The following is a 56,281-nucleotide window of genomic DNA, read 5'->3' on the forward strand; positions in this document are numbered from 1 at the left end:
ATCCGCTCGGCGTGGGCGACCGCTTGGTTGTGCAGCACGAGGAACTCCTGCTGCGCATCGTCTTGCCGTCGCGTGAGGGATTCTTCGAACTCGAGCACCCGCGCGGTCATCTCGCGGACGTCGCGCTCCGCCTTCGCGCGAAGATCCCCCGTCTCGCGAGACACCATCGAACGCAGGGCGGCCGCGCCCTTCTCGGCTTCGGTGCGCACCGCCACGGCCTCGCGTTCCGCCTGCGACACCCGTTCGGCGGCGTGCGCGCCTTCGCGCTCGAGACGCGCGGCGTGCGCCGTCGCCTCCGTCTCGATGCGGAGGCGGATCTGGTCGGCGTCGTGCTGGGCTTCGGCACGGAGGCGGGACTGCTCGGCGACGGCGTCCTCGCGGATGGAGGCGGCTTCGTCGTGAGCGCTCGTCAGCAGGCGCTCCGCCTGCCCGACGGCGTTCTGCACGAGCACGGTCGCCTGTTCTTCGGCGACGCGCAGGATCGCATCGAACTGCTGTCGCCCCTGTTCGGGATCGATGTCCTCTCCGAGCCGGGCGGCGAACTCGCCGGACAGCGCCGATGCCCGTGTCTCGGCCTCGGCGGCACGCGCCGCCGCTTCGCGCAGACGTTCCTGCAGCTCGCCGTTCTCTTCGCTGTGCCGCCGCGCAGCCTGCTCGAGCTCGTCATCATGCTCCGCGCGCTGCTGGGCGAACATCGCTTCGGCGCGCATCTTCGCGTCGTGCGCGTCGTCTGCCGCCCTTCGCAGACGTTCACCGAGTTCACGAACGGCTTCGTCGACGACGTCGCGATCGTAGCCGCGGAAGCCGACGGGGAAGATGGGCGCCCCTTCGTCGCCGTTCTCGGACGCCTGAAGAAGGGCATCCAGGCCGGTCTCGTGGTCGGCGCGGTCGTCGGTCACGGGGTCCTCCTCGGGTGGCGCGTCCGATCCGGGCGCCCTTTGATTCAACCCCATCGGCGTGCGGGCGTAAGGCGTTCGGAGGAGGCTCTAAGGGGATGCGCGGTCTCGCGGCCGGGTGCCGAGGCGGCGAGACCGCGCATCCGAGAGTGAGCGATCGCGGTGGAAGAGTTCGAATCTTGGGGGAGAACAACTCGACGATCGCTCGATCTCGACGATTGCATCGATCCGACCCGGCTGGTGCGTAGATCCCCCCTTTTTCACCCCGGCGCTCGCCCCACCCGGAGTGCGCCGGTGAATGGGCGCGCCAGCGCCCGTTACGACCGGGTCGTCGACGCGAGGTACCGCCGAAGGGGGAAAGGTGCGGGCAGAGCGAGACATTCAGCAATGCGGCCCCCCGGCTCGCAGGCGACGTGCTCGCTCTGCCCGCGGATCCAGCATCGGGTGCGCCGCGCGAGCAGGCGGACCAGGGCGTGGGGAATTCACCCCGCTGGATCGACAGATCACCTCGGCGTCGGACAGCCCGGGGTGAAGCGATAATGTGGCCGAGCCCCGTTGTCCCCCAGGAGGAGTCGATGATCGACACCGTCGACCAGTCCGCGCCCGCACGATCACGGGTGAGACCGCCTCGACCCGCCACGCTCGCGACCGTGGGGGGATCGGCCGCTTTCGTCAGTGCCGCGCTCATCTGGGTCTGCCGGGGTGTGGACCCGAGCGTGCAGTACGTCAGCCAGCTCGGTGCGACCGGCATGCCCACGGCGCCGCTGTTCAATCTCGCGCTGCTTCTGCTCGCCATCGCGGCGGTGCTCGTCGATCGCGCCCTCGTCGGTCGAGGCGGGGGATACGTCGTCGGATGGCCGGTCGCCACGACCCTGCTGGTGTGCGGGCTCTGCTTCGCCGTGGCCTCGGTCATCACGTGCTCCCCGGGCTGCCCGGTTCCGTTCACCCCGGGCGCACAGGTGCAAGACCTCTTTCACATCTCGTTCGCCGTGCTGGGGTTCGTCCTCGCCATCGTGGCGATGGGCCAGGTAGCGGCTCTGCGACGACGGCCGTGGATGCGCGCGGCGAGCGTCATGACCCTCGTGGCCGTCGGGGTGACGTCGTTCACCGGCGCCATGCTCTCGCTCTTCGGCGGGGACACGGTGCTCGGAGGCAACCTGGAATTCACTGCCGCGACGCTGGCGATCGCCTGGTTCGGCGTCTTCGGCCTGCAGGTGGCGGCCGATGAGCGGGCGGCTCCGGGGCGTCGGTCCACCCGACCGGTCTCCTGAGGTCGCGGGGCGAGCCCTGCGGGCGAGAGGTTAGCGTTGTCGCCGTGACTCGACGACGTGTATGGCAGATCGTGATGTTGCTGGCTCCGCTGGCGGCGCTGATCGTCGTCGTCGCGGTCCTGCGCGGTGCCGGGGTTCCCCTGTCGGTGCCCGGGGTGATCGTCGTCCTGGTGCTGCTGGTCGTGGCTCGCGTCGTCGTCGGTCGACTGCGTCGGCGCCGGCCCAAGTGATCAGGCCTCCGTCTCGATCTCGATGAGGCCCCACGCGTGGGCCGCGCGGATCGCGCTGGAGCGGTCGGACACCTCGAGCTTGCGGTACAGGCTCTGCAGCTGGGTCTTGACCGTGTTCGGCGACACGACGAGGACCCGTGCGATGTCGGCGATCGTCGAGGTGGGCGTCAGGTGGGCGAGCACGACCTGCTCGCGCTTGGTGAGGTGCGGCACGCTGACGGATGATGCGAAGAACGAGCGCCGTTCGCTCACCCGCTCTCGCGCAGCGGGCGTCAGCATCTGAAGGACCAGCGCGCGGTCCTCCGGTGCGACGGCGCTCCACGGACTCCACAGATCGTGCTGGATGCTCAACGACTCCGCGCGTTGCGCGGCGGTGCGATGTGCGCTCACCCCGTTGAGGCGGACGTCGGCCACCACGCTGACGACGAGACTCTCGAGAGCCGCGCGCGGAGCGGGCTCGTGGTGCAGACCCCATTTGACGCTCATGACGAACGCTTCGTGCGTCCGCCCCGCGTACAACTGCGACAGTGCGATCGCCGGCGCGGTGGCCGGAGAAAGAGAGAACGGCCCTTCGAAGAGGGCGAGCGCCTTGCGCGCCTGTCGCAGCGCGATCAGGACTTTCGCCCGCGCGGTGAGGAGCTGGGTCGACTGGTAGTGCGAGGGCGGGGTGCTGCGCGCGCGAACGGCCCAGACCCGGAGCAGACCCAGGGAGTCGGATGCCGCTCCCGAGAGCAGGAAGGCGAGGGCGTGGATCGACGCGGCGTACGGCCAGAGCTCACGCGCTCCCCGGGTCGACGGGATCTGGTCCAGCAGCGCCCGAGCCGACGCCGGATCCCCTCCCTCCAACTGCAGCCATGCCGTCGCGACGCGGAGCCCTTCTCCCCAGGGGGACGCCGTCCAGTTGTCGTCTCGGTTCTGGCCCACGATGCCCGACGCTCCCCGGACGTCGCCGTCGAGGAGCGCGATGACCGCGAGCGCCCCTCTCACGCGTGATCGGCCGGCGGGTGAGGCGAGGCGTTCCGATTGACGGAGGGACTGCGCCGCGTCGCGCAGTCGCCCCATCGCGAACGCGGTCATGCCCGCTTGGTACCACCCCTCGGCGGAAGCCTCCGGCTCCGCATCGCGGTGGCGGCGGAGGCCGTCGACGAGGAGCGACGCCGACTCCGTGGCGAGAGCGAAGCGCCCGGCCGCCCTCAGGAGACTGATGCGCAGAGTCAGAGCCTCGAGGTTGCTCGCCGCCGCGGCCGTCTTCGCATCGGGGAGGCGGCCCAGTGCGGAGACGGCGAGCCCGGGAGTCTCGGGTGACAGCGCCGTATCGGGGTCGAGCGCGAGGAGCACGTCGATCGAGAGGGGGTCGGTCGGCGCGCTGTCGCGCAAGCGCCCCACCAGGTCAGCGAAGCTGTCCGCGTCGCGAGCCCAGATCTCCGGAGCGGAATCTCGCAGCACCGATGCCAGCGTCTGCCACTGTTCGGCGTCCGCCGCGATCTGCGCGGCGAGCAAGGGTTCGCCCGCTTCGACGAGATGATTCAGCAGGCTCAGACGGGCGGTCGTCACCACCCCCGGCGTACGTGCCGAGATGTCGCGCAACCATTGCTCGCGGATGGGCTCGGCGAGGACGAGCCGTGTCGAGCTCGGCCAGACCAGACCCGCGTGTTGCAGGTGCACGAGGAGTTCCGCCGTCGAACCCGTCGTGGAGTCGATGCCCATCGCCTCCGCGAGTGCCGCGTTGATGAAGGGGGCGACCGCGAGCAGGCGAACCTCGTCGGTGATCGGGATATCGAGCCGTTGCTCCATGTCGGAGGTCAGAGCCGCGCCCGCGTAGTCGGCGACGGCGATCGCCTCTTCGCGCGTTCTCAGCGGCAGGCCCTCCAGACGGAGCCGGGCGCTTGCAAGCTGTCCGAGCGCGGGCCATCCGTGGGTGCGCTCGGCGAGTTCGTCGGTGGCGGCCTCGGTGGTCTCGACCCCGTTCAGCGCCAGGACGAGTGCGAGCTCGTCACGTGTCATCCGCAGGCGAGCGGCCGGCACGACATGGACGTCGAACTCGAGAGCCACGAGTGGGCTCTCCAGACCGGTGGCGTACCGGGTGCCCACGACGATTCGCAGCTCGGAATCGGCGTGAAGCATCTGCAGAAGGTGTTCGGAGGAGACGCCGACGCCCTCGACGTGATTGTCGACCAGCAGCACATGCCGCGACGGCCCGCTGGCGAAGCTCTCGGCGATGCGGTCGATGCTCTCGGGCGGCGTGAGGTTGCCGTCGATGAGCTGCACACCGATCTCGGTGTCGTCTTGCAGGGTGAGCGCGAACTGGCGCAGCAGGGAGGTCTTCCCGACCCCGGTGGGTCCGCGCAGCAGCACGATGTCGCTCGCGAGGGCCTCGCGCAGATGAGAGATCGGCCCCTCGCGCGGTGCCCAGAAACGGCTCGTCCGCCGGGTCACGCGCGCTCCGGCCGGAAGGGTGTCCACATCGATCAGCATCGTCATCTCCACTAGGGCGGGGCCTCCCCCCGAAGGGTGGGAGTTCTCGGCGCGGCACGTCTCGGCCGCTTGGTGCTGATCCTGAGGGTGAGGACCGGGCGAACTCGGCGGAGAACAGGTCTTTCATCCCCCTCGTCACCCCGGCATCACCCCATCCGCATCACCCTCTTCTCGACTGCCGACCGGCATCCCCTGCGGTTCGTGTCGTGAGTGTCTCGCCCGCCACCCCGGCCGTCCGTGCCGAGAGAAGCGTCCTCGCGCCTGTGCCTATGCTGCGGGCGACCCGACGGTCTCGCCGTCGCGTCATGCGAAAGGCGGACACAGAGTGGACATTCAGCGAGTGATGCGCATCTTGCGCGCCTACTGGAAGGCGATCGTCGTGATGACGGTCCTGGGAGGGCTGGCCGGACTCGGGTGGAGCGCCACGCAGGCGCGGGTGTACTCCGCCGACGCGAGCGGGTACGTGGCGGCCGTGGCGTCGGACGGTTCGACGGGTGCCGCCCTTGCCGGCGACCAGTTGGCGCTGTCCAAGGTCAAATCGTTCATCGACATGGGGTACTGGCGCAGCGTCGCCGATACGGCTCGACAGCAGCTCGGCCTCTCCGACAGTCCCGAGGCTCTCGTGGAGCGCATCCGCGTCTCCAACCCGGTCGACACCGTGAACGTCCGCGTCGACGCCACCGGGGCGACCCCGGAATCGGCCCGCGATCTCGCCGAGGCGTGGATCCGCGCGATGACGACGCAAGTGGACGAGCTCGAGTCGGGGGGCAGTGGTCAGGGCGCGGTGCGACTCGTCGCCGGCGACTCGGCGCGACTGCCGACCTCGCCGTCCTCACCGAACGTACGACTGGACGTGATGATCGGTGCGCTTCTCGGCCTCGTCGCCGGTGTCGTGTTCGCGCTGGTGCGACGCACCTTCGACCGACGGTTGCGGTCGGCCAGCGACATCACCGATGCCGTCGATGCGTCGGTGGTCGGTGTGCTCCCGGTGGACAAGGAGTTGGCGGCGGGGCGCGCCGTCTTCTCGTTCGACGACATCCGCGACGGGCGCGGGTCGTTCGCCCACAAGGAGGCCATGCGCGAACTGCGCACGAACCTCCAGTACGTCGACGTCGACCGCCCGGCGCGCATCATGGTGGTCACCAGCCCGCTCCCCGGCGACGGCAAGTCCACCACCGCCGCGAACCTGGCGGTGAGCATCGCGGCGACCGGGCAGTCGGTCATCCTCGTCGACGCCGATCTCCGTCGCCCTGTTCTGGGCGGCATGTTCGGGTTCTCGGACGACGTGGGCCTCTCCGACGTCCTCGCCGGCCGCGCGCAGATCGAACAGGTCGCCCATCAGGTCGACGAACACGGACGGCTCTTCGTCGTGGCCGCGGGGCGAACCCCGCCCAACCCGAGCGAGATGGTCGGGTCGAAGCGCATGCAGGCGCTGTCGCGGAAGCTCGCCGAGGATCTGGTCGTCATCGTCGATTCGCCTCCGACGCTCGCCGTCGCCGACGCCGCGGTGATCGCGAGCTGGGCCGACGGGACCGTCCTCGTGGTGACGGCCGGGCGCACCACCGACGACATGCTGACGCGGGCAACCGCGAACATCGCGAAGACGCGAGGGCACCTGCTCGGAGTCGTGCTGAACCGCGCGCCGCTCCGTGGGGCGGATTCGGGCTATTACGGGATGCAGTACGGCGGCTACTACGGCTACGGAATCGGTCGCACCGAGAAGAGCACGTGGTGGCGGCGGGTGCTGCGGAAGTCGTCGACCGAGCCCGGCGCGGCCGAGGAGCACGGCAAGCGGCGCACGTCGGCCGACCTTCCCGCCGAGAACGTCAGCGCCCTCCGCCCCCTGTCTCATCGGAGGACAAAGGATCGGGACGCGGGTGAAGCTACGAGTGAAGTTGAGGTGGTGCGCACGTCTGAGCCGCCGGTCGACGCGGGCGCCCCGCGCCGACGACGCACGACCCCCTGACGCTTCCTCGCAGAAACGACGAAGGCGCCGACCCGTCCGGGTGGGCGCCTTCGTCGTTTCCGTGTCAGTGCGCGGTGGACCCGGGCGCGACCACCGCCTTGAAGGTGCGGGCGAGGATCACGAGGTCTCCGATGAACGACCAGTTCTCGACGTAGAAGAGGTCGAGCCGGATGGCGTCGTCCCACGCGAGGGCCGAGCGTCCGCTGACCTGCCAGAGGCCGCTCATACCGGGCCGGACGATCAAGCGCCGGTGCGCATCGTCGTCGTAGAACTCGACTTCGGCGTCGCGCTGCGGGCGCGGTCCGACGAGACTCATCTGCCCGCCCAGGACGTTGAAAAGCTGCGGGAGCTCATCGAGGGAGTACTTCCGCAGCCAGCGACCGACAGGGGTGATCCGCGGGTCGTTGTCGATCTTGAACAAGGGCGTTCCGTCGCGCCCCTGTGCGGCCAGAAGGCCGTGCAGGCGGGCATCCGCCCCGTCGACCATCGAGCGGAACTTGAGCATGCCGAAGTGCGAGCCCCCCTGGCCGACGCGCTCCTGGCGATACAGAATCGGTCCCGGTCCCGACGCGCGGACGAGCCCGGCCAGCACGAGCAGTATCGGGGACAGGAGAAGGAGCAGGGTGCCGGCGCCGACGATGTCGAAGGCGCGCTTGAGCACCCGTTGTCTGGCGGAGTACTGGGGCGTCTCGATGTGCACGAGGGGGAGTCCGGCGACGGGGCGGGTGTGCAGGCGGGGCCCGGCGACGTCGGTCAGGTTCACGGCGACGATCAGGTGCTGGCGGCCGGGATCGAGGCTCCAACCGATCCGGCGGATGTCGTGAGAGTCGAGCAGAGCGCCGCCCGAGACGAGGACGCTGTCGGCATCGAGCACGCGAAGTTGCTCGCGCAGGAGATCGGCCTGCTGCTCCGTCCACGTCGGACCGGACGACACGCGCGCCAGGGGTCGTACCCCGACCACATGGAGTCCCGCGGCGGGCTGGCGGGCCAGCTCGGCGGCCACGCGCGCGTTCTCCTCGTCTGCGCCGACCAGCACGACCCGTGCCCCCATGGCTCCGGACCGTCGCTTGCCGGCGAGCCATCGGCGGCAGAGGACCCGCCCACCGAGCAGGGCCGCGGAGCCGACGGGGAGACTGAGGAGGAAGTACCCGCGCGAGAGGTCGGCGCTGGTCAAGTAGGCGGCGATGGCGACGATCCCGAAGACCTGGGTGGAGGCGGCGAGCACGAGCCGGTACTCCGTGACGCCGTAGCCCACCACGCGGGGGTGTCGGCTCCCCCAGAGGCCGAGGGCGAGCAGCCACGCCAGGCAGAGGCCGACCGACACCGTCGTGTAGTCGACGGCGACCGAAGCCACGTCGACGGGGTGCGGCCCCAGCCAGAGCAGCTGGGTGCCGACCACGGCGATGACGACGACGAGGGCGTCGACGACGACGACGAGTCGGGCGTATCGACGCTGCCAGGTACTGCGTCGGGGCGACTCGAGCGGGGTGAGCCGCGCCAGCCGCGCGGGTGACTCGGTGAGTGAGACGGCAGGATTCATGGGTGCTCCGCAGTCCGGGCCCGGGGGACATTCACTGGAGAGCCGCGCCGGGATGGAAGCGGCCGTGGGCGCGGGGACTCTCTCATCGCGTCGGAGTGCGGAGGGCAGAGCGCCGGCTGTGTGGGCGCGGGTGAAGAGAGCCCCTCGTGCCGGTGCGGCAGGCCGCCCGCTCGTCGCGTGGGCGGGCACCGGCGGCGAGTTCCCGTCTCGGATCGCCTGGCGCGTCACCCGACGGCTTCTGGGCGTCACCTCGACGCGGTGAGGCTGCGGCCAGGAGCTTCCTCGCGATCACGGCATGTTTGCATGTGTATGTGAGCGTGAGTCCCCGAGCAAGCTGGGAGCATGACCGACGCGCCCGATCCCTGGAACGACTTCGTCCGCGAGTTGGGAGTGCGGCTTCTCCGTGCCCGGGCAGACAAACGGATGTCGCAGGAGCAAGTGGCGCACGCCGCGGGGCTGGCGACCTTCACGTACCGCAAGCTCGAGAAGGGCGAGTCCAACCCGGGCACCGCGGCGAATCCGCGGCTTCGCACTCTGGTAGCCCTCGCCGAGGTGCTGGAGGTTCCGCTGCGGGACCTTCTGCCCACCCCTCCCGAAGGCCTCGCTCCCGGCCGCTGAGGGCGGTGTCGGAGGTGTGCGATTTACTTCTTTCGTGCCCGCCGATGTTCGGGTCGCCGGTGTCGCCGGCGGCTCCACGAGAGAGGTGTCAGGCATGGAACGGCGAGTAGCTGCCGAAGACGTCGAACGGCGAGCGCGGTGCGCGTTCGAGTGGTGCACGACGGATCACGGTGCGACGGTGCACCCCGACGATGAGGATCACCGCAGCGAGGGGTGGGGGTGGCCCGGCCGCGTTCGCGACGGCCGAGGGAGCGGGCCGGGAATCGTGACCGTGCTCGAGGTCGGCGTGCTCCGTCGCACCGATGACGCCGCGGCGTGGATCGTCATCGAGACCGGTATCGGCACCTCGCTCGCGTTGTCGCCCGAGGCTGCGCAGACCCTTGCGCGTCGACTTCTCGACGACGGCGACGTCAGGGCGGTATCCGCCGCTCCGGGCTCAGCCGGCTGAGAGGGCGCGGCGCGCGGCTCGACGGTCGTGCACCCACGCCCACGCCGCGGCGCCGATGTACAGCAGGCACAGCGGCAGGGCGATGAGGGCCATGCTCATCATGTCGGAGGGAGGGGTGACCGTCGCCGAGAAGATGATGATGACGACCAGAGCGACACGCCATCCGCGAATGATGGATCGCGCGCTCAGCACCCCGACCGCGTTCAGCGCGATGATTCCGAGGGGGGAGACGAAAGAGATCCCGACCCCGACGATCAGTTTGAGGAGGAAGTCGAAGTACTGGCTCGCGGTGAGCATCGTCGAGGAGCCGACGGGGGCGAAGCCGGCGAGCAGGGTCACGATCTGGGGGACGACGATCCACCCGAACCAGGCTCCAGCAAGAAAAAGCGGGACTGCGGTGCCGACGAAGACGATGCCGATCCGCCGTTCGCGCGAGGTCAGGCCGGGAACGAGGAACGCCCAGACCTGGTAGAGCCAGACGGGCGCGGACAGAACGATGCCGAGGGTCATCGCGATCTTGAAGCGCAGGTCGAACGCCTCGCCCAGACGTGTGAAGTTCAAACCGGTCAGCGACGGCCCCTGAATGTGCGTGAGCGGGGCAGCAGCGGCTTCGATGACGACGTCGGAGAGGGCGAAGCCGGCGATTCCGGCGACCACGACGGCTGCGGCCGAGATGGCGATCCGCCGACGGAGTTCCGCGAAGTGGGAGAGGAGGGGCATGGCCCCTTTCTTGCCACTCGTGCGTCGCGAGCGCGGTGACTTCACGCGGGCGATGACGGGCCCGACTCGGAACGGTGGGGGAGTTCGTCCTGTGCCGCGCCGGTGGCGACCGGTTCGTCTTCGGCCTTGGCCTTCTTGTCACCGCCGGATTCGCTGCGCAGGATGCGGACCGACTCTCCGACGCTCTTGGCGAGCCCCGGGAGTTTGGCTGCGCCGAACAGAAGGAGGATGACGGCGAGGATCAGGATGAGGTGCCACCCCGAGAATGCGTTCCCAAAAATACCCATGGGGGACCTTTCGATAGCCGGACGGTTCTTCCATGCTCGACGGGGGTCGTGACTCAGCCCGCGGCGCGGGGGCAACATCGCCCGATCTGCTGCCGCACTTCACCAGCCCGGCGCTCGCGGGGTGTGCATCCGCTCCGGTTCACCCCCGTCTGGCGCTCCTGTTGACTGACGCCGCGTGGCAGGTGTCGCGCAGAGGGAGACGTGCGATGCGCCGATGCGACCGATGATCACCAACCGCGTGCTGGTGGTCTGCACGGCCAACATGATCCGATCCCCCTTCGTCGCCGCGCTCCTGCGCACGCGTCTGGCCTCCGGCCCGGCCTCGGTGCTGGATATCTCGAGCGCCGGGACAGCGGCGCGCCCGGGGGACGCGGCGGCCGACGGTGCGATCGAGATGGGGCGTACCTACGGCCTCTCGCTGGACGAGCATCGCACTCGACGACTCGACGAGGGGGTGCTGCAGACCGGCGACACCGTGCTGTGCGCGGAACGCGCCCACCGCCGTGCGGTGCTGGACCTTCGCCCCGATCTCATCTCGTCGGTGTTCACGGTGCGAGAGTTCGCCCGCTCGGTCGAGACCGTGACGAGCGCGGGCGGGGCCGGGAACTGGCCCGCGCTCGTGCAGGCGGCCGCTCGGGCTCGTTCCGTCGAGCGACGCGGGCTCGACGACGACATCGTCGACCCGGTCGGCCGACCGGCTGATGTGTGGCTGGCGTTCGAACGGGAGGCCACCCGGGCGGTGTCGACCATCCTCGCGTCGATCGCCTCGCTTCCCCGCATCGATGCGGAGGCCGCCGCGCAGGGCTTCATCCCCGCCACGCGGCGGGAATACAGGGGAATGCAGCTGGCGGAGCCCCCGGCCGCGCCGCCCGCGGGCTGGAGGAGCTGAGATGTTCGACATGGGGATGGACAAGCTGATCTTCGTGGGCGTCATCGTCGGGTTGATCATCGGCCCGGAGCGGTTGCGTGAATGGCGGCACTCCCTGCCGCGCGCGGTGGGTCGCATGCACGCGCTCTATCTGCAGGGGAAGTCCCAGGTCGTGGACGACCTGAATGAGCTGGCCCCCGACTGGCGCGAGTACGACCCCCGCCTGTTGCACCCTAAGCGGATCATTCGAGACCTCACCGACGCGGCGGCCCAGCAGGCGCTCGAAGCGGACCGCGACCGGGCGAAGTCAGGGCATACGGCGGGTGTCTCGCCGGGTGACGTATCGGCGTCGGATCCCCACCCCGATCGCTCCCATCACTCCGCCGAGAGTGTTCGCGGCGACGTCGATCGCACTGCTCGTCCGGCCGGGGAGGAAGACGCCCTGAGCGATCTCGACCAGCAGCGGAACCGTCCACGCGATGCCCAGGAGCAGCCAGGGGCGGCCGGGAAAGAGACGCGCGAGCAGGACGCCGAGAGGGATGAGGAAGACGACGTTCGCGATGACGTCGAGGTTGAGCGAGGCGGCAGCGGGCACGACGGCGTACAGGCAGTCGTAGAGGAAGTCGACGCGGCGCTCGAGGTGCACCGGCCAGAACACGATCACCCCGAGGGCCGCCAGGTACAGGGCCGCCGCGACGGCTCCACGGCGACGAGCGAGTGACGCGATACGTACGGAGAGCACGCCTCACCGTACGAAACGCGCCCACCGCGGTGGGGCTCCGCGGGAGCGGGTGAGGTCAGAGGCGCGCGGGGACGAGGAGCGGGTCCGACGAGCGGCTCAGCACCGTTCTGGATTCTTCGGCGTCGGCGCGCGCCATGACGCGGCCGAGCCCGATTCCCGCGGCGAGCGAGATCGTCGCCCAGACGGCTGCGGCGATGAGGATGACGGCAAGAGCGACCATGGGACTTCTCCTTCGGAGTCCGAGCGGCCACCGAACGGTGGTTGTGCTCAAAGTAGCGGTCGATCGGGCCCGGGGTCGCAACGGTGCGGGCGTGTCGTCAGCCCTTGCGACCGAAGGTCCTGCGCACGATGCGGAGCAAGCCGAGGAATCCGAAGAGACCGACGACGGCTCCGAGCACGGCGAAGAGAGTGACGTCGCCGCCGAGGACCGGACCACCGCCGGCGAGGATCAGGACCACCGCGATCACGACGGCGGCGATCGAGACGAGGGTGGAGGCCACCTCGGCGGTGACCCGCCCGAGGATGCCGCTGACGTCGTCGCCGTCGTCACTGCGCAGCGTGATGCCGATCGACCCCTTCTCCACACCGGTCAGCAGGGCGTCGAGGCGGCGCGGGATGTTCTCCAACCGCGCCATCGTGATGACGCTCTGCGCCTGGAGGTCGGTCGCCATGCGCTTGAGAGACACCGTGCGGCGCAGCAGCGTCGGCATGAGCGGGAGCGCGCGCCCGACCATGTCGAAGTCGTCGACGATCACGCGCAGGCAGCCCTCGAGGGTGGCGAAGCTGCGGAACGCCGAGGCCAGCTCGCCCGGCAGAGCGATGCGGTGCTGACGGATGACGTCGACCATGCGCGTGAAGATCGATCCCTGGCCGCCGGTGCGCAGATGCTCCGTGGTCAACACGATCCCGACGTCATGACGGAAAGCTTCGAGGTCGACGTCGGCCGGGGCGTTCACGATGAGCAGAAGCGCGTCGGTCGCGGCGACGTCGTTCTCGCTGAGGGCGGCGAGGAGCAGAGCGGTCATGTGCTGTCTACGGCTGCGTTCGATGATCCCGACCGCGCCGAAGTCGATGAGACCGAGGGTGCCGTCTTCTTTCAGGAGGACGTTGCCGGGGTGCAGGTCGGCGTGGAAGACACCGTAGACGAGGATCTGCTCGATCACAGTGGACATCAGCACCTGGGCGAGCCGGTCGCGTTGTGCGGCGTCGAGGGCGGCGAGGTGATCGGCGGAATCGCTGAGCGCGATGCCGTCGACGAGCTCCATCGTCAGGACGCGCTGCCCGGACGCGGCGGCGAACACCTCGGGCACGGTGACCACACCGCGCCGCTCGGGCTCGGCGCGATCGATGAGATCGAGTGTCGAGTGGATCATGCGCGTGTTGCGCGCTTCGATGCGGTAGTCGAGCTCTTCGACGAGGGTGGCGGTGAATCCGCGGGCGACGGACTCGATGCGCAGATCCCGACCCACCCGCGTGCGGGCCTCGGCGCGATGAGCGAGCCGGCCGATGATGTCGGCATCGGCCTCCACCTGTGCGCGTGCCGCGGGTCGCTGGACCTTCACCACGACGGGGGTGCCGTCGAGGAGGTGGGCGCGGTGAACCTGCGCGACGGAGGCCGCGGCGAGGGGAACGGGGTCGACGTCGGCGTAGACCTCGTCGATGGAGGCGCCCAGATCGTCTTCGATGACCGCGCGGACGGTGTCCCAGGGAAGAGTGGTGGCGCTCGTCTGCAGAGATGCGAGCGCGCTGAGATACGGCTCGGGGATGAGGTCGCGGCGGGTGGAGAGCACCTGGCCCAGCTTGACGAAGCTGACTCCGGCATCGTTGATGGTGGCGACGATGGCCTTCGCGCGTTCCTCCGAGGTGCTGAGCTCGGCCTCGACGCGGGAGCCGCCGCCGTGGAAGAGCCAGCCGACGCCGTGGCGGGAGGCGATCGTGAGGATCTCGAGGTAGCGCCGAGTGCGTTTGCGTTGGCGCAGGGCTGCCCGCACGAGGTCGACGGGATTGGGCAGTGGTCGGGTCGGGAAGATCGCCTCGATGGCGACGAGGGTGGCCACCCCGAGGGCGAACACCCACGCCAGGGACAGGGCGATCAGGCCGATCCACAGCCAGACGTCCTGCGCGGGGATCACGGTCGTCCCCTCGGGAAGACCGGTCTGGCGCAACGTCCATTCGGCGGAGGGGACGCCGAGGAAGAAGACGAGGAGCCCGACCACGATGCTGCGGGGCCAGCCGACGGCGGTCCCGAGAATGCGGCGCGCCACGAACCCGACCAGGACCGCCGAAACGATGGCGGAGATCGAGATGAGGATGCTGGCGATCACGGGGTCAGCGTATCCGGCCGTCAGCCGATCTGCGGCAGAGCGCACTCGGGGCAGCGCCACCAGACGCCGCGCAGCCCGCTGTCGGGCGTGGTCGTGGCGAGACAGCGCCGGCAGGTCGGTGCGAACCCGCCGAGGAGGTCGAGGTCGTCGCCGGCGTCGTGCGAGGCGGCGTGTGCGGCGAGGCGTGGCGCAGAAGTCACGGGGTCTCCTTCGGGTTGTGCAGCATCTTTGCATGCGCATGCGCATGCGCGAAGAGGGTGGCGTCATCCACAGGGGAGCATCCGCCCTCGGGGCGACGCGGGCACGACGTCCGCAGAAGACGTTCCCGGGCCGCACCGAGGAGGTGCGGCCCGGGGTCATGCTCACTTACGCAGCTGGCGCATCGTCTTCTTCGCGCGCTTCTCGGCGGCGGCGGCGGCCTTCTTTGCCGCCTTGTGGCGACGCTTGCGTGCACGAGGGTCGTTCCACAGGCGCACCACCTGGTGACCGACCGACTCCCGGTTCTTGACCTGTACACGCGATGCCCGCGCGCCGATGACGTAGGCGATGAACACGATCGCGCCGACCGCGATGACCTTGTTGCGCATGGCATCCTCTTCCTCTTCGATGTGCTCCGTGGCGAGAGGCCACGAAGACCCGCTCACGATGGAGACGTATCGGGACGCCGATTCGTCACGCCCGCGGCCGAACCCGGGTCGCGGATCCCATCGTCGCGGTGCGCTCGCCGGAATGCGGAAGACGCCCCGACCGAGCGGCCGGGGCGTCTTCCGTCGGGCAGGGATCAGGGGCGACCCATGCCGAAGTAGGTCCAGCCGGCGGCTCGCCATGCGGCCGGGTCGAGGCAGTTGCGGCCGTCGACGACGACGCGTCCCCGCGCGAGCGAGGCGGCGTGCTCGGGGGAGAGCTCGCGACGGTACTCGTCCCACTCGGTGACGACGATGACGGCGTCGGCGTCGCGCAGGGTCTCGTCGAGGTCGCGCTCGTACGTCAGCTGCGGGTGGATGCGGCGGGCGTTATCGATCGCGGCCGGGTCGGTGAGAGTGACCTTCGCGCCCAGACCGTGCAGACGCACGGCGACGTCGAGCGCGGGGGAGTCGCGGATGTCGTCGCTGTGGGGCTTGAAGGCCGCGCCGAGCACGGCGATCTTCTTCTCGAAGACGCTGCCGCCCAGGGCCTCGGTGGTGAGCTCGACGGCCCGGTCGCGTCGGCGGAGGTTGATCGCGTCGATCTCCCGCAGGAAGGCGACGGACTCGCCCCGCCCGAGCTCCTCGGCACGAGCCGAGAAGGCGCGGATGTCCTTCGGGAGGCACCCGCCGCCGAAGCCGATGCCCGCACCCAGGAAGCGCCGACCGATACGGGCGTCGTGGCCGATGGCATCCGCCAACGTCGTGACGTCGGCACCCGTGACCTCGGCGATCTCGGCGATCGCGTTGATGAAGCTGATCTTGGTCGCCAGGAACGCGTTGGCCGACACCTTCACGAGTTCCGCGGTGGCGTAGTCGGTGACGATGAAGGGCGTGCCCTTGGCGATGGAGGGGTGGTAGACCTCGCGGAGCACCTGAGCAGTGCGCTCTCCTTCGGCCGAGGGGGCGCCGTTCTCGGTGGGCACACCGGCGACGAGGCGATCGGGGTCGATCGTGTCCTGGACGGCCCAGCCCTCGCGGAGGAACTCGGGGTTCCACACCAGGGTCGCGCCGCGCTCGGCCACGCTCGGCGCGAGCCGCGCGGCGGTGCCGACCGGGACGGTCGACTTGCCGGCGACGATGTCACCCTCGCTGAGGAACGGCAGAAGGCCCTCGATCGCGGCGTTCACGTAGGTGAGGTCGGCGGCGTGGCTTCCCGCCTGCTGCGGCGTTCCGACGCCGACGAAGTGCACCTTGGCGCCCTGGGCGGCCGACATGTCGGTGGTGAAGGTCAGGCGGCCCGACTCGATGCCCTCGGTCAGGATCTCCTGCAGGCCGGGCTCGAAGAAGGGGGCCTCCCCCTTGGACAGGGTGGCGATCTTCCGTTCGTCGACATCGATACCGACGACGTCGTGACCGATGGAGGCCATCGCGGCCGCGTGAACGGCTCCCAGGTACCCGCAACCCACTACAGACAAGCGCACGATTCAGAGCCTTCCAGATTCCTGACGACGCGACCCGGTGACACCGGGTCGCGGACCCGCGAGGGAGCGCGGGGATTTCACGCGGCCGTCTCGCCCGGCGCCAGGGCGGCGCGGGCGGTTTTGCCGAGAATGACGAAGTCGCCGAGAAGGGTCCAGTTCTCGACGTAGGAGAGGTCGAGGCGTACCGACTCCTCCCAGGACAGTGACGAGCGGCCGCTGACCTGCCAGAGACCCGTGATGCCGGGCTTGGCGAGGAAGCGACGGTGCACGTGGTCGGCGTACAACGCGACCTCGGACGGCAGAGGCGGACGCGGGCCGACGAGCGACATCGAGCCGCCGATGACGTTGAACAGCTGGGGGAGCTCGTCGAGGCTGAACTTGCGCATGATGCGGCCGATGCGTGTCACGCGCGGATCGTTCTTCATCTTGAACAGCACCTCGTTGCCCGCATCGCGCTGCTGCGCGGCGAGCTCCTGCAGGAGCTCTTCGGCGTTGACGACCATGCTGCGGAACTTGATCATCGTGAACTCGCGGCCGCGGAATCCGACGCGCGTCTGCCGGAAGAAGACGGGCCCGTCGCTGGTGAGGCGCACGGTGATCATGAGGAAGAGCAGGAGGGGGCTGAGCAGGACGACGCCGATGGAGGCGGACACGAGGTCGACGCTGCGCTTGAGGAAGCTCTGGCCGCGCGAGAACTTGGGCGTCTCCACGTGGATGAGCGGCAGCCCCGCCACCGGCCGCGTGTGCAGACGGGGACCGGCGATGTCGATGATGCTGGGGGCGAGCACGAGGTGCTGCTTGCCCGCTTCGAGACTCCAGGAGATCTGCTTGACCTTGTCGGCCGGCAGATCGTCGGCGCTCGTGATCGCGACGGTGTCGGCGCCGGTGGCATCGAGGGCGCTCGTCACATCTCCGACGTGTCCCATCACGGGGATGTCGGTACCGGGGATGACGTCGGCGATCTTGCCGTTCGGCACGCAGGCGCCGACCACGCGGTAGCCGGCGCTCGGCGTGCGGGCGAATTCGCGAGCGAGCTGCGTCACCGACGCGAGCGAGCCGACGAGGAGCACGTTGGCCGAGTACTTGCCGGTCGAGCGCTGGACGATGAGCCACCGGCGCCACATCCAGCGGGTGAAGACGAGCACCAGGATGCCGAGGGGGAGGCTGATCAGGAGGTACCCGCGGGCGACGTCGATCTGGGTGAGGAAGGCGATGATCGCGACGGTGCCGAAGAGTCGGAAGCTGGCGTCGGCGATGCGCACGTACTCTTGCGAGCCGGTTCCGATGACCCGGTCGCTGCGGGAGTCGACGAAGGCCAGGGCCCACATCCACGTGAGGATGAGGAGGGCCGAGAACACCCAGTACGACAGGTCGGAGATGCGGGAGTCGCGCCCCGCGGCGACCTGAGCGTTGCCGAGACCGAACCACAGCAGCTGGGTTCCGTACACGACCCACGTCAGGGAGAACAGGTCGGTGAGGGCGAGATTGCGTCGATAGCGACGGCGCCACGGAACGTGTCGGCTGGAGGCGGGCTGGGAGATCCGCTCAGCACGAGGGGTGACGGGGAACTCCGCGTCGAACGACGGTGTCGCGCTTTCCCTGAGGTCGAACGTCACGTGTGTAGCTCCTCCCCCCGGGTCGAGCTCGTCGGTTTCACCTCGTGAACAATAACAGGGAAGATTCACCCGACAAGTCACCTAGCGTTTCCTGTCATCTCGCCGTCAAATGCCGGAAACCGGGGCGGCATCACCCAGAGGGTGAATCTTGGGCCCGACGGGGAGCGTCCCCTACACTCGGGCAGCGGGTCGGCCCTCTCGCCGGACCTGCACACGCACCCGCCGAGCGAGGTGTCGCACCGCCCGCCCGAAGGAACACAGATGTCCCGCGTCTCGACGCCCTCGCGACGTTCTCGCCGTCGGCGCCGATCCGCCGGACTGATCGCGGCCATCGTCGTCGCCGCCGTCGTGCTCGTCGCGGTCGCGGCGACCGTCGCCTTCTCGCTCGGCCGCGCGGCCGACGTCGTGGCATCCGCGACACCGTCGGCCACGGGCACGCCGACTCCCTCCGCCACGCCGTCTCCCTCGGTGACCCCCACGCCGACGCCGACCCCGCCCCCCGCACCGGCGCCCCTGTCGCCGGCGGCGCAGTCCTGCGACGGTCGTCCGACCCTCATGAGCGTGTGGGCGCATCCCGACGACGACATCATCTTCGGCAACCCGGCCATCTCCGACGCCATCTCGGCCGGCGACTGTGCGCGGACCGTCTTCCTCACCGCCGGCGACGCGGGCAAGGGGCGGGGATACACGTCGTCGCGGGAGCTCGGCATCCTGCGCGCGTACAACTCCATGCGCGGGGTGAGCGGATTGTGGGACACCGACGAGATCGTGCTCGACACGGGGATGCACGTGACCCGTCTCACTCCGCAGAACGATCCACGTCTGTCGGTCGTGTTCGTGCGCCTCCCCGACGGCAACATCACCGACGGGGGATTCGCCTCGACCGGCCACGCGACGCTCAGCAAGCTGCTCGACGGGACGATCTCCACGTTGTCGCCGACCGATGACTGCCCCGATGTGACGCTCGCTCAGCTGTCGGACAGCCTCATCGAGCTCGCCGAGGCGTGGCAGCCGAGTACCGTTCTCACCCACATCCCGCGTGGCAGCGCCTTCGCGGCGGGAGACCACCCCGATCACTCGGTCACCGGCACCCTCGTGCGTGACGCCCTCGGGTCCCTCCCCGCGGTGGCACCCGGCATCCGGTACCTCGTGGGGTACCCGTCGGAGAAGCTGCCGAGCAACCTCGACGGCGAACAACTGGACGCCAAGATCGAGACGTACCGCGTCTACACGCAGCAGGACGAGGTCATCCGGTGCGCCGATCGGTCGGCCTGCCTCGGTACCCGGCGGTTCGGCGAGTGGCTGCAGCGGTCGTACCCGAAGAGCGAGGCCGAGCTGCAGATGGGCTGAGCCCCGAGGGTTCAGTCGGCCTGCAGCTCCTGCTCGACGCGGGCGCGGGCTTCGCGCTCGGCGATGATGTCGACGAAGTCCTTCACCGGTGCGTCGGCGAACTTCTCGACCGCGACCACCGCTTCGTGGTGGACCACGTCGGGCTCGGCCTCGGGGAAACGGTCGTGGAGACGTTCCTCGACGCCGGAGACGGTCGCGTCCTTGTCGAAGCCCTCGCTGCGCTGCGTCATCGGTCGTCCTCAGTGCTGGTAGGTGCCGTGGACGATCGCGCGTCCGAGGGTCGAGAAGGCCAGACCGAACGAGACGGCGGCGGGAGTGGCATCCGGATCCGCCCCGAGGGAGTCGGCGCCCACCGCGTGGACGACGAAGAAGTAACGGTGGGGCTGATCGCCCTTGGGGGGAGCGGCGCCCATGAAGCCGGCTTGACCTCCGTCGTTGCGGACGTGGAACGCACCGGCGGGGAGCTCGCCGCCCGCGAATCCGGCCGGGATCTCGGTCAGGTCGGCGGGGAGATCGACGAGGACCCAGTGCCAGAAGCCGCTCGGCGTCGGGGCATCGGGGTCGAAACAGGTGATCGTGAACGACTTCGTCCCCTCGGGGACGTTCGACCAACGTAGGTGCGGGGAGGTGTTGCCTTTATCGGCGACCTGGGCGTCGGAGAGCGGCTGCCCCTCGCGCACATCATCACTGACCACGTCGAACGCCGCCACGGAGGGGAGGAGCGGATACGGGTCGGGCGACTGCGCACGCGTGAGGTCGGTCATGACGGAACTCTAAACACGGCGGTCGTGGCCCCCCGAGGGGTTGCCGAGGCGGGAACGGAGAGGTAACGGATGCCGGAACTCACCGCGCCAGCGCGAGCAGCGATCGTGCGGCTTCGCGGCATCCGTCGGGGGCGGGCAGACCGTAATCGACCTCGACGACCGTTCTGAGGTCGTCGGCCAACTGCTCGACGGACGGGCGGGAGGAGAGCGCCGCCAGGATCGGGAGGATCAGGTCGTCGTATTCGTCATCGGGCCAGCCGTGGCCGATGTGATGCACGCCGATCGGGTCCCACTGGTTGAGGACGGCGCGTACGCGCAGGGCGGCGGGCGACAATGACCGCGGCTTCGAAGACGTCTGCATGGGGCGAGTGTCCCCAGTGGTCTTAGGTGCCGGCTGGGTGTCTTCGATGTGTGGGGTGCGTGCGCCGCGCCCCGGAGAGAGCGATCTCCGCCGGATGGCCACACCGTCCCCGCCGCGCGGCGGGGGTGTGCGGGTCGAGCCAGCGAAGGGGTGGGCGTGCGCGATACCGTCGAGACGGTGATGCCGCCGCGACGACCCGAGTGCAGAGCGGCACGGCACGAAGAAGAACGGAGCCACCGTGAGCGACGCACAGCCGCCGTCCCCCGACGAATCCCGGGACGGCGAGCCCTCGCGCGACGCTGACGCGGCGTTCGCCCGGGCGCGCCGTGTCGTGGTGACTCGACGGGTGGCCATCGCCGGAGGTCTCACGCTTCTCGGGCTGGGCGGAGGGGCGCTGCTCTATCGTCAGGCGCGGCGCTCGGACGGCCCCGACGGGGCGTGGGTGCCGCTGGCTCCCATCGTGCCCGGACCGCTGCCGTCTGCGGTACCGACCTCGCCTGCCGCCGAGCCCCCCGGCCTCGACACCACGCTCGCGGTGTGGGCCCACGCCGATGACGACATCATCTTCGCCAACCCCGCGCTCGCCGGGGCCATCCGCAGCGGCGGGACCGTGCGCGCCGTCTACGTCACAGCCGGCGACGCCGGGCGGGGCCTCGTCTACGCCGAGAAGCGCGAGGCCGGCATCCGCGCCGCGTACGACTGCATGCGCGGAAGCACCGCGCCCTGGGCGACCACGCAGATCGAGCTGCACAGCGGTGCGCGGGTGACCCGCTTCGTCCCTTCGGACGATCCTCGGCTCTCGATCACCGTGCTGCGTCTGGCCGATGGAAACCTGGATGCCAAGGGGTTCCCCTCGACGGGGAGTGCCGGCCTGACGCAGCTCATCAACGGGACGACGTCGACCCTGCATCCGATCGACGGTGCACCCGAGTACACGCTCGCCATGCTGACGGCGACCCTCGCCGAGCTCGCCGATGCGGCCCGGCCCCAGCGCGTATCGACGAACGTGCCACACGGCAGCGCCTACGCGCACGGCGACCACCCCGACCACTCCGCCGTGGGGTCGCTGATGCGTGCGATCGTGCCGACCGTCGGCATTCCGGCCGCAGCGGTGTCGTACTTCGTCGGGTACCCCTCGAAGCGCGAGCCGGCGAACGTCACGGGGGCCCTCCTCGACGACAAGGTCGACATCTACGAGACCTACGCCGCTCACGACCCGGTGGTCACGTGCGAGAACGCCTCGGCCTGTCTCGCCCAACCGGGCTTCGGGCAATGGCTGCGGCGGTCGTACGCCAAGAGCGACGACGAGCTCCGGCTCACCTGACGCCCGCTCAGCTCTCGGTCTCGCGCCGGGGCACCGACACGGCCAAGCGGAAGCCGCCGTCGACACCCTCGGCCGCGTGCAGGCGGCCGCCGAGGAGTTCGGCCCGTTCGCGCAGCCCCCGCAGCCCCGTGCCGCTGGAGGGGAGGCGCAGGCGGGCCGCCCGGGCGGCGTCGTTCTGCACGACCACGTCGATGCTCGAGGTGGAGGCCGTCGCGGTCACGCGAACGAGGGCTCCCGGTGCGTGCTTGCGCGCATTGGTCAGCCCCTCCTGCACCGTGCGGTACACCGCGCGCTGCACCGCGGGGGTGAGGTCGGAGGGGAGGTCGGCCTCGAGCCGGGCATCGAGTCCGCTGTCGGCGATCAGCCGGGGGAGGTCGGCGAGGGTGGGCTGCGGGGCGGGGGAGTCGGTGGTCGCTCCGTCGGCGCGCAGCACGCTCACCATCTGCCGCAGCTCGTCGAGGGTGCGCACCGAGAGGGTGCGGATGATGCCGGCCACGCGCCGCGCTTCGGGATCGGGCGAGGCGACCTGGAGCGCGCCGGCCTGCACGGCCGTCAGGCTCACCTGGTGCGACACGACGTCGTGCATCTCGCGCGAGATGCGGGCCCGTTCCCGCCGCAGGACGTCCTGCTCATCGCGGCGGCGCTCGCTCTCACGCGCGGCCGACAGCTCGGCGACCCGGGCGGACAGCTCGAGGCGCGTGCGCACGAGGGCGCCGAGCGCGATCGGGGTCGCGGCGTACATGAGGGCGTACAGGAGCGAGGGCGCCAGATAGTCGAGCGGGGGCAGCTGCCAGTCGGGGAGCAGGAAGCAGGCGAACGTGACTGCGCCCGCGCCCACCAGCAGCGGGATCCGCCGCACGCGCACCGCCACGGAGTACAGGGCGATGGGAGCGGCGACCGTCATGGCATCCACCACCAGCCCCGGGAGGACGAGGGCGAAAGCCACCCAGGGCAGGCGCCGGCGCACCAGGAGCCCCGCCACGGCGAGCAGCGCCCACGCCGACTCGATCGGCGACCACCCCGGCAGCGACACGGCCACATCTAGCAGGGCCGCGGCGGCCAGGGCGACATCGATCGTCGCGTCGAAGACCCGGCTCCCGGCGAACGCCGCCCATCGCGCCCGGACCGCCGAGATCATCCGCGCCCGCCGCGACGCCCCGCGCGTTCGGCGATGAGCGCCGCCTCCAACCGCGACGAGACCGACATTTTGCCGAGGATGGCGCTCACGTGGTCTTTCACGGTGGCCCCGCTGAGGTGCAGCCGCTTGCCGATCTCGGCGTTCGACTCGCCCGTCGGCAGGCAGGCCAGCACGTCGCGTTCTCGATCGGTCAGCAGTGCGACCCGTCGAGACGCCTCGCGGTCGGTCGCCCCCGCGTACCCCTCGACGAGGGTGCGCGAGACCTGGGGCGAGAGCACGACCCCGCCGGCCGCGAGCGTGCGCACCATCGCGGCCAGGTGCTCGGGAGCCGTGTCTTTGACGAGGAACCCCGCGGCGCCCTCGTGCAGGGCGCGCGCGATGTACTCGTCGGTGTCGAACGTCGTGAGGATGCCGATGACGGGGCGGTCCGCGTCGGCGGCGAGTTCCGTCAGGATCTCGAGCCCACTGCGGCCGGGCATGCGGATGTCGAGCAGCGCCACGTCGGGCTTCTCGCGGCGGATGACCTCGACCGCGACGTCGCCGTCGACCGCCGCGACCACGTCGATGTCGGGGGAGGCGCCGAGGATCATCTCGAAGCCGGAGCGCACGAGCGCCTCATCGTCGACGACAACCACGCGGATCACGACAGTCACTGTACGCGCGGGGCTCCACGCGCGGGGCTCCGTCCGGGTGCAGGCGGGCGACAGAACGACGCCGCCCGCGGGGAGCGGGCGGCGTCGGGGTTCTTCGCGGGGCGAAGTCCGGAACGGGGTGCGATACGTGGGGCTCAGCACCCCGCCCCGGGGTCGGGGAGAGGTCAGTCCTCGGAGACGGTGACGGTGACCTCGATGTTGCCGCGGGTGGCGTTGGAGTACGGGCACACCTGGTGGGCGTCGTCGGCGAGCTGCTGGGCGAGGTCGTGCTCGATACCGGGCAGGACCACCTCGAGCAGGACGGCGAGCTGGTAGCCGCCCTGGCCGTTCGGGCCGAGGTGGACGCGGCCGCCGACCGAGGAGTCGTCGATCTTCACCTTGTGCGCGCGGGCGACGGCGTGCAGTGCGCTGTGGAAGCACGCGGCGTACCCGGCGGCGAAGAGCTGCTCGGGGTTGGTGCCCTTGCCCGAGCCGCCCAGCTCGGTGGGAGGGGCGACCTCGAGGTCGATGTAGGGGCCGGCGGTGACGTGGCCGGTGCGGCCCTGACCGGTGGAGACGGCTTCGGCGGTGTAGAGAACGTCCATGGGTGTTCCTTTCGAGGGGCGGGTGGGGAGGAGGAGTCGAGTGGGGCTCACGCGGGCGGGCGCGGCACTCCGGCGGCGGCGAGCACGGTGTCGGGGCGGTCGCGCAGGTCGCGCATCGCGTCGGTGAGCTGGTGCAGGGCGTCGATCAGCTCACGCGCGCTGTCTTCGTCGGTCAAGCCGGAGCCTGCGGCGATGCATCGGGGGACGTGCGCGAGTTCCTGTCGCATCTCGTGCCCGCGATCGGTCAGCGCCACGGTGACGACGCGCTCGTCGTCGGATCGGCGCGATCGGGTGAGGTAGCCGGCGGTCTCCATGCGCGCGAGCATCGGCGACAGAGTTCCGGAGTCGAGCTGGAGGGCGTCGCCCAGGCTGCTCACGGTCTGGTCCCCGTCGACCCACAGCGTCACCAGGGCGATGTACTGCGGATACGTGAGGTTCCACGGCTCGAGCAGCACCCGGTAGGCCTGGGTGGTCGTGCGGTTCGCGGCGTAGAGCGCGAAGCAGACGAGGTCGTCGACGGCGGGCATGACAGAAGCATTGCACACAACTCGGTTGTGCACAACTTTGTTGGATGCGCCTCAGCGCACCCGGGGTCACACGGGGCTGGACGCCTCGGTGTCGGGAGTCTCATCGTCGAGGGGATGCCGCGTCACCAGCAGTTCCGCCACGCGTCGTCGATCCACGGCCGCGACCTGGAGCGTGGCGCCGTCGACCTCGACCGTGTCGCCGACACGGGCCAGCCGGCCCAGGCGTTCGACCACGAAACCGGCGACCGTGTCGGAGGCGCCGCGGGGGAGGCTGACCCCCGTCGCCTCCTCGAAGTCCTGCAGGTTCAGCCGACCCTCGACGGTGCCGTGCTCACCCTCGGCGAGGGGTTGCTCGGCGTCGGTGTCGTACTCGTCGAAGATCTCGCCGACGACCTCTTCGACCAGGTCTTCGAGCGTCACGATGCCGTCGGTTCCGCCGTACTCGTCGACGACGACGGCGATGTGGCTGCCTTCGGCGCGCATCGCGGTGAGCGTGGGCAGCACCCGAGCCGTCGACGGGAAGTACCGGATGGCGCGCATCACGGCGGCCAGGGGCCGCTCCGGGTCTTCGTAGAGGTCGCGCACGTGGACGAAGCCCACGACGTCGTCGATGGTCTGCTCGGCCACCGGGTACCGCGAGAACGGGAGGTCGCGCACCTGATCCATGGCTTCGGCGATGGTGCCGCCGGCATCCAGGGTCACGACCTCCGGTCGCGGGCGCATGACCTCGCTCACGTGGCGGTCACGGAGGGACAGGACGTCGTCGAGGATGCGCCGTTCGTCAGCCGGAAGCCCCTCGTGGCTCGACACGATGTCGCGAAGTTCTTCTTCGGTGAGCTCCTCACCGGTCTTGTTCGGGTCGCCGCCCAGGAGACGCACCAGCAGGTTCGTCGACAGCGACAGCAGCCAGATGACCGGTCGCATCAGCTTCGCGAACCCGTTCAGCACCGGTGCCGCCGCGTATGCGAACGCGGCGTTGCGCTGGATGGCGAGGCGCTTGGGCACGAGCTCGCCCAGAACGAGCGAGAGGTAGGCGATCACCAGGGTGAGCGCGATGGTCGAGACCGTGGCCGCGAGGCCCGGCTCGAGACCGAGACCCTCGAACAGCGGGGTGACCGAGGGGGCGATGGAGGAGGCGCCGTAGGCGGCCGACGCGAAGCCCGCCACGGTCACGCCGATCTGCACCGCCGACAGGAAGGTGTTCGGGTTCCGGGCGAGCTCGGCGACCTTCTGTCCGCGCTTGCCTCGGGCGGCCAGGGCGTTCACCTGACTGTCGCGCAGCGTGACGAGCGCCATCTCGGTCGCGGCGAAGACTCCGCCGACGAGGACGAACACGACGACGAGAACGATGTTGAGGACGAGATCGTTCATCGCCTTCCCTCCTCCGATCCGCGAAGGACGGCACCCGGGGTCACCCGGGCGCTCGGACTGTGACCGTCGGAGTCGGCAGCGTGGCTCATGACGGAATCGTATTCAGGCGGGCCCGGGGCGGGCAGCTTCCCGTCCGGGCTTGCGTGGTCACGCCCGTTCTGCTTCAGCGGCCGGTGCTGACGACCGCGCCGTCGCCGGCGGCGATGCGCACCACGGCACCGCTCTGCATCTCGACCGTCCACGACCAGTCCCCTCCGTCGTCGTCGAGCTCCACCTCGTCGATGCGGTCGCCGCCCGGGTTCTGGGCGGCGGCGATGCGGACGGCGTCGGCCAACGTCGTCACCGCCGCATCGAGGGCGGCGCGCTCGTCGGCGTCGATCCCGTCGTCGTCGCTCCGGGACTGCACGGTCGCCCCGTCGGACGCGAGGTGCACCTCGACCTCGCGATCGCCGACGGCGACGTGGACCTCCCAGGAGTCGTCGTCGCCGCGGTCGAGGGCGAACGCGCGTCCGCCGGCATCGGCCTCGGCGGTGTTCGCCGCCCTGATCGCGGTCTCGTCGGTGGCGGACGTGTTCGCGCCTCCAGGGGCGGGGGTGCAGGAGCTGAGGGCGAGAGCGCTGACGACGGCGAGCAGGGTGATGCCGGGGATGCGGGTCGAATCCATAGCGGCAGGTTAGCCAGCCCGCTCGCGCGCGCGGCGGTCGTTGCATCCGGGCGACCGCTGTGCGAGTGGTGCCCTAGCAAGCCGCGGGTGGAACGTCAACGGCAGGCCCGCGTACAGGTGGGAGTCGAACCATGGCGGTCATGAGCGAGATCACCGCACACCATGGACTTCTGACCGACATCGACCTGCACGTCGACGACACGGGCGGCACGGGTCGCCCCGTCGTGCTGATCCACGGATGGCCCCTCTCGGGCGAATCCTGGGCCCATCAGGTGCCCGCCCTCGAGGCGGCCGGCCACCGCGTGGTGACGTACGACCGTCGCGGCTTCGGCCGGAGCGACAAGCCCCGTACCGGGTACGACTACGACACGTTCGCCGACGACCTCGAGGCCGTCCTCACCGCCCTCGACCTGCGCGACGTCACGCTCGTCGGCTTCTCGATGGGCGGCGGCGAGGTCGCCCGCTACCTGACGCGTCACGGATCGGGTCGTGTGCACAGCGTCGTCTTCGCCGCAGCCGTGCCCCCGTACTTGGCGAAGACCGAGGACAACCCCGAGGGCCCCCTCGACGACGAGACCGCCGACGGCATGAAGCAGGGACTGAAGGGCGACGAGAAGGCGTTCTACCACCAGTTCACGACGGACTTCTTCTCGGTCGACGGCGCGCTCGCCGTGCCCGCGGCCGAGCAGGTCGAAGCCGAGCGCCTCGCGAACCAGGCCGACCACCACGCGGCACTGAAGTCGATGGAGGCGTTCGCCACGACCGACTTCCGCGAGGATCTGCCGAACGTGACCGTTCCGACCCTCGTCATCCACGGGGACAGCGACGCCACGGTGCCCTTCGAGGGGTCGGGCAAGCGCACGCACGAGGCCATCGCGGGCAGCGAGCTGCACGTGGTCGCGGGGGCCCCGCACGGCGTGAACGTCAGCCACGCCGACGAGTTCAACCGCGTGCTGATCGACTTCCTGCAGCGCTGATCGGTCCGCGTCCCTCTCTCGCCCGCATCCGCGGAGGACGCGCACACGACATCACGGACGCCCCGTCACCTCACCGGTGGCGGGGCGTTCGTGCGTGCGGGTGAGAACGCGCGATCCAACGGGTGAGTCGACGCGGGGGAGGCGGGGGTGACCGGGTCGACGGCGACCTGCAGCCCTAGCCTGACGCGCATGAGCGACGAATCCGCCGTCCCGAGCCCCGCCCGGCGTGCCCGGCGTCGTCGGCCCCGCCGGTGGCGCCAGGGCGGCTCCACGACCGCGCGCTGGGACGTCGAGATGCTCGGCTGGGCCGTGCTTGCGCTGGGCGCGGGGGCGCTCGCGTCGCGCGCCGCGTCGGAGATGCTGCCCGTCGAGACCCGCGCGGCGTCGGCGCAGGCGGTGATCTGGCTCGCCTTCGCGGTACCCGTCGTGTTCGCTCTCGGTCGTTCCCGTCCTCGCGGTCTGCTCGTGTTCCGAACGGTGGACCTGCTCTACGGGGTCGTGTTCGGCGTCCTCGTGCGCCTGGCCCAGGGGGCGATCGCCGGAGCCGGGGGAGAGCCGGCCCCCTGGCCGACGACGTTCTCGGCCGACGGCGCGCTGCCCACGTCTTTCGTCTTCGACGCCGTCGCCGGCACGATCGTGTCGTCCGCGGCGGAGGAGTTCTTCTTCCGCGCCGTCGTTCTCGTGTGCGTCTATACGGTGCTGCGACGATTCAGCGGCCCGGTGGCGGCCGGCGTGGCGGCGGCGGCCCTGTCGACCGGTTCGTTCGTCGGCGCGCACCTGCTGGTCGCGGCGCCCGGCTCGGTGGATGCGCCGACCCTCGGCATCCTGGGACTGGTCGCCAGCGCCCTCGTCCTCGGCTCGGGACGCCTCGGCGGCGCGCTTTTCACGCATATCGTCTTCAACGCGACGGGGTACGCCCTGATCGCGGTGGGGACCCTGTCGGCCTGAGCGGGCCGGCGACGTTTGGTGCTGGCATCCGGATGCCGTAGTCTTGCTCTTTGGTGCCCGCCTCTCTGCGAGCGGGTTGCCCGAACGTGAGCCCTCCACCGGCCCTGTTCCCCCGTCATCGGCGGGGAACGGACCACCGGAGCGGGATTCACGAACTCCTCCGTTCGAACAAGAAAGCAGCACTACTGTGACGCGCACTTTCACCCCCAAGGCCGCTGAGGTCACGCGCGAGTGGGTCGTTATCGACGCCACCGACGTCGTCCTCGGCCGTCTGGCCTCGCACGCGGCGGTCCTCCTCCGCGGCAAGCACAAGGCCACCTTCGCCAACCACATCGACTCGGGCGACTTCGTCATCGTGATCAACGCCGAAAAGGTGGCGCTCACGGGTCAGAAGCTCCAGAAGAAGAAGGCCTACCGCCACTCGGGCTACCCGGGCGGCCTCAAGTCGGTCACGTACGAGGAACTCCTCGACAAGAACCCCGTCCGCGCGGTCGAGAAGGCCATCCGCGGCATGCTGCCCAAGAACAGCCTCGGCGCGGCGCAGCTCAAGAAGCTCAAGGTGTACCGCGGCGCCGAGCACCCCCACGGTGCTCAGCTGCCCACGGCCTACACCTTCGACCAGGTCGCCCAGTAAGCGCCGCCGGATAAGGACGAAACAGTGTCGAACATCGACCCCAGCAACTACAGCACCGAGACGCCGGCCGAGCAGTCCGTCGTCGCGGCCGAGCGCCCCGTTCTCTCGGTTCCCGGCGCAGCCGTCGGCCGTCGCAAGCAGGCCATCGCCCGCGTGCGTCTGGTTCCCGGCTCGGGCACGATCACGGTCAACGGCCGCACGATCGAGGACTACTTCCCGAATAAGCTGCACCAGCAGCTGATCAACGACCCGTTCACGGTGCTCGAGCTCGCGGGCTCGTACGACGTGATCGCGCGCATCTCCGGTGGCGGCCCCTCGGGTCAGGCCGGCGCGCTGCGTCTCGGCATCGCCCGTTCGCTGAACGGCATCGACGAAGAGAACAACCGCCCCACCCTGAAGAAGGCCGGCTTCCTCTCGCGCGACGCTCGCGTCAAGGAGCGCAAGAAGGCCGGACTCAAGAAGGCCCGCAAGGCGCCTCAGTACTCCAAGCGCTGAGTTCGAAACTCCGGATGCCTCTTTTCGGCACGGACGGGGTGCGGGGGCTGGCCAACGGCCTCCTCACCGCCGAACTCGCGCTGCACCTGGCCCAGGCGACTGCTGTCGTCCTGGGCCAGGGCCGTTCGGCGGAGGCGCGGAAGGCCGAAGGCCGCCGCCTCACCGCCGTCGTCGCGCGCGACCCGCGCGTCTCGGGGGAGTTCCTCGCGGCCGCGGTCGCTGCGGGGCTCGCCTCGTCGGGCGTCGACGTGCTCGACGCCGGGGTCATCCCCACCCCCGCCACCGCGTTCCTCATCGCCGACCATGACGCCGACTTCGGTGTGATGGTCTCGGCGTCGCACAACCCCGCTCCCGACAACGGGATCAAGATCTTCGCCCGCGGGGGCACCAAGCTCCCCGACGAGGTCGAGCAGCGCATCGAGCAGGCGCTCGAGGGCGAACGACTGCAGCCCACCGGGGCCGGCGTCGGTCGCATCCGTCGGTTCGCCGACGCGGAGGACCGCTACGTCCTGCACCTGCTGGGCTCGCTGCCGCACCGCCTCGACGGCATCCACGTCGTGCTCGACTGCGCCCACGGCGCCGCGGCCGGCGTGTCGCCCGAGACGTTCAAGGACGCCGGCGCGACGGTCACCGTCATCGGCGCCGAACCCGATGGTCTGAACATCAACGACGGCGTGGGCTCGACGCACCTCGACGTGCTCGCCGAAGCCGTCGTGCGCCTCGGCGCCGACGTCGGCATCGCCCACGACGGCGACGCGGACCGCTGTCTGGCCGTCGACGCGCGGGGCAACATCGTCGACGGCGACCAGATCATGGCCATCCTCGCGGTGGCGATGAAGCAGCGTGGTGCGCTCGTCGACGACACGCTCGTTGCGACGGTCATGAGCAACCTCGGCCTGCACCGCGCGATGGAGGCCCATGGCATCCGGGTCCTGCAGACCGGCGTCGGCGACCGTTACGTGCTCGAGGCCATGAACGAGGGCGGCTACTCCCTCGGTGGCGAGCAGTCGGGCCACGTCATCATGAGCCGCTTCGCGACGACGGGTGATGGCCTGCTCACCGGGCTGCACCTCGTCGCCGAGATGGCGCGACAGGGCAAGACGCTCGGTGAGCTCGCCTCGATCATGACGGTGTACCCGCAGGTGCTCGTGAACGTGCGCGGCGTCGACCGCGACGGCGTGCACGACGAGGGGGTCCAAGAGGCCGTCGCCGCGGCGACCGCCGAACTGGGTGACTCGGGCCGCGTACTGCTGCGCGCCTCGGGCACAGAGCAGCTCGTGCGCGTCATGGTCGAAGCCGCGTCCGAAGAAGACGCCCGCGCGCACGCGGACCGTCTCGCCGAGGTCGTTCAGGAGCGCTTGGCGCTGTAATCCGGCCCGTCGGCGGGCTCACGCCCCTTCACACGAGGGGCGGAGCACGCCGACGCGGCGGCGTCAGTACTCGAGCGACTCGATGTAGCGCAGCAGGACGCCCTCGCGGAGCGCCCAGGGGGAGACCTCGAGCTCCTCGACGTCGAGGGCCTTCATCGCCCGCTCCACCACGATCGCGGCGGCGACGATCTGGAACGTGCGATCGGCCGTGATGCCGGGAAGGGCCTCGCGGGCGTCGGCGGGGATGCGTGCCAGCCGCGGGATCCAGTCCTTCAACTCCCGGCGGGGCAGGACCATGCGGTCGATGCCCGACCACCCCGGCACCGGGTAGCCCGCGAGCTTCGCGAGCGAGCGGATCGCCTTCGACGAGCCCACGACGTGGTCGGGACGGGGGAGCGCGGCGAAGCGCTCGGCCACCGGCGCGAGCACCGTCATGGCGTGCTGGCGCAGCGCGTCGATCTCGTCGGCGCTCGGCGGATCGTGCGGGAGGAACTGCACGGTCGAACGGCCCGCGCCCAGGGGCACCGACTCGGCGAGGTCGGGCAGCTCGTCGGCACCGCCGGCGATCTCGAGCGAACCGCCGCCGATGTCGAACAACAGGATCTGACCGGCCGACCAGCCGAACCACCGCCGCACCGCGAGGTAGGTGAAGCGCGCCTCGGTCTCGCCCCCGAGCACCTGCAGGGGCTGGCCCAGGGCCTCCTCGATCAGCGCGATGACGGCCTCGCCGTTGGTCGCATCGCGAACGGCCGACGTCGCGGTCGCGAGCAACTCGTCGACGCCCTCGGCCTTGGCCGTCGCGCAGGCCGCGGTCACGGCATCCACGAGCCCCTTCACGCCCTCGGGCGAGATGGACCCGTCGGGCTGCAGATACCGCATGAGGCGCAGGACCGAGCGGTGCGAGGTCGTCGCGGTGGGACGACCTCCGGCCCGGGCGTTCGCGACGAGCAGATGGACGGTGTTCGAACCGATGTCGAGGACTCCCAGGCGCACGGTCCGAGCGTAGTGGGCACGCGGTGACGGGGGGATCCGCGGGCGTGGGAAGGCGACGCCGGTAGCATGGGCGGGTGTCCGCCGCCGAGACCGCCGCTCCCGCGCCGTCGCTGAGCCCCTACCGCCAGATCGATCGTGACGACTGGGCCCGCATGGCCGGGGGGATCGCGCAGCCGCTCACCGACAACGAGATCGTGCAGCTGCGGGGCATCGGCGACCGCCTCGATCCGCGCGAGGTGGCCGAGGTGTATCTGCCGCTCAGTCGTCTGCTGAGCCTGTACGCGCGGGCGACCCGCCGACTCGGCGCCGACACGAGCGAGTTCCTGGGCGAGCCCGATGCCACCACCCCCTTCGTCATCGGCGTGGCGGGTTCGGTGGCGGTGGGCAAATCGACCATCGCGCGCCTGCTGCGCGAACTCATGAGCCGCTGGCCCGACACTCCCCGCGTGGAGCTCGTGACGACAGACGGCTTCCTCTATCCCAACGCAGAGCTCGAGCGACGCGGGTTGATGGACCGCAAGGGCTTTCCCGAGTCGTACGACCGGCGGGCGCTGGTGGAGTTCCTCAGCGAGGTGAAGTCGGGCGCCGGCGAGGCCCGGGCACCGTTCTACTCGCACGTGCGGTACGACATCATGCCCGACGCCCACGTGAGCGTGCACCGCCCCGACGTGGTCATCGTCGAGGGACTCAACGTTCTGCAACCGCCGCCGTCGCCCAACGAGGTCGCCGTCAGCGACCTGTTCGACTTCTCGATCTACGTGGATGCCGACGCGGCACACATCGAGCGCTGGTACGTCGACCGCTTCCTGGCGTTGCGCGACAACGCGTTCACCAACCCCACGTCGTTCTTCCGGGTCTTCGCCGACATCAGCGACGACGAGGCCGTCGAGCGGGCCCTGGGGTACTGGCGCGAGATCAACCTGCCGAACCTCGAAGAGAACGTGCTCCCCACGCGCCACCGCGCGAAGCTCGTGCTGCAGAAGGGCGCCGACCACACCGTCGAGTCGGTGCTGCTGCGCAAGCTCTGAGCCGGCGTCATCATCCCGATGGCGGGGTGCAGCGCGCGGCGTCCCGGTACTACGGGGTCGTCTCACACGCGCGCTCGCGAGGTGCGCACTGCGCGCTACCGATCGACTACCTAGGTCTGCGCAGAGGCACTACGCATCACCGGGTTCCCGCACGCGAACCGGTAGCCGACGCCGTTCACAGATTCCTCACAGGCGACTTAGCTGACCCCACGGCTGTCTCCGGCGGCCGTGATGGGTGCCGCCACGGCATCCGGGTACCAAGGGGAGTGCTTCATGGATCGCGTGCAGCGGGGAGCGCCGGGCGTCGAACCCGGCGGGGTGACGAGAAGACGTGGGCTGTGGACCGGCAGTCGACTCGGACGAACGGCCGTCAAGACGGTCGCGGCCGTCGGCGCGGCTTCACTGAGCTTGTTCGGCGGCGTGACAGCCGCCCAGGCGGCGGCGGGCGACGAGGCACGCGCGACCGGGACGTTCCTCGGCGGGAGCATCCTCACCTCGCTCGACCTCGACGCGATCGCGCAGATCAACGGCGCTGCCGCCGAGAACAACGGTGTGCAGGAAACCGTCGCCAGCTACAACACCCTCGACCTGACCGCGCTCGGAACGGTCAACGTCACCGTGAGCCCCGGCGTGCAGATCCCCCTGAACCTCGGCTCGCTGGGCGTGGTCGGGCAGTACGCGAGCGCGAGCCCGGATGCGTCGTCGATCGGAGCGTCGGGTGCGGTCGGCTCGGGCGGCATCATCGGCACCGGAGCCCCCGCCGCCGGGCCCCTGACCCTGAACCTCGGCACGGCCGTCGACGCGCTGGCGCCGACCGTCGGCAGTGCCCTGACCAACGAGATCGGCAACCTCGATCTCACCCTCGGGGTCTCGAGCTCCCGCGCCGAGCTGGCCGCCGCGTCGGGTGGCCCCGCGGGTACTTACACGATCGCCGGCGGACAGCTCGTGATCCAGAGCCAGACGCTGCAGAACCTGACCGGGACGATCAACACCACGGTGGGGGGCCTGCAGACCACCGTCGACAACGTCGACACCGGTATCACCTCTGCTCTGCAGTCGCTGCTCGGCCCCGTCAACCTGCTCATCGCGGCCAACGTGCAGGTCGGCACGACGAGCCTCACCGGGGCCGTCAGCGGGCTTCTCACCGAGCAACTCACCTCTCCCCAGTACCCCGGCGTCGCGATCGATCTCAGCGCCGGCTCGATCCTCGTCGACCTCGATCAGATCCAGCCGCTGAACGGCCAGGCGCCGGGCACCGAGGTGCTCAGCGGCGCCACCGTCGACGCCATCCAAGCCGCGGTCGTCGCGCTGGTCGACGGTCTGCTCGACCGCGTCACCACCACCCTGACGGGGGCCGTGCGCGGACTGAGCGTCACCGGTGGTGCGCGACTGGGCCAGCTGAACGTGGTGACGCTGAACACCACGGTCGGCGCGATCCTGGACGGCAACGTCAGCAACGTCACGGTCGCGGGTATCTCGGTACCGGGCGGCGTGGGTGCCATCGTCGGCGCACTGGCGACGCCTCTGCGCGGACTGGTGACGAACATCGGCGGATCGGTCGATGCCCTGATCACGCCGGTGAACAACCTGGTCAGCCCCGCCATCGACGCGATCGTGCCGTCGGTGGCGAGCATCACCGTCAACAACCGCAGCAGTGAGGCCGAGTTCACGGCATCCGGAGTCTTCTCGATCACCGCCGCGATCGTCACGGTGCTGCCGCCGCTGTCGGGTGGCGTCACCCTCGAACTCGCGAACGCGACGGTCGGCCCGAACGTCGTCGACGACAACGCCGACGTGGCGATCACCGCTCCGACCGACGGTCAGGAGTTCGTCGTCCCGGGCCCCACCGACACCACCACGGTGAACGTCGAGGGCACCGGAGAACCCGGCGAGACCGTCACCGTCGCCATCGCCGGTCAGCCCGATCAGACACCCACGATCACCCCGGAAGGGACCTGGACTGCCCCGTTCACCGGGCTGGCGCCGGGAAGCTACACGGCGACGGTGACGCAGGCCGCCGACGGGTCGACCGACACGGTGACCTTCGTCGTGGCCGCGGCACCGGACGTCGCCATCGGAGCCCCCACCCAGGGTCAGATCGTCGTCGTCGCCGACGCGGGTGACCTCACTCCGGTGACGGTGTCGGGTACCGGCTACGCCGGCTCGGACGTCACCGTCGGACTCGCCGGGCAGACCCAGACGGTCCCGGTCGACGGGGCCGGCAACTGGACCGCGACCTTCACCGGAATCGGCGTCGGCTCGTACACCGCCACCGCCAGTCAGGACTTCGACGACTCGAGCGACACGGTCAGCTTCACGGTCGCGGAAACCCCCGACGTCGTGATCGGCCAGCCCGGTCCGGGCGCCGAGTTCGCCGTGGGAGGCCTGACACCGACGACCACCGTGGGCGTCTCGGGCTCCGCCGCGCCGAACGCCGCCGTGACCGTGACCCTGAACACCGGAGCCACGCAGGACACGGTGGCGGCGGCCGACGGAGCGTGGAACGTCGAGTTCGTGGGGCTCGGCATCGCCGAGTACACCGCGACGGCGACCCAGGATGCCGACCAGTCCACCGATTCGGTGACCTTCGAGGTCGTGCTCGCGACCCCGGTCGACATCACGAGCCCGGCCAACGGCGATGAGCTGCTCGTCGCCGGACCCGACGCGACGCGTGCCGTCACCATCACGGGAACCGGTCAAGCCGGCGCCGAGGTGCAGGTGCAGGTCGCGCTGGGCACGTCGCGGACGGCGACGGTGCCGCCGTCGGGTATCTGGACGGTGACCTTCCCGGCCCTGCCCGTCGGTTCCTACACGGTGTCGGCGACACAGGACATCGATCTCAGTACCGACATCGTCACCTTCGCGGTGGCGGCACAGGTGGCTGACGCCGAGGCCGACGTTCTCGACCTCGTCGACATCGACGTGGACGTGCTCGACATCGACGCTCTCGACGTCGATGTCGACGTGACGGACGCGGATGCGGTCGACGCGGATGCCGACGTCGACGCGGACGCGGATGCGGATGGTGCGGATGCGGAGGCGTTGGATGTTCTCGACGTCGATGTGCCTGACGTGCTCGATGCCCTCGATGTCGACGCGGACGTGGACGTTCTCGATGCGGATGCGGATGTGCTGGACATCGATGCGGATGCTGATGGTCTCGACGTCGACGTTCTGGACGCGGACGCGTTGGACGTCGATGTGCTCGACGCTGACGCTGACGTGCTCGACGTCGACGCGGATGGCGTGGACGCGGAGGTCGTGGACGCGGATGCGGATGCGGATGCCGATGGTGCGGATGCTGAGGCGTTGGATGTTCTCGACGTCGATGTGCCTGACGTGCTCGACGCTCTCGATGTCGACGCAGATGCGGACGTTCTGGATGCGGATGCGGATGTGCTGGACATCGATGCGGATGCTGATGGTCTCGACGTAGACGTTCTGGACGCGGACGCGTTGGACGTCGATGTGCTCGACGCTGACGCTGACGTGCTCGACGTCGACGCGGATGGTGCGGACGTGGATGCCGATGATGCGGATGCGGATGGTGCGGATGCGGAGGCGTTGGATGTTCTCGACGTGGACGTGCCTGACGTGCTCGACGCTCTCGATGTCGACGCAGATGCGGACGTTCTCGATGCGGATGCGGATGTGCTCGACATCGATGCGGATGCTGATGGTCTCGACGTGGACGTGCTGGACGCCGACGCGTTGGACGTCGACGTGCTCGACGCTGACGCGGACGTGCTCGACGTCGACGCGGATGGCGCGGACGCGGAGGTCGTGGATGCCGATGCCGATGCCGATGCGGATGCGGATGCAGATGGTGCGGATGCGGAGGCGTTGGATGTTCTCGACGTCGATGTTCCTGACGTGCTCGACGCTCTCGATGTCGACGCAGATGCGGACGTTCTCGATGCGGATGCGGACGTGCTGGACATCGACGCGGATGCTGATGGTCTCGACGTAGACGTGCTGGACGCCGACGCGGATGGCGCGGACGCGGAGGTCGTGGATGCCGATGCCGATGCCGATGCCGATGCCGATGCCGATGCCGATGCCGATGCCGATGCCGATGCCGATGCCGATGCCGATGCCGATGCCGATGCGGATGCGGATGCGGATGCGGATGGTGCGGATGCGGATGCGGATGGTGCGGATGCGGAGGCGCTGGATGTCCTCGACGTGGACGTGCCTGACGTGCTCGACGCTCTCGATGTCGACGCAGATGCGGACGTTCTCGATGCCGATGCGGATGTGCTCGACATCGATGCGGACGCTGATGGTCTCGACGTGGACGTGCTGGACGCGGACGTATTGGACGTCGACGTGCTCGACGCTGACGCGGACGTGCTCGACGTCGACGCGGATGGCGCGGACGCGGAGGTCGTGGATGCTGACGGCGCGGACGCGGAAGTGACAGACGCGGATGGTGCTGACGCTGATATCGCCGATGCCGATGCCGATGCCGATGCCGATGCCGATGCCGATGCCGATGCCGATGCCGATGCCGATGCCGATGCCGATGCCGGTGCCGATGCCGCGGATGTGGATGTCGATGTGGCCGATGTTGATGCGGACGCGGACGCGGACGCGGATGGTGCGGACGCGGAGGCGTTGGACGTCCTCGATATCGACGTGACCGACCTGCTCGACGCTCTCGACATCGACGCGGACGTCGACGTGTTGGACGCGGATGCGGACGTGCTCGACATCGATGCGGACGCTGATGGTCTCGACGTCGACGTGCTCGATGCCGACGCGTTGGACATCGACCTGCTCGACGCCGACGCGGACGTGCTCGACATCGACGCCGACGGTGCAGACGCGGAGGTGGCGGACGCTGACGCCGACGTGGCTGACGCTGACGTGGCTGACGCTGACGCTGTGGACGCCGACGTAGCCGATGCGGATGCCGACGCCGACACAGCTGACGCCGATGTTGCCGACTCTGACGCCGATGTGGCCGACGCGGATGCTGCTGACGCTGACGTGGCTGACGCCGACGTCGTGGACGCCGACGTAGCCGATGCTGACGCGGATTCCGATGCCGATGCCGATGGCGCCGACGTCGCTGACACTGACGCAGCTGACGCCGATGTTGCCGACTCTGACGCCGATGTTGCCGACGCGGATGCTGCTGACGCTGACGTGGCTGACGCCGACGCCGTGGATGCCGACGTAGCCGATGCTGACGCGGATGCCGATGCCGATGCCGATGCCGATGCGGCTGACGCCGACGTCGCTGACGCTGACGCAGCTGACGCAGCTGACGCCGATGTTGCTGACGCTGACGCGGCCGACGTGGATGCCGATGTTGCTGACGCTGACGCTGACGCTGACGCTGACGCTGACGCTGACGCCGACGTGGATGCCGATGCTGCTGACGCCGACGTCGCTGACGCTGACGCAGCTGACGCCGATGTTGCCGACGCCGACGTTGCTGACGCCGACGTTGCTGACGCCGACGTTGCTGACGCTGACGCGGCCGACGCGGATGCCGATGCTGCTGACGCTGACGCTGACGCTGACGCTGACGCGGCCGACGTGGATGCCGATGCTGCTGACGCCGACGTCGCTGACGCTGACGCTGACGCCGATGTGGCTGACGCCGACGCCGACGCCGACGCCGACGCCGACGCGGACGCCGACGCCGACGCTGCGGATGCCGACGCTGACGCTGACGCCGACGTGGCTGACGCGGACGCGACCGACGCCGATGCCGACGTGGCAGACGCCGACGCGACTGACGCGGACGTTGCCGACGCGGACGTCGCCGACGCGGACGCGACCGACGCCGACCCGACGGACACCGCCCGGGCCGACGTGGTGGTCGAGCGGATCGTTCGCGGACCCGATGCTCGACAGAACGTCGTCGTCTCGGGCTTCCAGCCCGGCGAGACCGTCTTCGCGACGGTCAACTCGACGCCCTTCGAGCTGACGCCGGTCACCGCCGACGCAACCGGAATGGCGCGGATGTCGTTCGCGGTCGGTCCCGACTTCGAACTCGGTGCTCACCGGGTCGATGTGCGCGGATCGATCACCGGTGATCTGCCGGCCGAGCGTGAGAACACCGACTTCGTGGTGGTGGACTCCGAGCGGAGCGGGCCGGCCGGCAACGGAAACGGCGGCGGCAATGGCGGGCTGGCCCGCACGGGTGTCGAGGTCCAGGCGCCGCTGATGGCGGGAGGAGCGGCGATCCTGCTCTTCCTCGGAGCGGGCCTGTGGGCACTGCGTCGCCGCGAGGTCGTGAAGGTGGACGACGGTGAGTGAGACGACTCTGGTGGAGGACGCCCCCACGGCGGGGCTCGGAGAGGGGCGTCCTCCCGCCGCGCGGCCGAGCAGGGCCGCGGCGGTCGCCGCCATCGTGACCCTCGCGATCGTCGCGGGCTACGCCTTCGTCGCCGGATCCTTCACGGTGCCGACCAGTCCGACCCGCCCGATCGTGTCGGAGGCGTTCTCTCCGTACTTCTCGCAGCGGTGGAACGTGTTCGCGCCGAACATCATGAAGGTCAACCGCAATCTGCAGATTCAGGTGCAGTGGCGCGAGGGGGACGAACTGGTGCGCAGCGAGTGGGTCGACGTCACCGACCTCGAATTCACCTCGGCTCGCGGCATCCCGATGCCCTCGCGCATCTCGAAGAACAGTTTCAACGCCGCGCAGGCCTTCTTGACGAGATACCAGGCTCTGGATGACGCGCAGCGCGAGCGTGTGCGCGACACCTTCATCCGGGGTCTCGGCGGGGGAGCGTATTCGCCCATCGGCGTCGACGAACTGCTCGAGGAGCTCGACGAGGTCGGCGGCAGCCGCGCCGCGGCGGTGCGGTACCTGCGCTACGACTACATGCTCGTGCGCTTCGCCGCCGCCTTCGGCACCGCCTACTTCGACCGTGATGTCGAACGCGTGCGGTGGCGCCTGCAGCACGACCGCCCGAACGACTTCCTGCATCGTTTCGATGAGGAGCGCCAGACCGAGTTGTCGTACACGACGTTCGGGTGGCGGCAACCGGGCACCGCGCCGACCGACGAGGTCGTCGCCATCTACGACGAGGTCATCGAGAGGTACACGGGACGATGAGCGTGTTGGCATCCCTTTCCCGCCCGGCCGCCGTGCGCGAGCGCTTGGCGCCGTCGCGCCTGTGGTCGCGCTTCGTCGGGTGGCTCACCGAACGTCCGCACGCGACGATCGGGTTCTCGATCCTGCGCATCCTGCTGGGCGTGTCGATGCTCATCGTGCTGGTCCCGAGCTACGCCGACCGGCGCTACCTCTGGGGAGCCGGGGCGTGGTGGGTCGACCCCGAGGCGAGTCGACGCGGATGGTGGGAGCCGCTGCGCGTGTTCTTCCCGAAGGACAACGCGGTCGTCTTCGAGATCTCCTTCCACCTGCTGATCGTCCTCGCCGTGCTGTTCATCGCGGGCTGGAAGACCCGGTGGGTGACGCCCGTCGTGCTGGTGCTGTGGGTGGGCCTGTCGACGAACACGACGCTGCTCGGCAACGGCGGCGACACGTTGATGCGCATCGTGCTGCTGTTCGCGGTCTTCGCCGACCTGAGTCGTCATTTCTCGGTCGACGCGTGGCTGCGTCGACGCCGGGGCGATCGGGTCTCGCGCTGGGCTTCGCGTCGACCGGCCCGGATGCCGACCTGGATCGGGCCCTGGCTGCACAACACGGTCCTGATCCTCTGCGTCTTCCAGATCCTGCTCGTCTACCTCGTCTCGAGCGTGCTGAAGCTCGAGGGGGAGGAGTGGCTGAACGGCACCGCCATCTACTACGCCCTGAGCATCGAGCAGTTCCACGTGCTGCCGGCGCTCAGCCAACTGGCGTGGCAGTCGGCGCCCGTGGTGGCGCTGGCGACCGGGCTGGCGCTCTGGGTGCAGCTGCTGTTCCCCGTGCTGATCCTTTGGAAGCCCACGCGTTACGCCGCGGTCGTGCTCATCACGGGCATGCACCTGAGCATCGCAGTGCTGCTGGGCCTGTGGCCGTTTTCGCTGACGATGATCGCGCTCGACCTGCTGCTCGTTCGCGACGGCTCATGGGAGCGGCTCGCCGCGCGCGCGCGAGGGCTTCGACGGGGTTCGCTCAGTCCCGCCACGTAGACTCGGACCCATGTGCGGAATCATCGGTTACGTGGGTCCCCGGCAGAGCCAGGACATTCTTCTGGCGGGTCTGTCGCGGCTGGAATACCGGGGTTACGACTCCGCTGGAATCGCCGTCATCGACGGTGAGGGCGGGCTCGGCATGCGCAAGCGAGCGGGCAAGCTCGCGGTGCTGCGCGACGACCTCGAGTCCTCGCCCATGCCCAACGGCACCACCGGGATCGGCCACACGCGATGGGCGACGCACGGCGGTCCGACCGACGCCAACGCCCACCCCCATCTGGCCGACGACGACAAGCTCGCCGTCATCCACAACGGCATCATCGAGAACTTCGCCGAGCTGAAGAGCGAGCTCGTCGGCGAGGGCTTCGCCTTCCGCAGCGAGACCGACACCGAGGTCGCCGCGGTCATGATCGGCCGCGAGTACGCCCGTACCAAAGACCTGGTGCAGGCGTTCCGCGCCGTCGTCTCGCGTCTCGAGGGCGCGTACACGCTGCTCGCCATGCACGAGGATCACCCGGGCCTGGTCGTCGGCGCGCGCCGCAACTCGCCCCTGGTCATCGGGCTCGGTGAGGGAGAGAACTTCCTCGGCTCCGACGTCGCCGCCTTCGTCGAGCACACCCGCAACGCGCTCGCCATCGGTCAGGACGAGATCGTCGCGATCACGCCCGACGGCGTCGAGGTCACCGACTTCTCGGGCGCGCCCGTCGAGGTCGAGGCCTTCGAGGTCACGTGGGACGCGTCGGCCGCCGAGAAGGGCGGCTGGTCGTCGTTCATGGCCAAGGAGGTCTCGGAGGAGCCCGAGGCCGTCGCGAACACCATCCGCGGTCGCATCCACGAGGGCCGCGTCGAGATCCCCGAGCTCGAGGGGCTCGACGACTTCCTCGCCGACATCGACCGCATCCTCGTGATCGCGTGCGGAACGGCCGCCTACGCCGGCATGGTCGGCAAGTACGCGCTCGAGACGTGGACCCGCGTTCCCGTCGACGTCGAGCTCGCCCACGAGTTCCGCTACCGCGACCCGGTGCTGTCCGCGCGCACGCTGGTCGTCTCGATCAGCCAGTCGGGCGAGACGATGGACACGCTCATGGCCGTGAAGTACGCCCGCTCGCGGGGGGCCAAGACGCTGTCGATCTGCAACACGCAGGGTGCCACCATCCCGCGCGAATCGGATGCCATCGTCTACACGCACGCGGGACCCGAGGTGGCCGTGGCCTCGACGAAGGCCTTCGTCGCGCAGATCACCGCGCTGTATCTTCTCGCCCTGCACGTCGGTCGTGTCCGCGGAGCCATCGACCCGGTCGTCGCCGTCGAGGCCGTCACCGAGCTCGAGGCCGTTCCGGGCAAGATCGCCCGCGTGCTCGAGACCGAGCAGGCGCGCATCGAGCAGCTGGCGCACTGGATGGCCGACACCCGCTCGGTGCTGTTCCTCGGCCGCAACGTCGGGTACCCCATCGCGCTCGAGGGTGCCCTCAAGCTCAAGGAGCTGGCGTACATCCACGCCGAGGGCTTCGCCGCCGGTGAGCTCAAGCACGGCCCCATCGCGCTGATCGAGCCCGGCCAGCCCGTCTTCGTCGTCGTGCCGTCGCCGCGCGGCTCGGGCGAGATGCACAAGAAGGTCGTCTCGAACATCCAGGAGATCCGCGCCCGCGGTGCCCGCGTCATCGCGATCGCCGAAGAGGGCGACGTCGCCGTGCTGCCCGCGGCCGACGAGGTGCTGCGCATTCCGCTGGCGGCCCCGCTCTTCGAGCCGCTGCTGGCGGTCGTGCCGCTGCACATCTTCGCGATGAGCCTGGCCGAGGCCAAGGGTCTCGACGTCGACCAGCCGCGCAACCTGGCGAAGTCGGTGACGGTCGAGTAGTCGTCTCGTGCGAAGGGGCCGGATGCCGTGGCATCCGGCCCCTTCGTCGTTCCTCGCATCGCGGAGCGCCGATCGAGCCGGGCCGAACTCCTGGGTTCTCGCTCGATTGAGGGTGAAGCGACCTCGGGAGCGGCCCTGGATGCCTTTTCTCCGGAGTTCGGCCCGCGTCGGATCGGCCCGCCGCGGCCGATGTCGGCCGGCACCGGCAGAATGGAGAGGATGCCACGAGGGGAGGGCGCATGATCGTCGGAATCGGCGTCGACGTGGTCGACGTTCCGCGGTTCGCCGCGACGCTCGCGCGCACCCCGCGCCTTCTTCCCCGCCTGTTCGCCCCGGCCGAGCGCGTGCTGAAGCCGCGATCGCTCGCCGCCCGGTACGCCGCGAAGGAGGCCCTGATCAAGGCGCTCGGCGGGTCCGACGGCGTGCACTGGACCGACATCGAGGTGGCGTCCGAGCCCTCGGGTCGGCCCGTGTTCGCGCTCCGCGGTGAGACCGCCGCGACGGTCGCCGAGCGGGGGATCACCGCGTTGCACCTGTCGATGTCGCACGATGCGGGCCTCGCGACGGCGTACGTCATCGCCGAAGCGAGCGAGGTCGCTCCGGCGCCCGGTGCGATCGCGGCCCGGCAGCCCGCGCCGACGAGCGCGGGCGTCGAGCCTGTCGCGATCGACGGGCCCCCGGCATCCGCCCCCGAGACCACCCGAGAGGACACCGCATGAGAATGGCACCCGGCGTGCTGCGCGAAGCGCTCATCGATGTCGACGCGATCACCGAGAACGTGCGTCACCTGCGAAAGCTCACCGACTCCGAGATCATCGCGGTCGTCAAGGCCGAGGGGTACGGCCACGGCGCCTACCGTGCCGCGGTCGCGGCGCTCCGCGGGGGAGCGGCCCGCATCGGCGTCTCCGACATCGACGAGGCGCTGGCGCTGCGGCGAGCGGGCATCCGCGCTCCGCTGTTCGCGTGGCTCCACGCGCCCGGCGCGGCGTTCGGCGAGGCCGTGCGAAACGACATCGAGCTCGGCATCTCCGACATCGATCAGCTTCTGCGCGCGGGCGAGGCGGCGCAGGGCGATCGCCCGGCGGCGGTGCACCTCAAGATCGAGACGGGCCTGTCGCGCAACGGCATCGCGCCGGCCGACTGGCGCGTGGTGTTCTCCGAGGCCGCCCGTCTGGAGCGCATCGGGCGGCTGCGCGTCGTGGGGTTGTTCTCGCACCTGTCCAACACGAGCGAGGCCGACGACCGTGCCGCGCTCGCCCGGTTCGAGGAGGGCGTCATCCTGGCGGCATCCGCCGGTCTTCACCCGCCGCTTCGCCACATCGCGGCGACGAATGCCGCCATCGCCCTGCCCGAGGCGCGACTCGGATGCGTGCGCATCGGCATCGGTCTTTACGGGGTCTCGCCGTTCGACGACCGGACGCCCGCCGACCTGGGGCTGCGCCCGGCGATGACACTGCGCGGCGCCGTCGCGGCGGTGCGGCGCGTGCCCGCGGGCACCGGGGTGTCGTACGGCTACGACTACCGCACCGAGAGCGACACGACGCTGGCGCTCGTTCCGCTCGGCTACGCCGACGGCGTGCCCCGCCAGGCGTCGGGTCGGGGATCGGTGTCGATCAACGGGCGCCGCTTCACGGTGGCCGGCCGCATCGCGATGGACCAGTTCGTCGTCGACGTCGGCGATCACCCGGTCACGGTGGGCGACGAGGTCGTGCTGTTCGGCGACCCGACGCTGGGCGTGCCGTCGGCGCGGGACTGGGCGGATGCCGCCGACACCATCGACTACGAGATCGTCACGCGCGTGGGGGTCCGGGTCCCCCGGCGGGAGGTGGGCGCGTGAGCGTTCCCCACGAGCTGCTGGGCGTGCGCGAGGTCGCGGGGCCGGCCGACATGGAGGACCTGGGCCGCGCCGTCGGGCGCGCGCTCGCTCCCGGCGACGTCGTGGTGCTGACCGGCCCGCTCGGCGCCGGCAAGACGACCCTCACCCGCGGGATCGGTGAGGGACTCGGCATCCGGGGTCCGGTGCAGAGCCCGACGTTCGTGATCGCGCGCACGCATCCCTCGCTCGGGGGCGGCACGCCGCTCGTGCACGTGGACGCCTATCGCCTGGGGGCCGCGGTCGAGCTGGACGACCTCGACATCGACGTGGCGGGTTCCGCCGTCGTCGTCGAGTGGGGGAGCGGGGTGGCCGAGTACCTCGCCGACACGTGGTGGGAGATCGAGATCGACCGTCAGACCGGCGGCCGCGGCGTCGACAACGCCTGCGGTGAGATCGCGGTGCACACCGTCGAGCTCGACGCCGACGCCCCGCGCACCGTGACCATCTCGCGCCGACCCTGACGGGACGTGTCGCGGAATCGCGACACGGTTGCGACACCCCCGCGACCACGGCGGCGCGGCGCTTCAATACGGTGGATGCCATGAGTCGATCCTCTCGCCGCCCCGCCGTGCTCCGCCCCACGGCGGTTCGCCTGGCCGCGGCCGTCTCGGCCTCCGTCGTCGTGATGAGCCTGGCCGGCTGCGTCTCGGAGCCGGTGCCCTCGACCGCGAGGTCGTCGGCGGCCGCCGACACCCCCGTGCCCACGCCGACGGCGGCCGCGGCCTCAGCCGCTCGCGTGCCCGGCTACGACGTCGGCGAGATCCCGCCCGTGCCCCTGTTCGTGCTGCCCGACCTGTCGCTGCTGAGCGGCTCGGCGTCGGCGTTCACGATCTCGGCGGCGTCGACGCTGTCGAGTGCGCCGGGGGTGACGGTGGCCTCCGCGGCGTGCGGGACCCCCGGCCAGGTGTCCACGTCGGCCGGCACGGCCGTGCTCTACGGCGACGGTTCCGGCTCGTACACCGGCGCCGACGGAACCGTCCAGAACTTCGGCGACGGCTCGGGGACCACGACGATCGACGGTGTCGAGATCCAGAACTTCGGTGACGGGTCGGGGACGTACCGGTCGGGCGAGGTCGCGATCCAGAACTTCGGCGACGGTTCGGGCACGTACGTCGACGCGTCGCGCCAGGTGCAGATCTTCGGCGACGGGTCGGGAACGTCCACGCACGGCGACGAGAGCATCCAGAACTTCGGCGACGGGTCGGGGACGTACCGGTCGGGCGAGGTCGCGATCCAGAACTTCGGCGACGGAGCGGGGACGTACACCGACGGCACCCTCACGGTGCAGAACTTCGGCGACGGCACCGGCCGCGTCGACGGCGAGCCCGTGACCGTCGACCCGCTGCCCCCGGTGCCGCGGTTGGGTGTGTTCCCGCCTCTGGCGGCCCTCGCCCCGGTCGCGAGCTGCGGCACGACCCTGACGCTCTCGGACGCCGTGCTGTTCGACTTCGACTCGGCCGAGCTGCGCGCCGATGCCGCCGCCGTGCTCGACGCGCTCGCGGCCGTGCTGACCGACGGCCGGGTGCCGGCGGCGACCGTCTCGGGGCACACGGATGCGATCGGCACCGACGCCGAGAACCAGGACCTGTCCGAGCGGCGCGCGCGAGCCGTCGTCGCCGCTCTGACCGAACGCGCCACGCCCGTGGCCTGGACGGCCGAGGGCTACGGTGAGTCGCGTCCGGTCGCCGCCAACGAGCTCGACGGGGTCGACAACCCCGCGGGTCGGCAACTCAATCGCCGGGTCGAGATCCTCGTCCCCTCATTCGGAGGCTGAACATGCGCAGAACCGCCCTCTCCCTGCTCGCCGCGGGGCTCGTCGCCGGGATGCTCGCCGGCTGCTCTATCCGCGTCGACGAGGGCCAGGATGCCGTGATCTCGACGCCCGTGCCGGCGGCGACCACCGCCGCGCCCGCGCCCACGGCACAGCCCGCCGCCCCGACGTCGACGGCCCCGAGCGCCGGCGTCGACACCACCTCGGACCTGCGCACCCGCGACGAAGCGATCGCCCTGGCCGACTCGACCATCGCGTGCACTCCCGGTCTCGTCATCCCCGACGACGGCAGGGTCGTGCGGGTCGAGGGGGCCTGCGACGACGTCACCGTGTCGGGCTTCGCGGCGGTCGTGATCCTCGACGACGTGTCGACGCTCACCGTCACGGGTGACGGGTTGGTCGTGTACGCGAAGGCCCTGACCGACCTCTCCGTCAGCGGAGACGTGAACACGGTCGTCTGGCGCGGCAGCGCGCCGCGGGTCGACGACACCGGCGTCGCGACGACCGTGCTGCGGGACGAGCGATGAGCGCCCCGCAGGCCGCATGGGCGCCGCCCGCGCGTCGCACGAACGGCCTGGCGATCGCCGCCCTCGTGCTGGGCCTCTGCGGCTTCGGTCTGCTGCCGGTGATCTTCGGCCACATCGCGCTGTCGCAGATCCGCCGCACCGGCGACGGCGGCGGTGCCCTCGCGATCGCGGGACTCGTGCTGGGGTACCTGGCCATCGCCGCCGCGGTGATCGGCGTCGTCTTCGTCGTCGCCGTGTCGGTCGGCATCCCTCTGCTGGCGACGCGTACCTCATGACGGGCGACGAGCGTCCCGGCATCCTGCTCGTCGACGATGACGAGACCATCCGCGCGGGCCTGGGCGCGTTCCTCGAACGCAGCGGGTACCGGGTGATCGTCGCCGCCGACGGGCAGGAGGCGCTGGACCTGCTGGCGGATGCCGATGTCTCGCTCGCGGTGTGCGATGTCATCATGCCGCGGGTCGACGGACGCGCGTTCGTGCGACGCGTTCGTGCCGAGGGGCGCTGGCTGCCGATCATCCTGCTGACGCAGGTGGGGGAGTCGTACGAGCGCAGCGCCGCCCTCGACGAGGGGGCCGACGACTACCTCAACAAGCCCTTCGATCCCCAGGAGCTGCTCTCGCGCGTGCGCGCCGTGCTGCGGCGCACGGTTCCCGGCGAGCGTCCCCTGAGCGCGTCGTCGCGGGTGCGCGCGGGTGCGCTCGAACTCGACCGGTCCGCTCGGCGGGTGTGGTTGGGCGGGGCGGAGCTCTCCCTCACCCCCAAGGCCGTGATGCTGCTGGACTACCTCATGACCCACCCCGGCGAGGTGCACACGCGCGACCGGCTGCTCTCGGCGTTGTGGGGGTTCGAGGTCGCCACGAGCACGCGCGCCGTCGACCACCGGGTCGCCGAGTTGCGCCGCGTGCTCGACGACGACCCCGGCGCGCCGCGCTTCATCGAGACGGTGCAGAACGCGGGGTACCGCTTCGTGCACGCGGTGGTGACCCCGTGAGCCGCGCGGTGCGGATCGGTGCCGTCTGCGCGCCCGTGCTCCTCGCTGCCCTCACCGCGGGAGTGATGGCCTGGGCGGGTGAGCGACGGGTCGTGACGGTGGCGACCGCCCTTCCGGCGGTGGTCCTGCTGCTCGGTGTCGTGGTCTCGGCCGTGATCGGTGTCGTGCTGCTGATCGGCGCTCGGCGTCGGCGCGTCGCCGCGTCGCGCGCGCGTCAGAGCGCCGAGGCGTGGGCGGCGGGCCGGGCCACCGAGCGTGAGGAGCACCGCCGGTTCCTCGCCCGCCTCGACCACGAGCTGAAGAACCCCATCACGGCGATCCGCGCCACCCTCGCCGGCGTCGATCCCGCCACCGCGCCCGCTCACGTGGCCGTGATCGACGGGCAGGCGCGGCGACTCGCGGCCCTCGTCGGCGATCTGCGCAAACTGGCCGAGATCGAGACCCGCCCGCTCGAGACCGAGCCGGTCGACCTCGAGATGCTCGTGCGCGATGCCGTCGACGCCGTGCACGACCAGCGTCCCGAGACGCGGGGGCGCATCCGCATCGTCGCCGAGCGGGTGCCGTGGGCCGTGCCGCCCCTGCCGGCCGATCCCGACCTTCTCGCCCTCGCGGTCGACAACGTGCTCGCCAATGCCGTGAAGTTCTCGACCGACGGACCGATCGAGGTCCGCCTGCGCGAAGACGCCGGCGCGGTGGTGGTCGAGGTGGCCGACACGGGTCGCGGAATCCCGGCCGACGCGCAGGAGCACGTCTTCGACGACCTCGCCCGGGCGGCCAACGCCCGCGACGTCGCCGGATCGGGGATCGGCCTGTCGCTGGTGCGCACGATCCTGCGCCGTCACGGGGGCGATGTCGACCTGCGCTCGCGAGAGGGAGCCGGAACCGTCGTCACGCTGCGATTGCCGATCGCGCGATAGCGGCGGTGCGACCCCTCGCCCATCCGCCGACCAGGCTCAGGCGCGCGCGTCGGAGCGGCGTCGCGCCGGAGCGCGGTCGGCGGCCCACACCTCGCGCAGGGCGCGCAGGGTGAGGACGGGCTGCTCGACGTGGGCGAAGTGCCCGCTGTCATCGAGCACACGGTCGTCGTAGTCGCGCATCAGTCGCCCCCAGGTGCGCGCATCGCGCGCGGCGACGAAGACGTCGTGCGATCCGCGCACCGACCTCACGGGGCACGCGATGCGGCGCCACACCCCGTCGTCGTGCGTGCGCGACAGGCGCGCGGCGGCGAGGAAGGCCGCGGGGCGGATCTCGGTCGCCAGGGCATCGGTGACGTCGCGGTCGACGTGCTCCGGATGCCGGAACAGCGGCCGCGACAGCGTGCGCAGCGCCCCCGTGCGGCGGAGCAGGCGCAGCAGGGGCCCAGCGAGCGGCCCGAGACCTCGCAGCACCCGCATCGCGAGCACCATGCCGGCCAGCCAGGGGAGCCGGACGGCGCCGGAGACCGGGCGCCGCGTCACCGCGCGTGCGCCCGCCCCGCTGGGCGACACGACACCGACGGCCACCGTCTCGCGCGGGAAGCGTGCGGCGATGTCGAGGGCGATCACCCCGCCGAGCGAGTGCCCGACCACCCGCCAACGGGGATACCCCAGCGCGCGGGCCACCGCCGCGATGGCGACCGCCAACTCGGCCGGGTCGGGGACGGGCCCCGGTGACTCGCCCCAGCCGGGCAGGTCGAGCGCGACGATGTCCGACAGCGGGAGTCCGAGAGCGTCGGATGCCGCGACCATCGGTTCCCAGGTGCGCCACGATCCGGCGGCACCGTGCAGCAGCACGGTCGCGACCGGGCTGCCCGAACCACGCCCGGCGTGCGCCACGATCGGCCCCACCGACGTGGGGACGACGACACGGCGCAGGCCGAGGCCGATGGCATCCATGCCCTCTCTTCGGAGCAGACCACGAAGTCGGATGGCACAGGGGAGGTGCCGGATACGCTGGAACGGTGATTCTCGGCATCGACACCTCGCTCGGCACCGCCGTGGCCGCGATCTCGCGCGACGGCGAGGTGCTCGTCGACGAGCAGAGCAGCAATCCGCTCGGACACGCAGAGGTCATCGGCGACCTCTTACGGCGGGCCAGTGCGGTCGCCCCCGCGCCGACGCACGTCGCCATCGGCATGGGTCCCGGCCCCTTCACGGGCCTGCGCGTGGGCATCGCGACCGCGCGGGTGTACGCGTTGGGGCGCGGCATCCCCGCCGTCCCCGTCCCCAGCCACGACGGCGTCGCGCTGGGCATTCTGCTCGCCGACGCCCTCACGGGCACCGACACCGGCCGCTTCGCGGTGGTCACCGACGCGCGTCGCAAAGAGTTCGCCTTCAGCATCTACGACGGCCTCGACGACGACGGGCTGCCGGTGCGCGTCACGGATGCCGCTCTCAGCCCGCGCGACGAGCTCGACGAACGACTCGCCGCCGCCGGCGCGCGCCGTTACGACGCCACCGCGGTGTCGGCCGCCATGATCGCGCTCGCCGCCGCGCGGGCGCTCGATGCCGGCCGCACCCTCGCCGACGGCGAGCCGCTGTACCTGCGCAGCCCCGACGTCGTCGCCGCCCACGCGCCCAAGCGGGTGAGCTGATGCCCACCCGCGCTGCCACCTCGGCCGACCTCGACGCGATCATGGCGCTGGAGCACGCGTCGTTCCCCACCGACGCCTGGAGTCCCGCCATGATGCGCGAGGAGCTCGTCTCACCGCACGGGTGGTACGTCGTCGTCGAAGAGGCCGGCCGCCTCGTCGGCTACGCCGGGCTGCGCGCCGCGCGGGGCGCGCGGGATGCCGATATCCAGACCATCACGATCGCCGAGACGGCGCGGGGCCGAGGTCGCGGCCGGGCCCTGTTGACGGCGCTGCTCGACGAGGCCGTGCGGCGGGACGTGCACGAGGTGTTCCTCGAGGTGCGCGCCGACAACCCCGTCGCCCAGACCCTGTACGCCTCGGAGGGTTTCGCCGAGGTCGGCCGCCGTCCGCGCTACTACCAGCCCGACGACGTCGACGCCCTCGTGATGCAGCTCGATCTGCGCGGGTGGGCCGCCCGCCGCGCCGAGACACGCGGCGGTGAGCCCGGCGACGGGTCCGGTGGATCCGCCGCCCTCTCGGCCACCCCGGCGCCTCAACCCGCCGACGGAGCCGGCACCCCCGCTCCCCCCGCCACCGGAAAGGGCTGGTGCTGATGGACGCGCCCCTCGTACTAGGCATCGAGACCAGCTGCGACGAGACCGGCATCGGCATCGTCCGCGGGCGCACGCTGCTGAGCAACACCATCGCCTCGAGCATGGACGAGCACGCCCGCTACGGCGGCGTCGTCCCCGAGGTCGCCGCCCGCGCGCACCTCGAGGCGCTGCAGCCCTCGATCGACGCCGCGCTCGCCGAGGCGGGCGTGATGCTCGCCGACCTCGACGCCGTCGCCGTCACGAGCGGTCCCGGCCTCGCCGGTGCGTTGATGGTCGGGGTGGGGGCCGCGAAGGGCCTCGCCGTCGCCCTCGACAAGCCGCTCTACGCCGTGAACCACCTGGTCGGTCACATCGCCGCCGACATCCTCGACGACGACGCCGCCGAACTCGAATACCCCACCGTCGCCCTGCTCGTCAGCGGGGGGCACACCTCGCTGCTGCTCGTGCGCGACCTCACCAGCGACGTCGAACTGCTCGGCGAGACCATGGACGACGCCGCGGGCGAGGCGTTCGACAAGGTCGCCCGACTGCTGAAGCTGCCCTACCCCGGCGGCCCCGAGATCGACAGGGCGGCAGCCTCGGGCGATCCCACCGCGATCCGGTTCCCGCGGGGCATGTCGCGCGCCTCCGACATGGCATCCCACCGCTACGACTTCTCGTTCTCGGGCCTCAAGACCGCCGTTGCCCGCTGGGTCGAGCAGCACGAGGCAGCGGGGCAGCCGGTGCCCGTCGCCGACGTCGCGGCGTCGTTCCGCGAAGCCGTCGTCGACGTGCTCGTGACCAAGGCCCTCGACGCGTGTGCGCGCCACGACGTCCCGCGCCTGCTGCTGGGCGGCGGGGTCATCGCCAACAAGCGCCTGCGCGACGTCGCCCTCGAGCGCGCGGCGGCGGCGGGTGTGGCCGTGCGCATCCCGCCGCTGAGCCTGTGCACCGACAACGGCGCGATGATCGCCGCCCTCGCCGCAGAGCTCATCTCGTCGGGGCGCCGGCCCTCGACCCTGGCGTTCGGCGCCGACTCCACCCTGCCGGTGACCGAGATCCAGGTCGCCGAGGATCCCGATGCCGAGGCCCCCGGGCCGGGCTCCGGACGCGTCGCATGAGCGAGGCGGCTCCGCCGACGCGGCGCGCGCGCAAGGTCGCCGAGAGCGTCGAGCCCGCCGACGACCTGCGCGCCGCCATCACCCAGGCGGCGGCGTCCGCTCGGCGCGACGACGACGGCGACCCGGAGCGCCTGCCCACGGCGCAGCTCGAGATGGCTGCCTTCGGCGATCACGTCATCCCCTACGTCCCGCCGGCGCCGCCCACCCCGCCGTCTCTGGCGCCGTGGGCGCTCGGCGTCTCGATCCTCGCCCTCGGGGCGGCCCTGTTCACCGGCTGGCTCCTGCCGCTCGGAGCGCTCGCGGCGATCATCGCCATCGTGTCGTTGCGCCGCGCGCACGACAGTCGTCGCGTCGCCGCGTGGGCGCTCGCGCTCGCGCTGACGTCGGTGGCGTTCAGCGCCGGGTGGTTGATCTGGGGGTTCTCGCAGCTCGCCGTCGTGTGACGACCGGGCTCACACCCGATCGGCCAGCAGCGCGAGGCGCTTCGAGCCGATGCGGGTGAGAAGCAGGGTCGCCGACTCGTCGCCGCGCAGCGACAGCTTCTTGCGCAGCACGGCGGGGTCGACGTCGACGCCGCGCTTCTTGATCTCCAGGGTGCCGATGCCGCGCGCACGCAGGGCCTGGGCGAGCTTCTTCGGGTCGGCCGGGAGTTCTTCCCGCACGCGGAACGACGATACGAACGGACTCGTGAGGGCGGCGTCCGACGTGAGGTAGGCGATGCCGGGCGCGAGCATGCCCGCCTGCAGCGCGCGGGCGACCTCGCCGATCAGCCGGGCGCGGATGATCGCCCCGTCGGGTTCGTGCACGAAGGCACCCAGCTCGCGCTGCTCGACGTCGGGGGAGTCGGCGGGGGCGGTGAGCTCCCAGGCGTCGGTGCCGCGCACGACGAGGGCCGTACGACGCACGTTCTCGCGGGCCAGCACTCCCGACCACAGCACCAGTTCGATGGTCGACCCGTCGGCGCTGATCCACTGCGCTTCGACGTCGTCGGGAATCCGCCCGCGATCGAAGCCCGGGCCGAGCTTCACACCCCCGGGCGTGCTCTCGAGCAGAGCGAAGACCCACTCGAGCGAGGGCGACCATTCGCTCGACGACACCTGCCGCGTTTCGGAGTGCCCGGCCGTGCGGCGCGCCGGGTCGAGCCAGACGGCATCCGTCTGATCGAGGTCGGTGTCTTCGGCGCGGCCGTGCGCGACGGTCACGGTCTCACCGAAGGGGGCGAGGTTGTACGCGGCGATCGCGGCCGTCACCTCGTCGGCGTCGACGGCGTGCACCCGGATGCCGAGCCCCGCCAGTCCGAGGGCGTCGCCGCCGATGCCGCAGCCGAGGTCGGCGACGCGGTCGAGACCGGCGGCGCGGAAGCGTCCGGCGTGGCGGGCGGCGATCGACAGGCGCGTCGCCTGCTCGAGGCCGGCGCGGGTGAAGAGCATGCGCTCGGCGAACGGGCCGAACTTGGCCGCTCCGCGCACCCGCAGACGTGCCTGACCGACGACGGCCGACACGAGATCGGGGGAGTGCCCGGCCGCGCGGAGTCGAGAGACGGCTCGGGCCGCGTCGTCGGTGGACTCGATGCCGCCCACCTCGTCGAGCAGGCGGAGGCCGTCGGGCGTCAGCAGGGCGGTGAGCTCGCGGGTATCCACCGATTCAGCCTATGCGGGCGATTGTGTTGGCACTCGCGTTGCGTGAGTGCCAGTGCTTCCCTAGACTCGAATTAGCACTCTCCCCGTGTGAGTGCTGACAAGTCTTCTGTAACGAGAAAGAGGTAGACCGTGTCGGTTTCCATCAAGCCGCTCGAGGACCGCATCGTCATCAAGCAGGTCGAGGCTGAGCAGACCACCGCGAGTGGTCTCGTCATCCCTGACACCGCCAAAGAGAAGCCGCAGGAGGGCGAGGTCGTCGCCGTCGGACCCGGCCGTATCGACGACAACGGCAACCGCGTCCCCCTCGACGTCGCCGTCGGTGACCGCGTGCTCTACAGCAAGTACGGCGGCACCGAGGTCAAGTTCGGCGCCGACGAGTACCTGGTGCTCTCGGCTCGCGACGTGCTGGCGGTCGTCGTCCGCTGATCGCGCAGTCCTGCACGAAGGCCCCGCATGCTCCGGCATCCGGGGCCTTCGTCGTTCCCTCACCCCCCGCGTCGCGAGGTGGCAGGAAAGCGGTGGGGAACGGCGGCTCGCGGCGTCGCCCCGCGCGTAGGCTGAATCGGTGACCCCCGCCGCCCCTCCTGTCTCCGGCGGCAGTACCCGCGGTGCCCTCTACGCCCTCGGCGCCTATCTGTTGTGGGGCGTCCTGCCGCTCTACTTCCTGCAGCTCAAGCCCACCGGCCCGTTCGAGGTCGTGGCGTGGCGGATCCTTCTCGCCTTCGTCTTCTGCCTGGTGCTGCTCACCGTGCTGCGCGCCTGGCGCCCGTTCCTGGCGATCGTGCGGCAACCGCGGCTCATGGCGCTCACCGCGGTGGCCGGCGTGCTCATCTACGTCAACTGGCAGACGTATCTCTACGGCGCCCTCACGAACCACGTCATCGAGACGAGCCTCGGCTACTTCATCAACCCGATCGTGACGGTGTTGCTGGGGGTGCTGGTGCTGCGCGAGCGACTGCGGGTGCTGCCGTGGATCGCGATCGGCATCGCCGTCGCCGCGGTCGTCGTCATCGTGGTGGGCTACGGCACCTTCCCGTGGATCGCGCTGACGCTGGCCTTCTCGTTCGGCTTCTACGGTCTGGTCAAGAAGCAGATCGGGCCCTCGGTCGATGCGGTGAGCGGCCTGACGCTGGAGTCGATGTGGCTGCTGCCCGTCGCCGGTGTGCAGCTGGCCGTCGTCGCGGCGTTCGGCGGTCTCACCCTCGGCACGGCGGGCACGCTGCACACGGTGCTGCTGTTGGCTGCGGGGGCGGTCACGGCCGTGCCGCTGCTGCTGTTCGCCTCGGGCGCCCGTCGCGTGCCCCTCACGGTCATCGGGTTGCTGCAGTTCGTGGCGCCGATCATCCAGTTCGCGATCGGGGTGTGGGTGCTCGGTGAGGCCATGACCCTCGAGCGGTGGATCGGTTTCGCCCTGGTCTGGGTGGCATTGCTCATGCTGAGCGTCGATTCGGTCGTCGCGTCGCGCCGACAGCGCCGCGTCGTCGTCGACGTGGCGGAGCCCGTCTGACCGGCCAGATCATGCGTTTGTCGTCCCTGCCGACATATCTCCTAGTGCACCGTGACGACGCCGTGTGAAACCGTTATGCGGCCGTGATCGCGACGACTCACATCGTTAACGAACGGCAACACGCAGAAAACGCGCGGCGGCTTAGGTTTAGGACACCAGGCGGTCCTCGTGGGCTGCCCAACGTTCATTCACAGCAAGGAGCACTATGAGCGTCATCACACGTACGCGCACTGGCAAGGTCATCGGCGGCATCGCCCTGATCGGTGCCAGCGCGCTCGTCCTCGCCGGTTGCGCCGGTGGCGGCAACGACGCCGCTGCCCCCAGTGCATCATCCGGCGGCGGCGCCGTGTCAACTGCAGACGGGGCTTTCCACGTCGGCACCATCCTCCCGGCCACGGGTAACCTCGCCTTCCTCGGCCCGCCCGAGGTCGCGGGTGTCAAGCTCGCGATCCAGGAC

Annotated in this window: 56 protein-coding genes and 1 pseudogene (2 of these 57 only partly in view); 33 read left to right on the forward strand and 24 right to left on the reverse strand. The window is 70.6% G+C overall.

Going from position 1 to position 56,281, the window contains the following annotated elements; all coding sequences use genetic code 11:
- A protein-coding gene (locus ASG45_RS05380; protein WP_200943395.1) for a cell division initiation protein crosses the window boundary here: on the reverse strand, positions 1–899 show its 5' portion. The gene continues 445 nt to the left of window position 1, outside the view; the window shows 899 of its 1,344 coding nt (coding positions 1–899); its start codon is at positions 897–899; its stop codon lies off the left edge, out of view.
- 572 nt (positions 900–1,471) lie between these two features.
- Between ASG45_RS05380 and ASG45_RS05385 the strand changes: the two genes are divergently transcribed.
- Both ASG45_RS05385 and ASG45_RS16120 read left to right on the forward strand, forming a co-directional pair.
- On the forward strand, positions 1,472–2,167 hold the full coding sequence (locus ASG45_RS05385; RefSeq protein ID WP_055833836.1) for a DUF998 domain-containing protein: 696 nt from the start codon (positions 1,472–1,474) through the stop codon (positions 2,165–2,167).
- Between the two features lie 44 nt (positions 2,168–2,211).
- On the forward strand, positions 2,212–2,397 hold the full coding sequence (locus ASG45_RS16120; protein ID WP_156458711.1) for a hypothetical protein: 186 nt from the start codon (positions 2,212–2,214) through the stop codon (positions 2,395–2,397).
- Here the strand turns inward: ASG45_RS16120 and ASG45_RS05390 are convergent, their stop codons facing one another.
- Positions 2,398–4,872, reverse strand: coding sequence for a LuxR C-terminal-related transcriptional regulator (locus ASG45_RS05390; protein WP_055833839.1), 2,475 nt, complete (start codon positions 4,870–4,872; stop codon positions 2,398–2,400). It lies immediately after the preceding gene.
- A 325-nt stretch (positions 4,873–5,197) separates the two neighbouring features.
- On the opposite strand from ASG45_RS05390, the gene ASG45_RS05395 reads away from it, so the two are divergent.
- The gene (locus ASG45_RS05395; RefSeq protein ID WP_156458712.1) at positions 5,198–6,838 is read left to right on the forward strand and encodes a polysaccharide biosynthesis tyrosine autokinase; all 1,641 of its coding nucleotides are present in this window, start codon (positions 5,198–5,200) and stop codon (positions 6,836–6,838) included.
- 64 nt (positions 6,839–6,902) lie between these two features.
- Here ASG45_RS05395 and ASG45_RS05400 read toward each other — a convergent pair whose 3' ends face one another.
- Positions 6,903–8,378, reverse strand: a complete 1,476-nt coding sequence (locus ASG45_RS05400; RefSeq protein WP_055833844.1) for a sugar transferase — start codon at positions 8,376–8,378, stop codon at positions 6,903–6,905.
- 342 nt (positions 8,379–8,720) lie between these two features.
- On the opposite strand from ASG45_RS05400, the gene ASG45_RS05405 reads away from it, so the two are divergent.
- Positions 8,721–8,996, forward strand: coding sequence for a helix-turn-helix domain-containing protein (locus ASG45_RS05405; protein ID WP_055833847.1), 276 nt, complete (start codon positions 8,721–8,723; stop codon positions 8,994–8,996).
- Between the two features lie 94 nt (positions 8,997–9,090).
- The gene (locus ASG45_RS16570; protein WP_235561573.1) at positions 9,091–9,444 is read left to right on the forward strand and encodes a hypothetical protein; all 354 of its coding nucleotides are present in this window, start codon (positions 9,091–9,093) and stop codon (positions 9,442–9,444) included.
- Here the strand turns inward: ASG45_RS16570 and tatC are convergent.
- Positions 9,433–10,164, reverse strand: coding sequence for a twin-arginine translocase subunit TatC (tatC, locus tag ASG45_RS05415; protein ID WP_055833854.1), 732 nt, complete (start codon positions 10,162–10,164; stop codon positions 9,433–9,435). The two genes, ASG45_RS16570 and tatC, sit on opposite strands and share 12 nt — an antisense overlap.
- Before the next feature lie 41 nt (positions 10,165–10,205).
- A complete protein-coding gene (locus tag ASG45_RS05420; protein WP_055833857.1) occupies positions 10,206–10,451 on the reverse strand; it encodes a twin-arginine translocase TatA/TatE family subunit in 246 nt (81 codons plus the stop codon).
- Positions 10,452–10,674: 223 nt separating this feature from the next.
- On the opposite strand from ASG45_RS05420, the gene ASG45_RS05425 reads away from it, so the two are divergent.
- The gene (locus ASG45_RS05425; RefSeq protein WP_055833860.1) at positions 10,675–11,340 is read left to right on the forward strand and encodes an arsenate reductase/protein-tyrosine-phosphatase family protein; all 666 of its coding nucleotides are present in this window, start codon (positions 10,675–10,677) and stop codon (positions 11,338–11,340) included.
- A gap of 286 nt (positions 11,341–11,626) precedes the next feature.
- Here ASG45_RS05425 and ASG45_RS16760 read toward each other — a convergent pair whose 3' ends face one another.
- From ASG45_RS16760 to ASG45_RS05455, 7 genes are all read right to left on the reverse strand, one after another.
- Positions 11,627–12,061: a VanZ family protein gene (locus tag ASG45_RS16760; protein ID WP_055833861.1), complete on the reverse strand. Its 435-nt coding sequence runs from the start codon at positions 12,059–12,061 to the stop codon at positions 11,627–11,629.
- A 55-nt stretch (positions 12,062–12,116) separates the two neighbouring features.
- The gene (locus tag ASG45_RS16125) at positions 12,117–12,281 is read right to left on the reverse strand and encodes a hypothetical protein (protein WP_156458714.1); all 165 of its coding nucleotides are present in this window, start codon (positions 12,279–12,281) and stop codon (positions 12,117–12,119) included.
- 97 nt (positions 12,282–12,378) lie between these two features.
- The gene (locus ASG45_RS05435; RefSeq protein WP_055833865.1) at positions 12,379–14,385 is read right to left on the reverse strand and encodes an ABC1 kinase family protein; all 2,007 of its coding nucleotides are present in this window, start codon (positions 14,383–14,385) and stop codon (positions 12,379–12,381) included.
- Between the two features lie 20 nt (positions 14,386–14,405).
- A complete protein-coding gene (locus ASG45_RS16380) occupies positions 14,406–14,585 on the reverse strand; it encodes a hypothetical protein (RefSeq protein WP_055833867.1) in 180 nt (59 codons plus the stop codon).
- A 162-nt stretch (positions 14,586–14,747) separates the two neighbouring features.
- Positions 14,748–15,029 (reverse strand): hypothetical protein, encoded by a 282-nt coding sequence (locus ASG45_RS05445; protein ID WP_235560520.1) that lies wholly within the window; start codon positions 15,027–15,029, stop codon positions 14,748–14,750.
- 137 nt (positions 15,030–15,166) lie between these two features.
- Complete coding sequence (locus ASG45_RS05450) at positions 15,167–16,492, reverse strand: UDP-glucose dehydrogenase family protein (RefSeq protein WP_055833870.1); 1,326 nt, start codon at positions 16,490–16,492, stop codon at positions 15,167–15,169.
- Positions 16,493–16,569: 77 nt separating this feature from the next.
- On the reverse strand, positions 16,570–18,108 hold the full coding sequence (locus tag ASG45_RS05455; protein WP_082516477.1) for a sugar transferase: 1,539 nt from the start codon (positions 18,106–18,108) through the stop codon (positions 16,570–16,572).
- A gap of 261 nt (positions 18,109–18,369) precedes the next feature.
- Between ASG45_RS05455 and ASG45_RS05460 the strand changes: the two genes are divergently transcribed.
- Positions 18,370–19,458 (forward strand): PIG-L family deacetylase, encoded by a 1,089-nt coding sequence (locus ASG45_RS05460; protein WP_055833873.1) that lies wholly within the window; start codon positions 18,370–18,372, stop codon positions 19,456–19,458.
- 11 nt (positions 19,459–19,469) lie between these two features.
- Here the strand turns inward: ASG45_RS05460 and ASG45_RS05465 are convergent, their stop codons facing one another.
- The 3 genes from ASG45_RS05465 to ASG45_RS05475 all read right to left on the reverse strand — a co-directional run bounded on the left by ASG45_RS05465 (position 19,470) and on the right by ASG45_RS05475 (position 20,583).
- Positions 19,470–19,688, reverse strand: a complete 219-nt coding sequence (locus ASG45_RS05465) for a three-helix bundle dimerization domain-containing protein (protein ID WP_055833876.1) — start codon at positions 19,686–19,688, stop codon at positions 19,470–19,472.
- 9 nt (positions 19,689–19,697) lie between these two features.
- A complete protein-coding gene (locus ASG45_RS05470; protein WP_055833878.1) occupies positions 19,698–20,222 on the reverse strand; it encodes a YbhB/YbcL family Raf kinase inhibitor-like protein in 525 nt (174 codons plus the stop codon).
- A gap of 79 nt (positions 20,223–20,301) precedes the next feature.
- Positions 20,302–20,583 (reverse strand): hypothetical protein, encoded by a 282-nt coding sequence (locus tag ASG45_RS05475; RefSeq protein WP_156458716.1) that lies wholly within the window; start codon positions 20,581–20,583, stop codon positions 20,302–20,304.
- Positions 20,584–20,821: 238 nt separating this feature from the next.
- On the opposite strand from ASG45_RS05475, the gene ASG45_RS05480 reads away from it, so the two are divergent.
- Complete coding sequence (locus tag ASG45_RS05480) at positions 20,822–21,907, forward strand: PIG-L family deacetylase (protein WP_055833883.1); 1,086 nt, start codon at positions 20,822–20,824, stop codon at positions 21,905–21,907.
- Positions 21,908–21,914: 7 nt separating this feature from the next.
- Here ASG45_RS05480 and ASG45_RS05485 read toward each other — a convergent pair whose 3' ends face one another.
- The 6 genes from ASG45_RS05485 to ASG45_RS05510 form a co-directional block, all read right to left on the reverse strand.
- Positions 21,915–23,045, reverse strand: a complete 1,131-nt coding sequence (locus ASG45_RS05485; protein ID WP_055833885.1) for a sensor histidine kinase — start codon at positions 23,043–23,045, stop codon at positions 21,915–21,917.
- Positions 23,042–23,689 carry a response regulator gene (locus ASG45_RS05490; protein WP_055833888.1) on the reverse strand — a complete coding sequence of 216 codons (648 nt, stop codon included), beginning with the start codon at positions 23,687–23,689 and terminating at the stop codon, positions 23,042–23,044. Before ASG45_RS05490 ends, ASG45_RS05485 begins: the two co-directional genes overlap by 4 nt.
- Before the next feature lie 173 nt (positions 23,690–23,862).
- Positions 23,863–24,282, reverse strand: coding sequence for an organic hydroperoxide resistance protein (locus ASG45_RS05495; RefSeq protein ID WP_055833891.1), 420 nt, complete (start codon positions 24,280–24,282; stop codon positions 23,863–23,865).
- A gap of 47 nt (positions 24,283–24,329) precedes the next feature.
- On the reverse strand, positions 24,330–24,809 hold the full coding sequence (locus ASG45_RS05500) for a MarR family winged helix-turn-helix transcriptional regulator (protein ID WP_055833893.1): 480 nt from the start codon (positions 24,807–24,809) through the stop codon (positions 24,330–24,332).
- A gap of 66 nt (positions 24,810–24,875) precedes the next feature.
- Positions 24,876–26,180, reverse strand: coding sequence for a hemolysin family protein (locus tag ASG45_RS05505; protein ID WP_055833896.1), 1,305 nt, complete (start codon positions 26,178–26,180; stop codon positions 24,876–24,878).
- 163 nt (positions 26,181–26,343) lie between these two features.
- Entirely contained in the window at positions 26,344–26,844 is a 501-nt protein-coding gene (locus ASG45_RS05510; RefSeq protein ID WP_055833899.1) for a PepSY domain-containing protein, read from the reverse strand.
- Between the two features lie 140 nt (positions 26,845–26,984).
- On the opposite strand from ASG45_RS05510, the gene ASG45_RS05515 reads away from it, so the two are divergent.
- The 5 genes from ASG45_RS05515 (at position 26,985) to glmM (ending at position 31,268) form a co-directional block, all read left to right on the forward strand.
- A complete protein-coding gene (locus tag ASG45_RS05515) occupies positions 26,985–27,821 on the forward strand; it encodes an alpha/beta fold hydrolase (protein ID WP_055835851.1) in 837 nt (278 codons plus the stop codon).
- 189 nt (positions 27,822–28,010) lie between these two features.
- Entirely contained in the window at positions 28,011–28,769 is a 759-nt protein-coding gene (locus ASG45_RS05520) for a CPBP family glutamic-type intramembrane protease (protein ID WP_055833901.1), read from the forward strand.
- Between the two features lie 187 nt (positions 28,770–28,956).
- Entirely contained in the window at positions 28,957–29,403 is a 447-nt protein-coding gene (gene rplM, locus ASG45_RS05525; RefSeq protein ID WP_055833904.1) for a 50S ribosomal protein L13, read from the forward strand.
- A gap of 24 nt (positions 29,404–29,427) precedes the next feature.
- The gene (rpsI, locus tag ASG45_RS05530; protein WP_055833907.1) at positions 29,428–29,898 is read left to right on the forward strand and encodes a 30S ribosomal protein S9; all 471 of its coding nucleotides are present in this window, start codon (positions 29,428–29,430) and stop codon (positions 29,896–29,898) included.
- A 14-nt stretch (positions 29,899–29,912) separates the two neighbouring features.
- The gene (gene glmM / locus ASG45_RS05535; RefSeq protein WP_055833909.1) at positions 29,913–31,268 is read left to right on the forward strand and encodes a phosphoglucosamine mutase; all 1,356 of its coding nucleotides are present in this window, start codon (positions 29,913–29,915) and stop codon (positions 31,266–31,268) included.
- Positions 31,269–31,331: 63 nt separating this feature from the next.
- Here glmM and ASG45_RS05540 read toward each other — a convergent pair whose 3' ends face one another.
- Positions 31,332–32,261, reverse strand: coding sequence for a Ppx/GppA phosphatase family protein (locus tag ASG45_RS05540; protein ID WP_055833911.1), 930 nt, complete (start codon positions 32,259–32,261; stop codon positions 31,332–31,334).
- 74 nt (positions 32,262–32,335) lie between these two features.
- On the opposite strand from ASG45_RS05540, the gene coaA reads away from it, so the two are divergent.
- The 13 genes and pseudogenes from coaA to ASG45_RS05605 all read left to right on the forward strand — a co-directional run bounded on the left by coaA (position 32,336) and on the right by ASG45_RS05605 (position 49,329).
- Complete coding sequence (gene coaA / locus ASG45_RS05545) at positions 32,336–33,289, forward strand: type I pantothenate kinase (protein ID WP_055833914.1); 954 nt, start codon at positions 32,336–32,338, stop codon at positions 33,287–33,289.
- Between the two features lie 273 nt (positions 33,290–33,562).
- Positions 33,563–39,562 carry a choice-of-anchor G family protein gene (locus tag ASG45_RS16130; RefSeq protein ID WP_055833917.1) on the forward strand — a complete coding sequence of 2,000 codons (6,000 nt, stop codon included), beginning with the start codon at positions 33,563–33,565 and terminating at the stop codon, positions 39,560–39,562.
- Positions 39,555–40,367 carry a DUF5819 family protein gene (locus ASG45_RS05555; protein ID WP_156459383.1) on the forward strand — a complete coding sequence of 271 codons (813 nt, stop codon included), beginning with the start codon at positions 39,555–39,557 and terminating at the stop codon, positions 40,365–40,367. The genes ASG45_RS16130 and ASG45_RS05555 overlap by 8 nt, the downstream gene beginning before the upstream one ends.
- A 5-nt stretch (positions 40,368–40,372) precedes the next feature.
- Complete coding sequence (locus ASG45_RS05560) at positions 40,373–41,386, forward strand: HTTM domain-containing protein (RefSeq protein WP_162239398.1); 1,014 nt, start codon at positions 40,373–40,375, stop codon at positions 41,384–41,386.
- Positions 41,387–41,396: 10 nt separating this feature from the next.
- Positions 41,397–43,247: a glutamine--fructose-6-phosphate transaminase (isomerizing) gene (gene glmS / locus ASG45_RS05565; protein WP_055833929.1), complete on the forward strand. Its 1,851-nt coding sequence runs from the start codon at positions 41,397–41,399 to the stop codon at positions 43,245–43,247.
- A 239-nt stretch (positions 43,248–43,486) separates the two neighbouring features.
- Positions 43,487–43,834: pseudogene (locus tag ASG45_RS05570) on the forward strand (holo-ACP synthase); the annotation flags it as partial.
- Positions 43,835–43,962: 128 nt separating this feature from the next.
- Positions 43,963–45,084, forward strand: a complete 1,122-nt coding sequence (alr, locus tag ASG45_RS05575; RefSeq protein ID WP_055833933.1) for an alanine racemase — start codon at positions 43,963–43,965, stop codon at positions 45,082–45,084.
- Entirely contained in the window at positions 45,081–45,584 is a 504-nt protein-coding gene (tsaE, locus tag ASG45_RS05580) for a tRNA (adenosine(37)-N6)-threonylcarbamoyltransferase complex ATPase subunit type 1 TsaE (RefSeq protein ID WP_055833937.1), read from the forward strand. Before alr ends, tsaE begins: the two co-directional genes overlap by 4 nt.
- 80 nt (positions 45,585–45,664) lie before the next feature.
- Complete coding sequence (locus tag ASG45_RS16580) at positions 45,665–46,897, forward strand: OmpA family protein (RefSeq protein ID WP_055833940.1); 1,233 nt, start codon at positions 45,665–45,667, stop codon at positions 46,895–46,897.
- A gap of 2 nt (positions 46,898–46,899) precedes the next feature.
- Positions 46,900–47,421: a DUF3060 domain-containing protein gene (locus ASG45_RS05590; protein ID WP_055833944.1), complete on the forward strand. Its 522-nt coding sequence runs from the start codon at positions 46,900–46,902 to the stop codon at positions 47,419–47,421.
- Positions 47,418–47,696, forward strand: a complete 279-nt coding sequence (locus ASG45_RS05595; protein WP_055833947.1) for a DUF4190 domain-containing protein — start codon at positions 47,418–47,420, stop codon at positions 47,694–47,696. Before ASG45_RS05590 ends, ASG45_RS05595 begins: the two co-directional genes overlap by 4 nt.
- Positions 47,693–48,412 (forward strand): response regulator transcription factor, encoded by a 720-nt coding sequence (locus ASG45_RS05600; RefSeq protein WP_055833950.1) that lies wholly within the window; start codon positions 47,693–47,695, stop codon positions 48,410–48,412. The genes ASG45_RS05595 and ASG45_RS05600 overlap by 4 nt, the downstream gene beginning before the upstream one ends.
- Entirely contained in the window at positions 48,409–49,329 is a 921-nt protein-coding gene (locus tag ASG45_RS05605; RefSeq protein WP_055833953.1) for a sensor histidine kinase, read from the forward strand. The genes ASG45_RS05600 and ASG45_RS05605 overlap by 4 nt, the downstream gene beginning before the upstream one ends.
- Before the next feature lie 36 nt (positions 49,330–49,365).
- Here ASG45_RS05605 and ASG45_RS05610 read toward each other — a convergent pair whose 3' ends face one another.
- Positions 49,366–50,286: an alpha/beta fold hydrolase gene (locus ASG45_RS05610; protein ID WP_055833956.1), complete on the reverse strand. Its 921-nt coding sequence runs from the start codon at positions 50,284–50,286 to the stop codon at positions 49,366–49,368.
- Positions 50,287–50,351: 65 nt separating this feature from the next.
- Between ASG45_RS05610 and tsaB the strand changes: the two genes are divergently transcribed.
- Genes tsaB through ASG45_RS05630 form a run of 4 tightly spaced genes read left to right on the forward strand, consistent with a single transcriptional unit; the run spans position 50,352 to position 53,120 of the window.
- Positions 50,352–50,984 carry a tRNA (adenosine(37)-N6)-threonylcarbamoyltransferase complex dimerization subunit type 1 TsaB gene (gene tsaB / locus ASG45_RS05615; RefSeq protein ID WP_055833958.1) on the forward strand — a complete coding sequence of 211 codons (633 nt, stop codon included), beginning with the start codon at positions 50,352–50,354 and terminating at the stop codon, positions 50,982–50,984.
- Complete coding sequence (gene rimI / locus ASG45_RS05620; RefSeq protein ID WP_055833961.1) at positions 50,984–51,577, forward strand: ribosomal protein S18-alanine N-acetyltransferase; 594 nt, start codon at positions 50,984–50,986, stop codon at positions 51,575–51,577. The genes tsaB and rimI overlap by 1 nt, the downstream gene beginning before the upstream one ends.
- Complete coding sequence (gene tsaD / locus ASG45_RS05625; protein WP_055833964.1) at positions 51,577–52,677, forward strand: tRNA (adenosine(37)-N6)-threonylcarbamoyltransferase complex transferase subunit TsaD; 1,101 nt, start codon at positions 51,577–51,579, stop codon at positions 52,675–52,677. Before rimI ends, tsaD begins: the two co-directional genes overlap by 1 nt.
- Positions 52,674–53,120, forward strand: a complete 447-nt coding sequence (locus ASG45_RS05630; RefSeq protein WP_055833966.1) for a hypothetical protein — start codon at positions 52,674–52,676, stop codon at positions 53,118–53,120. The genes tsaD and ASG45_RS05630 overlap by 4 nt, the downstream gene beginning before the upstream one ends.
- 9 nt (positions 53,121–53,129) lie before the next feature.
- On the opposite strand, the gene ASG45_RS05635 is transcribed toward ASG45_RS05630, so the two are convergent.
- On the reverse strand, positions 53,130–54,317 hold the full coding sequence (locus tag ASG45_RS05635; RefSeq protein WP_055833969.1) for a class I SAM-dependent methyltransferase: 1,188 nt from the start codon (positions 54,315–54,317) through the stop codon (positions 53,130–53,132).
- A gap of 129 nt (positions 54,318–54,446) precedes the next feature.
- On the opposite strand from ASG45_RS05635, the gene groES reads away from it, so the two are divergent.
- From groES to ASG45_RS05650, 3 genes are all read left to right on the forward strand, one after another.
- On the forward strand, positions 54,447–54,743 hold the full coding sequence (groES, locus tag ASG45_RS05640; RefSeq protein ID WP_039394204.1) for a co-chaperone GroES: 297 nt from the start codon (positions 54,447–54,449) through the stop codon (positions 54,741–54,743).
- Between the two features lie 139 nt (positions 54,744–54,882).
- Positions 54,883–55,824 carry an EamA family transporter RarD gene (gene rarD / locus ASG45_RS05645; RefSeq protein WP_055833972.1) on the forward strand — a complete coding sequence of 314 codons (942 nt, stop codon included), beginning with the start codon at positions 54,883–54,885 and terminating at the stop codon, positions 55,822–55,824.
- 205 nt (positions 55,825–56,029) lie between these two features.
- Positions 56,030–56,281: the 5' portion of an ABC transporter substrate-binding protein gene (locus ASG45_RS05650; protein ID WP_055833974.1), read on the forward strand. 1,032 nt of this gene lie beyond the right edge of the window; the window shows 252 of its 1,284 coding nt (coding positions 1–252); its start codon is at positions 56,030–56,032; its stop codon lies off the right edge, out of view.

The organism is Microbacterium sp. Leaf436 (assembly GCF_001424715.1).
Classification (GTDB): domain Bacteria; phylum Actinomycetota; class Actinomycetes; order Actinomycetales; family Microbacteriaceae; genus Microbacterium.

Excerpts from the sequence above, each read along its gene's own strand:
- ASG45_RS05510 (WP_055833899.1), bottom strand. The coding sequence starts at position 26,844 with ATGGATTCGACCCGCATCCCCGGCATCACCCTGCTCGCCGTCGTCAGC.
- ASG45_RS16125 (WP_156458714.1), bottom strand. The coding sequence starts at position 12,281 with ATGGTCGCTCTTGCCGTCATCCTCATCGCCGCAGCCGTCTGGGCGACG.
- ASG45_RS05630 (WP_055833966.1), top strand. The coding sequence starts at position 52,674 with ATGAGCGAGGCGGCTCCGCCGACGCGGCGCGCGCGCAAGGTCGCCGAG.
- alr (WP_055833933.1), top strand. The coding sequence starts at position 43,963 with ATGAGAATGGCACCCGGCGTGCTGCGCGAAGCGCTCATCGATGTCGAC.
- ASG45_RS05495 (WP_055833891.1), bottom strand. The coding sequence starts at position 24,282 with ATGGACGTTCTCTACACCGCCGAAGCCGTCTCCACCGGTCAGGGCCGC.
- ASG45_RS05390 (WP_055833839.1), bottom strand. The coding sequence starts at position 4,872 with ATGCTGATCGATGTGGACACCCTTCCGGCCGGAGCGCGCGTGACCCGG.
- ASG45_RS05485 (WP_055833885.1), bottom strand. The coding sequence starts at position 23,045 with ATGATCTCGGCGGTCCGGGCGCGATGGGCGGCGTTCGCCGGGAGCCGG.
- ASG45_RS05595 (WP_055833947.1), top strand. The coding sequence starts at position 47,418 with ATGAGCGCCCCGCAGGCCGCATGGGCGCCGCCCGCGCGTCGCACGAAC.
- ASG45_RS05465 (WP_055833876.1), bottom strand. The coding sequence starts at position 19,688 with ATGACGCAGCGCAGCGAGGGCTTCGACAAGGACGCGACCGTCTCCGGC.
- tsaD (WP_055833964.1), top strand. The coding sequence starts at position 51,577 with ATGGACGCGCCCCTCGTACTAGGCATCGAGACCAGCTGCGACGAGACC.
- ASG45_RS05515 (WP_055835851.1), top strand. The coding sequence starts at position 26,985 with ATGAGCGAGATCACCGCACACCATGGACTTCTGACCGACATCGACCTG.
- ASG45_RS05400 (WP_055833844.1), bottom strand. The coding sequence starts at position 8,378 with ATGAATCCTGCCGTCTCACTCACCGAGTCACCCGCGCGGCTGGCGCGG.
- tatC (WP_055833854.1), bottom strand. The coding sequence starts at position 10,164 with ATGCCCCTCCTCTCCCACTTCGCGGAACTCCGTCGGCGGATCGCCATC.
- ASG45_RS05420 (WP_055833857.1), bottom strand. The coding sequence starts at position 10,451 with ATGGGTATTTTTGGGAACGCATTCTCGGGGTGGCACCTCATCCTGATC.
- ASG45_RS05425 (WP_055833860.1), top strand. The coding sequence starts at position 10,675 with ATGATCACCAACCGCGTGCTGGTGGTCTGCACGGCCAACATGATCCGA.
- ASG45_RS05475 (WP_156458716.1), bottom strand. The coding sequence starts at position 20,583 with ATGCAGACGTCTTCGAAGCCGCGGTCATTGTCGCCCGCCGCCCTGCGC.
- ASG45_RS16570 (WP_235561573.1), top strand. The coding sequence starts at position 9,091 with ATGGAACGGCGAGTAGCTGCCGAAGACGTCGAACGGCGAGCGCGGTGC.
- ASG45_RS05610 (WP_055833956.1), bottom strand. The coding sequence starts at position 50,286 with ATGGATGCCATCGGCCTCGGCCTGCGCCGTGTCGTCGTCCCCACGTCG.
- ASG45_RS05500 (WP_055833893.1), bottom strand. The coding sequence starts at position 24,809 with ATGCCCGCCGTCGACGACCTCGTCTGCTTCGCGCTCTACGCCGCGAAC.
- ASG45_RS05385 (WP_055833836.1), top strand. The coding sequence starts at position 1,472 with ATGATCGACACCGTCGACCAGTCCGCGCCCGCACGATCACGGGTGAGA.
- glmM (WP_055833909.1), top strand. The coding sequence starts at position 29,913 with ATGCCTCTTTTCGGCACGGACGGGGTGCGGGGGCTGGCCAACGGCCTC.
- ASG45_RS05470 (WP_055833878.1), bottom strand. The coding sequence starts at position 20,222 with ATGACCGACCTCACGCGTGCGCAGTCGCCCGACCCGTATCCGCTCCTC.
- ASG45_RS05590 (WP_055833944.1), top strand. The coding sequence starts at position 46,900 with ATGCGCAGAACCGCCCTCTCCCTGCTCGCCGCGGGGCTCGTCGCCGGG.
- ASG45_RS16580 (WP_055833940.1), top strand. The coding sequence starts at position 45,665 with ATGAGTCGATCCTCTCGCCGCCCCGCCGTGCTCCGCCCCACGGCGGTT.
- rimI (WP_055833961.1), top strand. The coding sequence starts at position 50,984 with ATGCCCACCCGCGCTGCCACCTCGGCCGACCTCGACGCGATCATGGCG.
- ASG45_RS05520 (WP_055833901.1), top strand. The coding sequence starts at position 28,011 with ATGAGCGACGAATCCGCCGTCCCGAGCCCCGCCCGGCGTGCCCGGCGT.
- ASG45_RS05600 (WP_055833950.1), top strand. The coding sequence starts at position 47,693 with ATGACGGGCGACGAGCGTCCCGGCATCCTGCTCGTCGACGATGACGAG.
- ASG45_RS16130 (WP_055833917.1), top strand. The coding sequence starts at position 33,563 with ATGGATCGCGTGCAGCGGGGAGCGCCGGGCGTCGAACCCGGCGGGGTG.
- ASG45_RS05460 (WP_055833873.1), top strand. The coding sequence starts at position 18,370 with ATGTCCCGCGTCTCGACGCCCTCGCGACGTTCTCGCCGTCGGCGCCGA.
- ASG45_RS05405 (WP_055833847.1), top strand. The coding sequence starts at position 8,721 with ATGACCGACGCGCCCGATCCCTGGAACGACTTCGTCCGCGAGTTGGGA.
- glmS (WP_055833929.1), top strand. The coding sequence starts at position 41,397 with ATGTGCGGAATCATCGGTTACGTGGGTCCCCGGCAGAGCCAGGACATT.
- ASG45_RS05505 (WP_055833896.1), bottom strand. The coding sequence starts at position 26,180 with ATGAACGATCTCGTCCTCAACATCGTTCTCGTCGTCGTGTTCGTCCTC.